Origin of the sequence: Bradyrhizobium sp. SMVTL-02, from assembly GCF_051853005.1 — a bacterium.
Classification (GTDB): Bacteria; Pseudomonadota; Alphaproteobacteria; order Rhizobiales; family Xanthobacteraceae; genus Bradyrhizobium.
Map to the genome: position 1 here is coordinate 3,750,425 of NZ_CP182469.1, position 55,681 is coordinate 3,806,105.

Consider the following 55,681-nt stretch of genomic DNA (forward strand, 5'->3'; position numbering starts at 1 on the left):
AGGTGAAGAACAGGAAGGCGACTACGACGATCAAAAGCCCGCGAGCCAGGCCAAACAGGAAGCCGAGGGTGCGATCCAGCGCGCCGATGCGCGAATCCAGGATCATGTCGGAGATCCGGACCGTGATCACGGACACCACGACGAGGGTGCCGACGAACACGCCGGCGACCACGACCACGCTCGCCACCGTGTCGTTGTTGAAATAGGTTTTCGCGGTCGGCAGCAGCTTCGAGAACGAGTACAGCGTCACGATCGCCGCCGCGCCCCAGGCCGCGATCGACAGGATTTCGCGCATGAAGCCGCGGACCATCGCGAGCAGGCCCGAGATCAGCATCACACCCAGCAGGATCAGGTCGAGGAGTGTTACTGGCATCGGCTGGTCTGGTCCGCTCGTACTTCAAAGGTGCTCAGCGAATCGGTGTTTGGTCGCCGCCCTAAAAGAGGGGTAGACGGCGGTGCCGGCAAGGCCGCAACCACGCAATCCCATGCTGCTTTTGTGACGGCTGTATAGCGGCGGTGGCCCCCGACGTCACCTCCGGCTACCCCTCTCCACGGCGGAATCTTGCTGGTGTGGCATTTTTCTCTGCCGGACCGCCGGATTCGCCCCGGCGAGAGCCTTTGGCGGCGATCTCGGCCACCAATGTGGTCAGGCTGTTGACCGCGTTCAGGGACAATCCGGCGTCGCCGCCGGCATCGCCCCGGGCCGATTCGGGCAGCACGGCGCGCTGGAAGCCGAGCTTTGCGGCTTCCTTCAGCCGGGCCGGGGTCTGCGCCACCGGACGCACCACGCCGGACAACGAGATTTCGCCGAAATAGACCGCATCGGTGGCTAATTGCGCGTTGACCAGCGAGGACACCAGTGCCGCCGCGGCGGCGAGGTCGGCCGCCGGCTCGTGGATGCGCAGGCCGCCGGCGACGTTCAGATAGACGTCGTGGCTGGACAGCTTGACCCCGCAATGGGCCTCCAGCACCGCCAGCACCATGGAGAGCCGGCTCGGATCCCAGCCGACCACGGCGCGGCGCGGGGTGCCGAGCGAGGTCGGGGCGACCAGGGCCTGCAATTCGACCAGGACGGGCCGCGTGCCCTCGATGCCCGCGAAGACTGCGGTCCCGGGCGTGCCGAGATCGCGCTCGGAGAGGAACAGCTCGGAGGGGTTGGTGACCTCGCGCAGGCCAAGCCCCGTCATCTCGAACACGCCGATCTCGTCGGTCGGTCCGAAGCGGTTCTTGACGGCGCGCAGGATGCGGAATTGCTGCGAGCCTTCGCCCTCGAACGACAGCACCGCGTCGACCATGTGCTCGACGACACGCGGACCCGCGATCTGGCCGTCCTTGGTGACGTGGCCGACCAGGATGATGGCAGCGCCGGTTTTCTTCGCGAAGCGGATTAGCGCCTGCGCCGAGGCGCGCACTTGCGTGACCGTGCCGGGCGCGGATTCCACTGTGTCGGTCCACATCGTCTGGATCGAGTCGATGACGATCAGCCGGGGCACCGCGCCTTCCGACAGCGTCGAGACAATGTCCTCGACGGAGGTCTCGGCCGCGAGCTGCACCGGCGCATCCGACAGGCCGAGACGCTCGGCGCGCAGGCGCACCTGCGCGACCGCTTCTTCGCCGGAGATGTAGACGATGCGATGGCCTGCGCGCGCGAGCATCGAGGTTGCCTGCGTCAACAGCGTCGATTTGCCGATGCCGGGATCGCCGCCGACCAGCAGCACGGAGCCGCGGACAAAACCGCCGCCGGTGACGCGGTCGAGCTCGGTCATCCCTGAGGACAGGCGCGGTGCATCCGGGCTCTTGCCGGCAAGGCTCTCCAGCGCGAACGTTCGCCCCTTGCGTTTGGATCGGATCGAGACCGGCACGCTGCCGCTGGTGTCTTCTTCGGCGAGCGTGTTCCACTCGCCGCAGGACTCGCACTTGCCCTGCCAGCGGTTATAGGCCGCGCCGCAGTTCTGGCAGACGAAGGAAAGCGTGTTCTTGGCCATTGGGAGATGTTGAGTCGGAGGTGTCGGGGTCTGCTGATAGCACGAAATGGCGGGCCCTGAGCCCGATCATCCCGCGCCCCATATGGCAATCCAACGCGACCGGTATACCCTTTGTTAGCTCTAGGGAGCGGCGCCGCACTGGACTTTGCCAAATGTTAGCGGACCCAGGGCCAGTTTCGGAACCGATACGGGATGGCGCCAAAAATGACGATATGTTTGCGGATACTGCTCGCTGTGGGCATGGCCTGCGGCGTGCTGGCGCCGGCCGGCGGTCTTGAGGCGGCTGCCGCCAAATCCCTCAACATCGTCTTCGTGAGCCCCGGCAAGACCGGCGAGGTCTATTGGGACATGGTTGCGCAGACCATGCGGGCCGCCGGCCGCAAGCTCGATGCGCGCGTCGAGGTGCTGACCAGCGAGCGCAATTACCGCACCATGCAGGAGCTCGGGTTCGGCGTGGTTGCGCGGCCCGACAAGCCCGACTTCCTCATCCTCTCGAACGAGGAATCCGCCGCCGTTCCGATCCTCGAGGCGGCGGAGGCCGCCGGGATCAGGACGCTGCTGCTGTCGAACACGCTGACCGGCGAGGACGCGAAGCGCCTTGGGCCGCCGCGCCAGAAGCTCAGGACCTGGCTCGGCGACATCACGACCGATCTCCAGACGGCGGGCGCGCGGATGGCGAACGCGCTGATCAGCGCGGCGCGCGCCGAGAAACGGCAGAGCCCGGACGGCAAGATCCACATTCTCGGCATCGGCGGCGACGAGGTCACGCCGGCCTCGATCGCGCGCAACGCCGGTCTCGAGCTTGCCGCGGGCGCCGCGCCCGACGTGGTGGTGGACCGGATGCTGTTCGCCAACTGGACGCAGTCCGAGGCCGAGCAGGTCACGGCGAATTACCTGGCTTGGGCGGCACGCAAGGAGATCCGGCCCGCCGGCATCTGGGCCGGGAACGATCCGATGGCGCTCGGCGCGCTCCGCGCCATCACCGCGGCCGGCCTCGTGCCTGGCCGGAACATCGAGGTGGTCGGCCTCAACTGGTCGGAGGAGGCGCTGCGCGAGATCGAGGCCGGCCGCCTGCTGCTGACCGACGGCGGGCACTTCCTGCTCGGCGGCTGGTCGATCGTGCTGCTCCGCGACTATGCCGACGGCTGCGATTTCGCCGACGCTTCGCCCCGCGTCGAGGTCAAGACATCCGCCATCACGCGCGACAATCTCGCCTCCGTCAGCGACCTCATCAAGACGCGCGCCTTCGACCGGATCGATTTCACGCGGTTCAGGGCGAAGGCGGGACATTGCGGCCAATATGACTTTTCCCTCGAGGCGCTCATCTCGTCCCTGGCGCGTCCGGACGGCGCCGGTGATTGATGCGCGAGGGTGAGGCGATGACCGGTCCTGATCGCAGCGCGCAGGGTGCGCCGCGGCGCTTGCGCTCGGTGGTCCGCGCGATGATCTGGGCCACCGCGCCGGTCCTGCTGCTGGTGCAATTGTTCGCGTCCGCCGGCGTCGAGGCCACCAGCTTCTGGTCGCAGATCCGCCAGCTCGACGCCCGCATTGCCCGTACCGCCGACAGCCGCGCCGAACTGATCGCCGAGCCGCTCTGGAAGATGCGTTACGACCGGGTCACGGGCGTGCTCAACGAGATCATGCAGGACGAGACCATCACGGCGGCCGCCGTCTACGACGACACCGGGGTTGCGATTGCCCGCGTGGTGGCGCGCCCCGCGGACCAGACCGTCGCGGAAGTCTCGCGGCCCATCAAGTACAGCAACGGCAACATCGCCGTGCAGGCGGGTCGCATCGCGATCGCCTATTCCTACGCCACCGTATATGCGGACACGGGGAGCCGGCTGATGCTGCTGCTCATCGTCGGCCTGCTTGCAACGCTCGCCACCGTGGTGGCGATGCGCATCTCGGCCAACATCTTCATCGGCCGGCCGCTTGCCGCGATCATGTCGGCGATCCAGCGCAGCAAGCAGGACGGTCGCGCCTATCCGGCCGAGATCAGATCCGCGAACGAATTCGGCCAGCTCGCGCAGGCCTTCAATGCCATGCAGTACACGACGTCGGGCGCGCTCGACCGGCTCGGCCACATGGCGTCGCACGATCCGCTCACGGGCCTGCCCAACCGACGCTCGCTGACCGAGCGCCTGGCGACCCTGAGCTGCGATGCAGGCTCGCCGGACTCGCTGATCGCCCTCTGCTTCATCGATCTCGACGATTTCAAGGGCATCAACGACACCTTCGGCCATGATGCCGGCGACCGATTCCTGGTGCACATTTCCGAGCGTCTTCGCGAGGCGGTCGAGCCGCAGGACTGGGTCGCGCGGCTCGGCGGCGACGAATTCGTGGTGATCCGCCCCGAGGTCGGCAATGAGGCGACCGCGCAGGCCTTCGCGCGCCAGCTGCTGGATGCGATCTCGGCGCCGATCCGGCTGCACGACAAGCAGGTCGTGCCGCGCGCCAGCATCGGCCTTGCCGTCCGCCGCGCCGGCGATCCCGAATTGTCGCACCTCCCGGCGCTTGCCGACATCGCGCTCTACCATGCCAAGAGCAAGGCGCCCGGCACCGTCGCGGTGCTGGACGAAGCGCTGCAGCGCGACTATCGCCGCCGCAGGGATCTCGAGCTTGCCATCCCCGCAGGCTTCGCCGAGGGACAGTTCGAGGTCTGGTACCAAGGCCAGGTCGACCTCGAGAGCGCGGCCGTCGTCGGCCTCGAGGCGCTCATTCGCTGGCGCCACCCTGACCATGGCGTGATCGGTCCCGGCGAATTCCTGCCGCTGATCGAGCGCAGCGGCAACAATGCACGCCTGACCCGCTATGTGCTGACCGACGCCTGCCGCGCGCTGCAGCGTCTTGCCGCCGCCGGCAGGCCGGAGATCAGGATCGCGATCAATCTGCCGCCGTCCGAGCTCGCCGACCATTCGCTGGCCGCCGAGCTGCGCGCGACCTGTACGCGCTTCGATGTCGCGGCATCGATGCTCGAGCTCGAGATCACCGAGGGCTCGCTGATCAACAACATCGCCAGCGCCTCCGAAACGTTGCATCGGCTGCGGCGGCTGGGGGCCACGATCGCGCTCGACGATTTCGGCACGGGCTACTCTTCGCTCGCGCATCTCAGGCGCTTCCCGCTGGACAAGGTCAAGATCGACAAGGCGTTCATCAGCGAGATACCCGATAGCGCCGAAGACAAGGCGATCGTCGGCGTCATTGCATCGCTCGCCGGCACGCTGGGCCTTACGCTTGTCGCCGAAGGCATCGAGCGGGCCGAGCAGGCCGAGGCCATGCGCGAGATGGGCGTGGCGCTCGGACAGGGCTATCTCTACCACCGGCCGCAGCCGCTCGCGGCGGTGCTGCAAGGGCTCGAGCGGCGGGCTGTGTCCGACAGTCGTGCCATTGCGGAGAGCCCGTCGATCGCGCCCGAATTCGCCGCCTGAGTGCCGTTCGTTACGGCTGCGTCGCGTTCCAGAGCATCGAGAGTCCGGCCGCGATCATGATCGCGTCCATCAAGAGGCGGAACACCTCCGGCTTCAGGTGCAACACGAAGCGCTTTGCGATGAAGGCGCCGGACATCAGCGATGCTCCCGCGATCAGGCCTTTGACGAACACGTCGCCGGTCAGCGCGCCGAAACGTTCGAAGGTCACGGACTTCGCGAAATAGAGGCCGAGCGAGGAGGCCGCTTCGGTCGCGAGGAAGGCGCCCTTGGACAGGCCATAGAACAGGAACAGCGGCACGCTGAGCGGGCCGGTCGAGACCACGATACCGGTAAGATAGCCGATGACCGCGCCGCCGATCGCGAGATGCCAGAGATTGGCCTTGAGGTCGTGCCGCGCCAGCCAGTGCCGCACCGGCACCATCCCAATCAGGAAGACGCCGATGGCGAGATCGACGGCGTGCGAGGGCAGGGCCAGCAGCGTCCGCGCGCCGAGCGCGGCGGCCGGAATGCCCGTGATCGAATAGGCCGCGCAGGCTCGCCAGTCGACCTCGCGCCACCAGGCCAGGATCCGCGAAAAATTCGCCATCACCGAGGCCACCGCCATGATCGGCACGGCCTCCTTCGGCCCGTAGGCATAGACCAGCACCGGCATCAGCATGATCGACGACCCGGTGCCGACGATGCCGGAAATGGTGCCGGCGATGAGGCCGACGGTGAGGACGAAGAGAAAGGCCAAGGGCAGCGGCTCCGGGAATCGGAGGAATGTAGCCCGGACAGTGTTGGAGGTGAATGCAACTGCCGCATGGTTGGTATCGTCCCGGGCTGGGTCGAGACGGCATTGCGGAGATGTCGTGCGACGCTGCGTCTACTCGTCATTGCGAGTGTAGCGAAGCGAATCCAGGCTGTTACCGCGGGGGAATTCTGGATTGCTTCGCTACGCTCGGAATGATGGAACGTGGGCATCAGACTAGCGCAGCCTCAGGCGAGAGATGAGATCGCCGCCCGCATCGGCCTGCCGGCCTGCGCGCCGGGCTTGAGGCACTTTTGCCGCCGCTTCGCATCCGACCTGGACGGCGGTTTGCAGCGGAACCTTCTCACGGCCGCGCGGCGGCAACGGCCAGGTTGGCGCCCTTGCCGCCGAAATGCGTCTGGTAGGACGGGGCGAGCACCGTCCGGCCGGGAATGACCGGCACCTGCGCGGCCAGATCGATGTTGAGCGATCCGAACACCAGGATCATGGCGGGATGTCAGCCTTGCTCGTCCATGACGCGCAGCTTCTCGACGCGGCGACGAAAATCCTCGTCGGTGGAGAATTCGGCGGAGAGGTAGGACGAGACGAGGTCCACGGCGAGCCAGGCGCCGACGATCTGCGCGCCGATGCACATGACGTTCACATCGTCATGCTCGACGCTCTGGTGCGCCGAATGCACGTCGTGGCAGACCGCGGCGCGAATGCCCTTCATCTTGTTGGCGGCGATGGACGCGCCGACTCCGGTACCGCAGACCATGATGCCGCGTGCGGCTTCGCCCGAGGTCACCTTCTGCGCCACGGCGCGGGCGATGTCGGGGAAGTCCACCGGCTTGTCGTCATGGGAGCCGACGTCGATGATGTCGTGGCCGAGCTTGCGGATGTGGTCGATGACGGTCTGCTTGAGCGGCCAGCCGGCGTGGTCGGATCCGATGACGAGACGCATGTGATGTCCTTCTTGATTTGGCGTTGGCCGTGACAGCCGCAAAGCGGCTGTCACGGATCTCTCTGGTTCAGCTACGCATGTCCGCCGGCAGATCGACGCCGTGGAATTTCTTGTAGATCGCGTTGAGCTTGCCGTTCTTGACGTTCTCGGTGATCCAGGCGTTGAGCTTGTCCATCAGGCGCTGCTCGCCCTTCTTCAGGCCGATGGCGAGGTCGAAGGTCGCCAGCGGAATCTGGGACTCGAACACGCGCGAGGGATTCTTCACCCCGATCTGGTTGATGATCGTCGCGGACGAGCCGACGCAATCGACCTGGCCGGACACGGCCGCCGTCACCATGGTGGCGTCGTCATCGTAGCGGGCGATCTTGAGATCCTTGTCCTTCATATTGGACAGGGTGGTGTCCTGCGTGGTGCCGCGCGAGACGCCGATCGACTTGTCCTTCAGGTCGGGCCAGTCCTTGACGGTCGAGGATTTCAGGCAGCCGACGTCGGATTGCAGCGTCGCATAGCGCTTGGTGAAGTCGATGACCTTGGCCCGTTCGGGCGTCACCGACAGGGTCGAGATGATGATGTCGGCCTTGCCGGTGAGGACGTTGGGGATGCGGGTCGCACCGGTGGTCTGGATGAACTCGAGTTCGAGCCCCCAGTCCTTGGCGAGCAGCTGCGCAACTTCGACGTCCGAGCCGGTCGGCTTCATGCTCGAGTCCATCATGCCCGAGGGCGGGATGGCGAGGTCGGTCGAGATCCGGATCTTCTTGGCCTGGGTGATGTCGTCGAGCAGATCGGCCGACGCGGGCGTTGCGGCCATCACGATGAGGCTGCACAGCGCGGCGGTGGCGCCCAGCAATGTCTTTTTGGTCATCTTGGTTTTCATCTCCCTGTTATGATTTTAGATTTCCCGTCCCCACGAATTGCGTGAGTTCGGGTGTGGTCGGCGACGTCAGGATCGAGGCGGGTCCGGTCTCGTGGACCTTGCCGCGATGCATGAACACGATCCGGTCGGCGATGCCTTTGGCAAAGCCCATCTCGTGGGTGACCATCACCATGGTCATGCCGTCCGCCGCGAGTTGCTCGATCACCTTCAGCACTTCGGCGGTGAGTTCGGGATCGAGCGCGGAGGTGACCTCGTCGAACAGCATGACCTTCGGCTGCATCGCCAGCGAGCGGGCGATCGCCGCACGCTGCTGCTGGCCGCCGGAGAGCTGCTCGGGATAGGCGTGCAGCTTCTCCTCGAGCCCGACCTGCGCCAGCACCTTTCGCGCGAGATCCTTGGCCTGGCCTGTCGCCATGCCCTTCACCGCGCAAGGCGCGAGCGTGATGTTCTGCTCGATCGTGAGGTGCGGAAACAAATTGTAGCTCTGGAACACGATGCCGACGTCCTGGCGCAGCGCGCGCAAATCGACGTCGGGACGATCGACGCGGTGGCCGCAGACGATGATCTCGCCGCCGTCGACCTTCTCGAAGCGGTCGATGCAGCGCAGCGCCGTGCTTTTGCCGGAGCCGGAGCGGCCGATCAGCGCCAGCACTTCGCCGCGCTCGACCGCAAAGGAGACGCCGTCGAGCACCCGGAGAGGGCCGAAGCTCTTCTGCACGTTGCGGAGCGATACGATCGGTTCGGGGGAGGAGTTCTGCTGCATGTCAGGCCGGTGCGAGGTTGGACCTGCCGTGCCCCATCCGCCGCTCCAGCCTCTGGCTGAACAGCGACAAGGGATAGCACATGGCGAAATAGGTGACGGCGATGATGGCGTAGATGGCGAACGGCTCGAACAGCGAGTTGTTGACGATCTGGCCCGAGCGCATCAGTTCGACGAAGCCGACCACCGAGGCGAGCGAGGTGTTCTTGATGATCTGCACCATGAAGCCGACGGTCGGCGGCGTCGCGATGCGGATCGCCTGCGGCAGGATCACCCTGATCATGCGCTGGGTCCGGCTCAGTGCGAGGCCTTCGGCGGCCTCCCATTGCGGCTTCGGCACGGACTCGATGCAGCCGCGCCAGATCTCGCCGAGATAGGCCGCGACGTAGAGCGTCAGCGAGGCGCTTGCCGCCGCGAGCGGCGAGACCTTGAGGCCGATCGCGGCGAGGCCGAAATAGCCGAGGAACAGGATGACGAGCAGTGGCGTGCCCTGAACGAGCTGGACATAGGCTGCGCTGGCGAGCCGCACCGATTTCAGCGGCGAAATGCGCGCCAGCGCGATGACGAATCCGACGATGCCGCCGCCGATCAGCGCGATCACCGACAGGCCAATGGTCCAGAGGGCGCCCTGGCCGAGGAACATCAGATGATTGATGTTGAGATGTCCGCCCATGCCCATCTCACAGTGGCGTGCCGAGCTTGCGCCGGCGTGGGAACAGCACGAGGCCGAGGCCCCAGAAGCCCGCGCGCATCGCCAGCGACAGGATGACGTAGAGCACGGCGACGATGATGTAGGTCTCGAACGCGCGATAGGTGTCCGACTGGATGTAGTTGGCAACCGCCGTGAGTTCCTCGGCCGAGATCTGCGAGCAGACCGAGGAGGCCAGCATCAGCAGCACGAACTGGCTGGTCAGCGCCGGATAGACCTTCTCGACCGCCGGCAGCAGGATGATGTGCCAGTAGATCTGCAGGCGCGACAGGGCCAGCCCTTCGGCCGCCTCGATCTGCCCGCGCGGGATCGCCTCGAAGCCGGCGCGCATGATCTCGGCGGTGTAGGCGCCGACATTGATCGTCAGCGCGGCCACGGCCACTGCGAAGGCGGAGAACTTCAGCCCGAGGCTGGCGAGGCCGAAATAGACCAGGAAGATCTGCACCAGCAGCGGCGTGTTGCGGATGGTCTCCACATAGGCCTTGCAGACGCCCGCGGTCAGCGCGTTGTGCGTGCCGCGCCCGACCGCCGCGAGCGTGCCGAGCAGGGCGCCCAGCACCGTCGCGAGGGCGGCCAGCTCCAGCGTCAGGACAGCGCCGGCGAGAAAGCTCGGCCAACGCTCCAGCACTGCGGGAAAGTCGAGTTGCAGGCTCATCGCCGTCGCTTCAGCCGGTGGTCTGGTTGGTCATGCGGTCATAGACGCGGAACAGGGCCTGGTTGCCGTTGCTGCCTTCGCCATGGGCGCGCGCATCGACATATTGGCTGGTGACCAGCGCGGTGCCGGGCAGGGGCACATTCAGGGCCTGCGCGTGCTCCTGCACCAGGCGAAGGTCCTTGAGCTGCAGATCGATCCGGAAGCCGGCGGATACGTCGCCCGCGATCATCGCCGGGCCGAGCTTGTCGAGCATCCAGGAGGCGGCGGAGCCGCCGAGCAGCACCCGGCGCAGCAGATTGAGGTCGAGGCCCGAAGCGCGGCCGAGCGCCAGCGCCTCGCAGATCGCCTGGATGTTGATGCCGCAGATCAGCTGGTTGCAGAGTTTTACGGTCTGGCCGGCGCCGGACGCGCCGACATGGGTGATGGTGGTGCCCATCGCGCGGAAGAACGGCTCGGCCTGCGCGAAGGCAGCAGCATCGCCGCCGGCCATGATCGAGAGCGCGGCGTTCTTGGCACCGACGGGCCCACCCGAGACCGGTGCATCGATGAAGCTGACCCCAATCTTCTGCAGGTCGGCATGGATGCGGCGGACCGCGACCGGCGAGATCGTGCTCATGTCGACGATCAGCTTGCCCGATGGCGGCGACTTCAGGAGGCCGTGCTCCCCGTAGACGGTCGCCTCGACATGGGGCGTGTCGGGCAGCATGGTGATGACGATATCGGCGCCTTCGGCGGCATCGGCAGGGCTGTTGGCGCGGATCGCGCCTTCCTTGACGCCATCGGTCAGGGCGGCCTCGTCGAGATCGAAGACGCGGACCGCGTGGCCTGCCACCAGCAGGTTGCGTACCATCTCGCGGCCCATCGTGCCGATGCCGATGAAGCCGATCTTGCCCTTGTCGTTCCGTCCCATGTTATCGATCCGTTTCTTGTTCGTTTCTCGGTCCGTCAGCGATCAGGCGCTGGCCTTGTCGATGTCGCCGACGATGGCGCGCCTGCGATATTCGTCGCCGATGGCAAAATGCTTGCGCAGCGTCGCATCCGCGCGCTCCGGATCGCGGGCGATGACGGCTTCGAAGATGCGGCGGTGGTCGTCGATCAGATAGGTCTTCATCGACGGGAAAGCCTGCACCAGCTCGCGGCGGCTGCGATGCGAATGCGTCAGCAGGCCCGCCATCGAAGAGTGCAGTACCGTCAGCGTCTCCGAATGCGAGGCGACGACGATGGCACGGTGGAATTCGAAGTCGGCCATGCCGCCGGCATCGGCCTCGTCGATCGTCTCTGCGATCTTGGCGAGGGCGCGCTGCAGGCGTTCGAAATCAGCAATGTTGGCGCGCTCGCAGGCGAGCCGGATGGCCTGACATTCGATCGCGACGCGCGCCTGCATGACGTCGTCGAGCATGTCGGCCTGCTGGGCCAGCGCGAAGGTGAAGAAGTCGTTCAGCACCGAGACGTCCGGCCGGGTCACCACGGTGCCGATGCGGTCGCGGATCTCGACGATCCCGAGCACGGTGAGTGCGCGCAGCGCCTCGCGGACGATCGGGCGGCTGACGCCGAGCAGGCTCGCAAGCTCGCGCTCGGAGATCAGGCGGTCGCCGGGCTTGAGCGAGCCTGCGAGCAGGCGCTCGCGCAGGAAGGCGAACACCTTCCCGAACCCTTTTTCTCCTTCAGCGGTCCGCTTGAGTTCCACGTCCATCGCATTTGGTCTGATCTTGGTCAGACCAGTATGCTAACCAAGCGGCTGAGGTCAAGAGGGCAGGGTTGCGTGGTGGGCTGCGAGGCGGCTTCAAAGCGCGGCTAAGGGCTTGAAGCGGCGTGCGCTGGCTACTGTGCATGGGGTTGTTTTTTTTCACTTTGCTGTTGCGGCCCCGAAGCCACCAATCCATGCAGGCCGAAGTGCGGGCCGTGCCTTGCTGCTGACAGCATGTTGGCAGCAGCGCCCGGCTACGACCGTCTCCTGACAAACGGGAGAGCGGGTCATGCCGATCGAGGCAAGCTGTCATTGCGGTGAGACGGTGTTCGAGGTGACGGAGGCGCCCTCGAGCGTCACGCGCTGCACCTGCTCGCTCTGCGCCAAGCGCGGCGCGCTGTGGGCCTATTACACGCCGGCGCAGTTTCGCCTGCTGTCGCCGGCGCACAATGTCGCGACCTATCTCTGGGGCAGCCGCACGGTCAGACATCATTTCTGCGCCAATTGCGGCTGCGGCACCTATTCGGAATCGCCGGACTGGTCGAGCGGCAAGCCCGATTTCGACAATCCCAAGGTCGCGGTGAACGCGCGCCTGTTCGACGATTTCGATCTCGATGCGGTGCCGGTGAACATGATCGACGGCAGGAATCTGTGGTGAGCGATGCGGACGCGCATCGCCCTGCTGCGCGCCCATCCTCTTGAGACCCTTTTGAAAAGCTGGTTTGTTCCGGGCCTGGAAAAGGGGAGGAAACCCATGATGCGTCTTTTTGCGCGAGTGATGCTTGCAATGTGTCTGGCCGTTGCGGCCGGCTTCAATGCACAGGCGCAGACCAAGCCGAGGGTCACCGCGCTGGGACCTGACTTTCCCAAGGCCGCTTTGTTCGTAGGCAACAGCTTCTTCTACTACAACAACGGCATGCCCGGGCATCTCACCTTCATGGAGCGGGCTGCTGACGCCGAGAACAAGGCGGCCTATCGCAACACAATGGTCACGATCGGCGGCTCCGGCCTCGACTGGCACGACATGGACAATCTGCTGCGGCCGGGCGGCATCGGCGCCTATTCCTTCGACGAGCAGAACGTCGTCATCTTCAACAAGCCGGGCAAGCAGTTCGACGCCGTCGTGATGATGGATTGCAGCCAGTGCCCGATCCATCCACAGTTGAAGGACGCGTTCACGACCTTCGCGAAGAAGGACAGCGAGATCGTCCGCGCCCACGGCATGCGGCCGGTGTTTTTCATGTCCTGGGCCTATGCCGACAAGCCGGAGATGACGGAAGCACTGGCCGAGGCCTATACGCTCGCCGGCAATGCCAACGAAGCGCTCGTCATCCCCGCCGGCCTTGCCTTCGCGCGCGTCCGCAAGCTTGCGCCCGAACTCAATCTCTACGCGCCGGACAAGCGGCATCCGAGCCCGGCAGGCACGTATCTGGCCGCCTGCGTGACCTTCGCCGCGCTGACCGGACGCACGCCGGTCGGCAATTCCTACAACATGGGCCTCGATGCGGAGACGACGCAGCTCTTGCAAAAGGCGGCGTGGGACACCGTGCAGGACTATTACGGACGATAGCCTCTAGCGCGGTAGGCCACGCCTTGCGGTTTGCGCTTTGCGCAGTCCGCAAAGCTGACCCTACGACATCATCGTTCCTTCAACGCCACCCACGCCGGCGCATGATCGCTCGCGCCATCCTCGCCACGGACCTTCTTGTCGACGCCGGCCTTCGCCAGCCGCGAGGCGAGCGCAGGGCTGAGCAGGAGATGATCGAGCCGCAGCCCCGCATCGCGCGGCCAGCGGTTGCGCTTGTAATCCCAGAACGTGTAGATGCGCTTCTCCGGATGCAACGCGCGGATCGCATCGCACCAGCCTTGTTCAACCAGCGAGGCAAACGCCGCGCGGCTCTTCGGCTGGATCAGCGCATCCTTGTCGCATGAGCGCGTCGGATAGATGTCGATCTCCGTTGGCGCGACGTTGTAGTCGCCGGCGAGCACCACGGGCAGATCCTGCTTGATGAAGGTCTTCGCGTGGCGCTTGAGCCGTGCGAACCAGTCGAGCTTGTAGTCGAATTTCGGCCCCGGCTGCGGATTGCCGTTGGGCAGGTAGATGCTGGTCACGATGATGCCGCGCACTGCGGCCTCGATGTAGCGTGCCTCGTGATCGTCGCGGTCACCCGGCAGGCGATCGCGCGTGAGCAACGGCTCGGTGTTGCGGGCAAGGATGGCGACGCCGTTCCAGGTTTTTTGTCCCCGCCACACCACGCCGTAGCCGGCCTTTTCGATGGCCGCCGCCGGAAAGTCGCCATCACTCGCCTTCAACTCCTGAAGCGCGACCACATCGGGCTTCGTCGCGCGCAGCCATGCCAACAGATTGGGCAGGCGGCGGTTGACGTTGTTGATGTTGAATGTCGCGATCTTCATGTAGAGCTACCGGCTCCTGCCTGCCGTGTTCCGGAGATACCATGTCCAAGTTGAGCTTTGCCGCCATTGCATTCGTCGTCGCGTTCTCCGGGGCCACTTCGGCACAGTCAGCCGAAACGCGCGGTGCCTGCAAGGCGGACTACGACAAATTCTGCGCCGGCATCGCGCCGGGCGGCGGCATCGTCGCCTGTCTCAACGCCAAGCGCGACCAGCTCAGCACCACCTGCAAGGCGGCGCTGGACAGCAGGAAGAAGAAGTAGGCAAGCGTCGTCTAGCCCGACAGCGGCGCGGCTGAGGGCTGCTCGATCGGCGGCGGTGAGGGCGGCTGCGCGACGTTCAGCGCGGGCTCCGGCGTTACCAGCGGCTCGACCACGTTGCCGCCCTTGTAGACGCGGGCATAGCGGTGGCCGAGGCTGGTCAGCACCTCGTAGCCGATCGTGCCGAAATGATGCGCGAGCTCGTCTACGGTGATGCCTTCGCCGAGCAGCGTCACCATGTGGCCGCGCCGCACCGCGTTCGGCGGCAGATCGGTGATGTCGATGGCAATCAGGTCCATGGAGACGCGGCCCGCAATGGGGCAGCGCTTGCCCGCGACGATCACCTCGGCGCCGCGCGTGCCGTCGTTGGAGCTGGCGGCGCGGAAATAGCCGTCGGCATAGCCGACCGCGATGATCGCGAGCTTGGTCGGCCGACGCGCGGTCCAGGTGCCGCCATAGCCGACGCCTTCGCCGCGCTCGACATTGCGGATCTGCACGATGCGCGCCTTGAGGTCGACGACCTGCTGCATCGGATTGTCGGCTTCCGGCGTCGGGTTGACGCCATAGAGCGCCGCACCCGGCCGCACCATGTCGAACTGGAAGGGCGCGCCCAGGAAGATGCCGGAGGAATTGGCGAGCGCGGCCGGCACGCCGGAAAATTCGCTGGCGATGGCGCGGAAGGAAGCGAGCTGCTTGGCGTTGACGGGGCTGTTGAGCTGCTCGGCCGAGACCAGATGGCTCATCACCAGCGTGATGCCGTGATCGCCGGCATTGATGCGGGGGATGATGGCCTGCGCTTCCGACAGCGTCAGCCCGAGCCGGTTCATGCCGGTGTCGATGTGGATTGCGGCGCCGCCGTTCCAGCCGGTGCGGCGGCAGAACACGTCCCACTCGGCGAGCTCGTTGAGATCGCCGATCACCGGCCGGCAGTTGATCTGGGCGTAGTGCTCGCCGGTGTTCTGGAAATAACCGCCGAGCACGTAGATCGTGGGCTCCGGCACGGCCGCGCGCACCTTGCGCGCTTCCTCGATGGTGGCAACGAAGAAGGTCCTGCAGCCGGCCTTGCTCAGTGCGCGCGCGACCTGCTCGGCGCCGCAGCCATAGGCGTTGGCCTTGATCACCGCCGAGCATTCGGCCGGCACCGCCGTCTTCTCGAGCTTGCGCCAGTTGGCGATGATCGCGTCGAGATCGACGGTGAGCACGCCGCCATAGGCAGCGAGCGCGGTCGCCTGATTGGCCTCCGCGGAGAGAAGGCCGGATTGCGGGTTCATTTTCTGGTCGGACGCCATTGTCATGGCGCCGTTTTACGCAAGAGGCAGGTCTGGTTCAAGGAACTCAGTAGTCGTTGCCGCTGCGGGCCGGCAGCTGACTGTCAGGCGCGAGGTCGCCGAACCGCGTGACCGAGGCTTCGAACGCCAAATCGACGGTGCCCGTCGGGCCGTGGCGCTGCTTGCCGATGATGACCTCGGCCTTTCCGTGCGCAAGACTCATGTCCAGCTGCCACTTCTCGTGTTCAGGCGTGCCCGGGCGGGGCTCCTTCATCGCGAGGTAATATTCCTCGCGGTAGACGAACAGCACGACGTCGGCGTCCTGCTCGATCGATCCGGATTCACGCAGGTCGGAGAGCTGCGGCCGTTTGTCGTCGCGCGATTCGACCTGGCGTGAGAGCTGGGACAGCGCGATCACGGGAACGTTGAGCTCCTTGGCGAGCGCCTTCAGGCTGGTCGTGATCTCCGTGATTTCCTGTACGCGGCTGTCGCCGGCGCGCTTGCTGGAGCCCGACAGCAGCTGGATGTAGTCGATCACGAGCAGATCGAGGCCCTTCTGGCGCTTGAGCCGGCGCGCGCGCGCCATCAGCTGCGCGATCGACAGGCCGCCGGTCGCGTCGACATAGAACGGCAGTGATTGCAGCTCGATCGAGACCTCCCTGATCTTCTCGAAATCGGCTTCCGAGATGCCGCCGCGGCGGATGTGGGAGGAGGGAATGCCGGTGCGCTCGGCCACGATACGCGTGGCGAGCTGGTCGGCCGACATTTCGCAGGAAAAGAAACCGATCACGCCACCATTGGCGGCCTTCATGGTGCCGTCGGCCTGGAGCTCGCCGACATAGGCTCGCGCGACGTTGTAAGCGATATTGGTCGCCAGCGACGTCTTGCCCATGCCGGGGCGTCCTGCGACGATGATGAGGTCGGAGTGCTGCAGGCCGCCCATCTTGGTGTCGAGATCCCGCATGCCCGTCGAGATACCGGACAGCTTTCCGTCGCGCTGGAACGCTTTCGCTGCGAGATCGACGGCAACCGTCAGCGCCTGCGAGAATTTCTGAAAGCCGCCGTCATAGCGGCCGGACTCGGCGAGCTCGTAGAGGCGGCGCTCGGCGTCCTCGATCTGCGCCCGCGGTGCGAAGTCGACCGGTGCGTCATAGGCGACATTGACCATGTCTTCGCCGATGCCGATCAGGTCGCGCCTGAGCGACAGGTCGTAGATGGTTCGACCGTAGTCCTGGGCGTTGATGATCGTGGTCGCTTCGGCCGCCAGACGCGCCAGATACTGCCCGATGGTCATGCCGCCGACATCGGTATCGGCGGGCAGGAACGTCTTCAGCGTGACGGGTGTGGCGATCTTGCCCATCCGGATCAAGCTACCGGCCGTCTCGAAGATAGTCTGGTGGAGCGGCTCGAAGAAATGTTTCGCCTCAAGGAAGTCCGAGACCCGGTAGAAGGCGTCATTGTTGACCAGGATCGCGCCCAAAAGGCTCTGTTCCGCCTCGATATTATGCGGCGCGCTTCGATAGGCCGGAGTTCCGGCCTCGGGCGCGAGTTTGAGGACGTTCGAATCAGTGGGGGCCATGGTTGGACGTGCTTAGCAATTTTCTTGGGCAGATGCGGGGCCGGGATAAAGCGCCGCCTGACGCCAAAGCGGAAGCGAAAGCTGTCCGCTATCAACCGCTCAGTTAAAATGGTGGATGATTAGCAGCCGCAGCATGCGCCGCCCTTGACGGATTTTGACGGAACTCGCCCGCTCACAGACAGCCGGGACCCCGCCGTGGAAAAATCCTGAAATCATGAACCTTATGGATTGGCGCGTAGACCCATCTGGAAGCGCGCGAAATGACGCGCACGGACCGGCTTCGGCTCGGCTTCAGACCAGCAGGAGGTAGACCAGCGCAACCAGCGCCGCCCCAACGCCCGTAACGATCAGGGCGTAATCGGTGCGGAGGTCGTCCTGCACGTCGAATGAGGATTGAGTCTCTTTGCTCATGGCGACGGTCTAAGTCGGACCCGACCAGACTTATGTGAAACAGATCACATCGCCCCCGGAATATTTCGGGGTAGGGCCGGAACAGGCAGGCGGGCCGGGGATTGTCCCAACCCGCGACGGGAAGACGAGGCGAGCGATGCGGCCAGAACGGCAGCAGAAGATCTGGCGGACCGAGGCAGGCAGCCGACTGTGGCTGTCGGGGCTGATCGCAGCCATGCAGCACGCCGAGCGCCCCGAAGTGCGCCGCCAGCCGGTCGCACCCGAGATCCTGGCGGAACTGCGGGCGCAGTTGGCGTCGACAGCCTCTTTCCGCGCCTCCCCGATATCGACCCTGCGTCATTAGAACCTATTCACCTGCCAGCTTCAGCCTTGTCGTGGCGCCGCGTTCGATGGCCCGCAGGCGGGATTCATTGCGTGCGATGTAGTCACGGGTGATCGGCACCACGCCCTGACGCTTGGTGAGCTGGATCTGGAAGTTCATCATGGCCTGCTTCCGGAACGTCATTTCGCAGGCCGCCAGATAAAACTCCCACATCAGCGCGAAGCGCTCGTCGTAAAGCTGCACCGCCTCCTCGCGCCGGGCCATGAAGCGCTCCCGCCAGGCCTTGAGCGTCTCGGCATAATGCAGGCGCAGGATCTCGATGTCGCAGACCAGAAGGCCCGCACGCTCGATCGCCGGCAGCACCTCGGACAAAGCGGGGATGTAGCCGCCGGGGAAGATGTATTTGGCAATCCAGGGATTGGTCGAATCAGGCCCTTGCGATCGGCCGATCGAGTGCAGCAGCATGACACCGTCCTCGTTCAGGAGTTCGGCGCACCGCTGGAAGTAGGCATCGTAGAACCTCGCCCCGACGTGCTCGAACATGCCGACAGAGACGATGCGGTCAAACGGCCCGTCGATGTCGCGATAGTCCTGGAGCAGGAACCTGGCCGATCCGGTCAGGCCCTTTTCGGCTGCGCGCGCATTGGCGATTTGCAGCTGCTCGGTGGACAGCGTGACGCCGGTGACGTCGGCACCCGCGATCTCGGCGAGATAGAGCCCGAGCCCGCCCCAGCCCGAGCCGATGTCGAGCACGCGCTGGCCGGGCTTGAGGAGCAGCTTTGCGGCGATGTGGCGCTTCTTGGCGAGCTGCGCATCGTCTAGCGTCGCGTCCTGCGTCTCGAAATAGGCGCAGCTATATTGCTTGTCGGCATCGAGGAAGAGCGAATAGAGCCGGGCGTCGAGATCGTAATGATGGGCGACATTGGCGCGGGAACGCGAGCGCGGATTGAATTGTTTCAGGTGCCGCGTCAGGTAGCGCAGGTGCCACCAGGGCTTGGCCCACTGCGGCAATAGGTCGGGTTGATTGAGCAGGATCGCCAGGGCATCAGCTATGGCGCCGCGTTCGACCACGAACTCGCCGTCCATATAGGCCTCGCCAAGCCCGAGTTCGGGATTGACGAGGACCTTCCGTTCCGCTTCCGGGGTGACGAAGCGCACCGCGACCGGCTCCCCAGAGCCGTCGCCGACAGTGAACTTCGCCCCCGCCGACGTGGTCACCGTCATCGAACCGCGACGGATGAATTGAGACAAGAATCGACGCAACAAACGGTCCATCGACACCTTCCTCTCGAGCGAACCCGAAGAGATGCGACTAAGCCGGTCTTCACATCTGACGCCCAGGTCCCGCTCGGGTTCCTATGCGTTTGCATCCAAATCTAGGGAGACTGTTCCACACGCGCTATTGCGTTGTGTTCAATGCGGATATTCGAAAAGCGCTTAACCACAGCTTGCGCGGGCAGCCTGCTTCCATTCGCGGCTCAATTCGCTAAAAGGTGACCCGCCGGCGGGCCGGATGGTTGCGCGGAAAATCAATGGAGATGATGGGAATGTCGAGCCGAGCGCTTAGCCTCGCGACGGTACTGCTTCTGATCGGCTTCGGCGCGACCGATACTGTCCTTGCGCAGGCGACGAACCTCGAGGCCGGCAAGACCCCGTCCCAGCTCTTCGCCCAGACCTGCAATGCCTGCCACAAGAGCCCGCGCGGGCTGCTGAAGTCCGTGGCTCCGGGCTCGCTGCCGGGCTTCCTGCGCCAGCACTACACCACGAGCCCGGACATGGCGGGCGTCCTCGCCTCCTATCTCGTCTCCAACGGTGCTACCGACACCCGCTACCAGGCCAAGGACGGCAAGAAGGACGGGGCCAAGGAAAAGGAAGCCGCCACCGCCCCAGGCCAGACGCCCGAGCATCAGGGCCGCCATCAGCGCTCCCAGGAGGCCGCCAAGCCGGAGGGCGAGGGCGCAACTCCGTCCGCTGAGGGGCGCCAGAAGCGCGCCGCGCGGCCTGCCGAGGAGGGCACCAAACCCGAGGGGCAGCCGGCGCCGGAGGGACGCAAGGGCAAGCGTCGCGGCAAGCCTGGGACCGAAGACGCAGCGAAGATCGACGCCGCCGCGCCGGCCACTGAAGACAAGAACAGTGAGCCGAAGGCCGAAGCCAAGCCCGAGACCGCGAAGGTGGACTCCGGTGAACCCAAATCCGAAACCAAACCGTCCGAAAAGCCCGAGGCCAAGCCGGATACAGCCACGGTCGAGCCGCGCGGCAACGAAGCTCCGGCGCTGCGGCCCGATCCGGTGCCGCAGGTGACGCCGGCCTCGCCGGACGTGCCCAAGGTGGAAGAGGCGGCTCCGAAGCCGGCTGCGCCTGCCGCAAGCTCCGAACCCCCGGCCAAGCCGCAGGAGCCGGCCGCGACTGCTGCGGCCCCCCCGCCGGCGGAATCCTCCGGCCCGCCGGCCCCCCCGATCTCGCGGTAAGCTCCATTCTCCAATTCGACTTGCGACGGCCGCGTCTGTTGGCGGCGGGGCTCGCCGTGTCGATCGCGTCGGATTTGACGGCGCGACGGTGGCGGCGATCCGCAGCAAAGCCCGTGCCTCCAACGGCAGCTTCTTTCACGCGTTCAGCTCGCAGAAGGAATTGGCGGGTGCGCTGTTCCTCGAGGTGCTCAGGCAATATCACGCGGCAGTGCTGGCGGCGCTCGACCCGGTCGCGCCGGGCCGGGCATCGACCGCCTGATCCGCGCGCACCTCGACTGGGTGGTCACCAGTCGGCGCGAGGCACGCTATCTCTTCGAGATCTCGCGCAACGACTGGGGCGAGGACGTCCGGAATGCCCAGCGCGCGCAAATGCGCGTGCCGAAGGTATCGAGCGCTGGCGCGCGCCGCTGGTCGCAAATGGCGAGTTCCTGCCGATGACGCCGGTGCTGTTCGTCAGCCAGCTGATCGGCCCCGCACAGATTTTTTGCGGCGCCCTCCTGTCGGGGCGTGATCGCGCCGATCCCGCTGCGAAGCCGACTCGCTGATTGCCTGCGCCAACCGCGCGCTGCGCCCAACCGATCGCATCAACAAGCAATAAGGAGAGGCCTCGTGCGAGCCGAAGCAGATCCCGACTTTGCGCCGATCGCCGCGGGCATCCGTGCCAATGTCGGCCGGCAGGGTTTTATGAATTTGGTCGGCGCCGAGCTGTCGGAATTGTCGCGCGGCACCTGCACCATCGCGGTGGAGCGGCGGCCGGAGCTGTTGCAGCAGCACGGCTTCTTCCACGGCGGCGTCACTGCCTTTCTGGTCGACAATGCCACGACGATAGCGGCGGCCACTTCGCGCGGTCAGCCGGCCCTGACGGCGGAATACAAGCTCAATTTGTTGTCGCCGGGGGTCGGCGACAAGCTGATCTGCCGCGCCAGGGTGATCAAGCCCGGCCGCCAGGTCTCGGTGGTCGCCGCTGACGTGTTCTGCGTCAGTGATGGCGTGGAGAAGCATACGGCAACGGCGCTCGCCTCGATCGCGATGCTGAGCGAGGATGTCGCCGCCAAAACGAAAAGCCCGGCCGCGTGAACGGCCGGGCTTCGATGCCTGCGTGAGGGCGAGGCCTACTTCTCTTCCGCAGCCGGAGCCGGCTCGACCTCGTCGTGCTGGGCTTCCGGATCGAAGAACTCGCCGGCGGCGGCGATCGCCTCGGCGGCTGCGTCGCGGTCCTCGTTGCGGGTCGAGATGTCCTCGCCGCGGTTGATGCGCTCGGCCTCGTCCTGGCTGCGCGCAACCGTGACGGTGACCTCGACCTCGACCTCGGGGTGAATGGCGACGGTGATCGCGTGCTTACCGATGGTCTTGATTGGCGCGTCGAGCTGCACCTGCGGACGGGCCAGCGAAACGCCGTCGGCCTCGAAGGCGGAAACCACGTCGCGCACCGTGACGGAGCCGAACAGCTGGCCGGCTTCGGAGGCCTGACGGATCACGATGATGTTCTTGCCCTCGATCTTCTCGGCGACCTTGGACGCCTCGGCCTTGGAGGCGAGGTTGCGGGCCTCGAGGTCGGCCTTCATGCCGTCATACTTGGCACGGTTGTCGGCGGTGGCGCGCAGCGCCTTGCCGCGCTTGAGCAGGAAATTGCGGGCGTAGCCGTCGCGAACCTTCACGACTTCGCCCATCTGGCCGAGCTTGTTGACGCGTTCCAGCAAAATGACTTCCATATTCATTCTCCTTTGAAGTGCTCTGGGTTTTCAGTTTTCGGGTTGAACTCAAGAGATCGGCAGCGGTGGCGGCTGCCGGCTGCGCAGGAAGCGCTCGCGGAAGCCGAACACGGCGTCCGCAAGACCGAGGATCACCATCGCGATGACGGGCCATCCGAACACGACCACGACCGCATAGGTCGAGCCGAGCCAGAAGGTGCGGCTCTTCAGCGCGAGCGTCAGCGTATGCAGTACGGCAAAGCCGGTGAGCGCGTAGCCCATCATCAGCGCCGCCGTGGTGATCTGCGCGACGATCGCGAGCAGCCCGCCGGTGAAGCAGAAGGCGAGCGTGACGCACAGCGCCACCAGCGTCATCGGCGGCAGCTCCGCGGTCTTCAGATCCGGCCAGGGACGGTGCAGCCGGCCCGATGTCGCCGTCACCTTGGCGCTGAGCCAGAGGTTGAGAGTCAGCGTCATCATCGCGACGATGGTCGCTGCGGCCGGCGCGATGCGCACCAGCGCCTCGACGAACTGGCTGGCTTCGGCGGAGGTCTGCGGATCGGTGGCGCGGAGGATGCGCATCAGGCCGCGCTGCAATGTGCCGGTGATGGTCTCGGCATCGGTGCCGAGCGTAAGCAGGGCTGCGACGGTGGTGAGCGCAGCGAAGCCGGCGATCCACAGCAGGATACGGCCGACCGGGTACCACTCGAGCTCGGGCTCGGCTGACGGCTCGGTGGCCGAAGTGTCTGCCGCGACGGGGCTGACCTGCCGGCTGAGCAGGACGAGATGGCCGAGCCACCAGGCCGGCAGCGCGACGGTGACGGCGAAAGCGATGCAGTAGGGCAGGCCGAACAGGGCGCCAAGGCCCACCGCAGCAGCGATGCCGCCAAGGCTCGCGCAGAGCGGTCCCCAGCCGATCGAGGCGACCATCAAGGGCAGCGGCGCGAGATAGAACAGGACGAGCGAGATCAGCGCGCCCGAAACGATCGAGGCGAACATCAGGGCCGACGCAGCGCCGGCGACCAGGGCTATCAGTCCAAAGGCCATCATCAGCTGTCCCGCTCCCTTCGAGCGGTTAGAGGCGTCCTGCCCCAACCATCGGCGACCGGGCGACCCGGAAGCCTTATGAGTTCGAAAAAATGGCGACCGGCGGCGTTATGGCCGCCGGTCGAATTGGTCGTATCAGCGAATGACGTAGGGCAGCAGGCCGAGGAATCGCGCGCGCTTGATGGCGCGGGCGAGCTCACGCTGCTTCTTCGCGGACACCGCGGTGATGCGGCTCGGCACGATCTTGCCGCGCTCGGACACGTAACGCATCAAGAGCTTGGAGTCCTTGTAGTCGATCTTCGGCGCATTGGCGCCCGTGAACGGGCAGCTCTTGCGACGACGGAAAAACGGACGGCGTGCACCAGCTTCAGCCATTGGTCTTACTCCCCTTCCGTCGTTTCAGCTTCTTCGCGCGGACGGCGCGGGCCGCGATCACCGCGGAAGCCACCGTCGCGGTCGCCGCCACGGAAACCACCCTCGCGGTCGCCACGGAAGCCGCCTTCGCGCTCGCCGCGGAAGCCGCCGCCACGGTCGTCACGCTCGCGATCACGGTCGGCCTTGCGCATCATCGCGGACGGGCCTTCCTCGAGCTCCTCGACGCGGACGCTGAGATAGCGGATCACGTCTTCGCTGATGCGCTCCTGGCGCTCGATCTCGGCGATCGCCGCGGACGGCGCGTCGATGTTGAGCAGCACGAAGTGCGCCTTGCGGTTCTTGTTCATGCGGTAAGTGAGGGAGCGAACGCCCCAATTCTCGGTCTTGGTGACCTTGCCGCCGAGACCTTCGACGATGCCGGTCATCTGCGCAGTCAGCTCTTCGACCTGCTGCGGGCTCGCGTCCTGACGCGCGAGAAAGACATGCTCGTAAAGAGGCATGGAAGTCCTTTCCTCATGTTGGCGCATCGCCCGGCGTCAAGCCCTTGAGAGACCTTCGGAAAGGACTCTGGGATGAAGCTCAGAAGGCGGAAACACGGGACGACGGGCCGACTGGCCCTGCCACACCAAAATCACGAATGATTTGCTGAGACCGTCCGTTCAGCTCCCGGCCGGGGTCTGCGGATGCGCGCCTTATACGGATTTTGGCCGGCTTTGCAAGGTTCGGTGCCAGGTTTTGGCTTGGGTCTCCGGTGCTGAGCCGGGATCGGTCCTATCATACCATATCCGCCGCTTGATCTATTTGTTTGTATAGCATACAAATAACCGGAAGAGGGAACCCCGATGGCGGAAAAGTCGGCCTATGAGCCGTTTGAGGCGGCTGGCGATCCCAAGCACACGGCCCGTGCTACGCGCTCGGCCGGCCGCAAGATGCGCTCGCGGCTGCTGGACGCGGCAAGCCCGCTGTTTCGGGAGCGGGGACTATCGGGCGCCTCGATCACAGACATCGCGGCCGCCGCGAACGCATTCCCGAGCCAGATCACCTATTATTTCTGCACCAAGGAGGCGCTGTTCGTCGAATGCGCCTGCCGCGACCTCCTGTACCTGGCCCGTGCGACCGAGCAGGCCGCGCTGAGGGCGCGCACGCCGCGGGAGTACACCCATGCGCTGGCGGAGACGGTGACGGCGAACGATTCGGTCGCCTTCTTTGCGGAGGCGCTCACCCTGACACGTCGGCGCCAGGATCTGGCGCCGCTGGTCGAGCGCACCATCGAGCGCCTGCACGCCGAGGGGGCGCGGGCCTATGCCGGCCAGGTGGCGAGTCACGGCTGGCGCTCCCTGCGCGCGCCCGACGAGAGCTCGCGACGGTTCTGGGCCGTTGCCATCGGCGTCATCCTCGAAGGCTATGCCATGGGCCGCTCGCCGGATGAGCTCTGCGCCGAGATGCTGCGCGTGCTTGGTGAGCAGGCGAAGTCCGCCGGCGAGGCCGCACGCCTGCGCCTCGTCGACGACCGCGATTCATCCACCCCTGCGGACGAGGAGAGCTAGGTCATGACCGCACTTCGCATGCGTGCCCGCGATTTCCTGACCGAGGACCAGCTCGTCGAGGTGCGCCGGCGCGTGACCTGGAAGGGCGTCGCGCTGATCGCGCATGCCTGGGCGCTGATCATTGCTGCGATCGCGCTGGTGGCGTGGTGGCCCAATCCGCTGACGTATATCCTCGCCGTTGCCATCATCGGCTCGCGCCAGCTGGGCCTTGCGATCCTCATGCATGACGGCGCCCACGGTTGCCTGTCCGCCGACGAGAAAACCAACCTGACGCTGAGCCAGTGGCTCTGTGCCTATCCGATCTTTGCGGAGACACGCGCCTATCGCCGCTATCACCTGCAGCACCACGCGCGCACCCAGCAGGAGGACGATCCCGATCTCGTGCTGTCCGCGCCGTTTCCGATCACGCAGTTGAGCTACCGCCGCAAGTTCATTCGCGACATCACCGGGCAGACCGGTTACCAGCAGCGCAAGGCGCAGCTGCTCAATGCGCTTGGGCCGAAGGACTGGCCGTGGCGCGAGCGTCTGGCGCATTTCTGGGAGAAGCTCGGTCCGCAATGCATGGTCAATGCGGCGATGTTCGCAGCGCTGGCTGCGGCCGGCGTGTGGTGGGCCTATCCGCTGCTATGGCTGGTGCCTCTGCTGACCTGGATGATGGTCATCACCCGCATCCGCAACATCGCCGAGCATGCGGTCGTGCCTGACAGCAGCGATCCCCTGCGCAACACCCGCACCACGCACGCCAATTTTCTCGAGCGGCTGTTCATCGCGCCGTATTACGTGAACTACCACCTCGAGCATCATCTGTTGTTCTACGTGCCGTGCTACAATCTGCCCAGGGTGCATCGGCTGCTCAGCGCGAGCCGGCATGCCGGGCGCATGGAGGTGCAGCCGAACTATGCCGCCGTGCTGCGGCTCGCCACGGCCAAGCCGAACCGCGACGACCGACCGGGACAGCTGGTCAACAGCGCGCGCCGGGCGCGGGCGGGCGCCGAGGTCGATGCCAACCAGACGGCCGGCGGGTTTTGAGGGACGGCATTCCCGGTTGGACGCCGGTCGCACTTCCCCTTCTTGGCTTGACATTCCAGCCTCGGACGGTGTCTACGGCCCCCTTCAGAGCATGAACGGGAACCAAGACCTGGGCCGGACGTAGTCGGCTGCCGGTTCTCGATACAGCGGCTCAAGCGATCCAGGGGAGCGCCGATGACGGCAGCATTCACATTTCCCGGCCAGGGGTCCCAGGCCGTCGGTATGGGCAAGGCCCTGGCCGACGCCTTTCCGGTGGCACGCGCCGTGTTCGACGAGGTCGATGCCGCACTTGGGGAGAAGCTCACGGCCACGATCTGGGATGGTCCGGCCGAGACCCTCCAGCTCACCGAGAATGCCCAGCCGGCGCTCATGGCGGTGTCCATCGCCACCCTGCGCGTGCTGGAGGCTGAAGCCGGTTTTTCCGTGCGGCGGGACGCCGCCTTCGTCGCCGGTCACTCGCTCGGTGAATATTCCGCGCTGGCCGCAGCCGGCAGCCTGACCGTCTCCGACACGGCCCGGTTGCTTCGCACCCGCGGTCTCGCAATGCAAAAAGCCGTGCCGGTCGGCGCCGGTGCGATGGCCGCACTGCTCGGCCTCGATTACGAGGCCGCCATGGAGGTCGCGGGCGAGGCGGCGCAGGGGCAGGTCTGCCAGGCCGCCAATGACAATGGCGGCGGACAGGTGGTCGTCTCCGGCGACAAGGCGGCGGTCGATCGCGCCGTCGAGATCGCCAAGACCAGGGGCGCCAAGCGCGCCATGCTGCTGCCGGTGTCCGCGCCGTTCCATTGCAAGCTGATGCAGCCGGCGGCCGACGCCATGGCCGAGGCGCTGGCCAAGGTCGCGATCAAGGCGCCGGCGGCGCCGCTGGTGTCGAACGTGCTGGCGAGCGCCGTCACCGATCCCGACGAGATTCGCCGCCGCCTGGTCGAGCAGGTCACCGGTACGGTGCGCTGGCGCGAGTCGGTTGCCTATATGGCTGGGCAGGGCGTCACCCGCTTCTTCGAGATCGGTGCCGGCAAGGTGCTGACGGGACTCGTCAAGCGTATCGCCGACGGCGCCGTCGGCGTTGCCGTCGGCGGACCGAACGACATTGTCGCCGCCAAGGATGCATTGGCCGCTGCGAAGCAGGCTTAAGTTTACGCACGATCCTTCCGGAAAACCGCTACACACTTTTCCGGATCGTGCTTTGAAGGAGTTATCGATGTTCGATCTGACTGGCCGAAAGGCGCTCGTCACCGGCGCGACCGGCGGCATCGGCGGCGCGATCGCGCAGGCGCTGCATGCGCAGGGCGCCACCGTCGCGATCTCGGGAACGCGCAAGGAGGTGCTGGACGAGCTTGCCGGCAAGCTCGGCGAGCGCACCCACGTGCTGCCCTGCAATCTCTCCAAGGCCGACGAGGTCGAGGCGCTCGTGCCCGCCGCGGAAGCGGCGATGGGCCAGGTCGACATTCTCGTCGCCAATGCCGGCATCACCCGCGACAATCTCTTCGTGCAGCTTCGCGACGAGGACTGGGAGGAGGTCATCAACGTCAACCTGACCGCGACCTTCCGCCTGGCGCGCGCCGCCACCAAATTGATGATGCGCAAGCGCTTCGGCCGCATCATCGCCATCACCTCGGTGGTCGGCGTCACCGGCAATCCCGGGCAGGGCAACTATACTGCATCGAAGGCGGGCCTGATCGGCATGATCAAGACTCTCGGTGCCGAGTACGCCAAGCGCGGTGTGACCGCGAACTGCATCGCGCCCGGCTTCATCAAGACGCCGATGACGGATGCGCTGAACGACAAGCAGCGCGAGACGATCCTGACCAAGGTTCCGGCTGCCCGCCTGGGGACGCCCGAGGACATCGCGGCGGCCGCCGTCTACCTGAGTTCGAACGAAGCGGCCTACGTCACCGGCCAGACCATTCACGTCAACGGCGGCATGGCCATGATCTGAAGCCCTCGTTCCGCACTGCCCATTTGGGCGGTGCGGGATGCGGCAAACGGCCGTTTCCGGAGCGAAATGAGGCTTGTAGTCAAGGCTGTTGAAGTATGATAACCGGACCTTCAACGGATGGGCAAAGAACGCCATTGCAGGTTTTTGAAACCCTGTATATTGGCGATGCGGAGCCTTGGCCGTCGTTCGCCGGGCCCTGCATCGGTTAGGATGGGGCCAAATCAAAGTTCGTAAGCAAAGGCAAGTAACACGACCACGACGGCTCGTATCGTCCCGGGGGGTCGGGTCTACAGGGAACAACACGAGGTTAAGCAATGAGTGACATTGGCGAGCGGGTTAAGAAGATCGTGGTCGAACACCTTGGTGTTGAACCCGAGAAGGTTGTCGACGCTGCGAGCTTCATCGACGACCTCGGCGCCGACAGTCTGGACACCGTCGAGCTGGTGATGGCGTTCGAAGAAGAATTCGGTTGCGAGATTCCGGACGACGCTGCGGAAACGATTCTCACCGTCGGCGACGCCACGAAGTTTCTCGAGAAGAACGCGAAGAGCTAAGGCTCTTCGCTTTCGCGGGGACAACGGTTGAAACCGGACGGGTCGCTTCGCAGCGGCCAGCCGGTTTCTTGTTATTGGCCGTGAATCTTTCGATGCGGAGTTTTCGGATATGAGGCGGGTCGTCGTCACGGGTCTCGGCATGGTCTCGCCCCTCGGCTGTGGCGTCGAGCCGACCTGGAAGCGCATCCTCAATGGCGAAAGCGGCGCGCGCACGATCGAGAGCTTCGATGTGTCCGATCTGCAGACCAAGATCGCCTGCACGGTCGTGCGCGGCGACGGCTCCAACGATAGCTTCAATCCCGACAAATGGATGGAGCCGAAGGACCAGCGCAAGGTCGACGATTTCATCATCTTCGCCATGGCCGCCGCGGGCCAGGCGCTCGACGATGCCAACTGGCATCCCGAATCCGAAGAGGACAAGTGCGCGACCGGCACCATGATCGGGTCGGGCATTGGCGGCCTCAACGGCATCGCCGACACTGCGATCCTCCTGAAGGAGCGGGGGCCGCGCCGGGTGTCGCCGTTCTTCATTCCCGGCCGCCTGATCAATCTCGCCTCCGGCTACGTCTCGATCGCGCACGGGCTGAAGGGCCCGAACCATTCGGTAGTCACGGCCTGCTCGACCGGTGCGCATGCGGTCGGCGATGCCGCCAGACTGATCGCGCTCGGTGATGCCGACGTCATGGTCGCCGGTGGCGCCGAATCGCCGATCAGCCGCATCGGCATTGCCGGCTTCAATGCCGCGCGGGCACTGTCGACCGGCTTCAACGAGACACCCGAGAAGGCCTCGCGTCCCTACGACAAGGACCGCGACGGTTTTGTCATGGGCGAGGGCGCCGGTGTCCTCGTTCTGGAGGAACTGGATCACGCCAAGCGCCGCGGCGCGAAGATCTACGCCGAGGTGATCGGCTATGGTCTGTCGGGCGATGCCTATCACATCACCTCGCCCTCGCCCGATGGCGATGGCGGTTTCCGCAGCATGTCGGCCGCGCTGAAGCGTGCCGGCCTGACGCCGTCCGATCTCGACTACATCAACGCGCACGGGACCTCGACGCCGCTCGGCGACGAGATCGAACTCGGCGCGGTCGAGCGTCTGCTCGGCAATGCCGCCTCCAAGGTTGCGATGTCCTCGACCAAGTCGTCGACCGGCCATCTCCTCGGCGCGGCCGGCGCGATCGAGGCGATCTTCGCCATTCTCGCGATTCGCGATAATGTCGTGCCGCCGACCATCAACCTGGACAATCCGTCGGTCGAGACCGCGATCGATCTCGTACCGCACAAGCCGAAGAAGCGCGAAGTTAATGTCGCCTTGTCGAACTCTTTTGGTTTTGGCGGCACCAATGCGTCGGTGATCGTCCGGCGTTTGACCAGCTAGTTTTCGTTTGAGACTAATCCACCATTTCGCCGTATTCGGCGATAGTCATAGAAGTGGGCGCGTGCATTGGCTCGGCAAGCGATTGTCAGGCCGCGATTGAACCGGCAGGATTCAGGTTGCTTCGATGAGTGAAAGGCCGCCCATTTCGCCCCGGAGTCCGCGGGCAGCGCTCGAGCCCGAACAGGTTCCGCCGCCGCCGAAGCGATCGGAGCGCGCGCGCAACCCCTTCGTGGTCGTGGGCAATGCCATCATCACCCTGCTGCTGATCGCCATGCTCGGCGCCGGCGGCGTGTATTACTACGGCCGGCAGGTGTTGGAAGCACCCGGGCCGCTGAGGGAAGACAAGATCGTCAACATCCCGCAGCGTGCCGGCAAGCGCGACATCGCCGAGACGTTGAACAAGGAAGGCGTGACCGACGTCAATCCGTGGGTGTTCATCGCCAGCGTCGCGGCGCTGAAGGCGAGCTCGGACCTCAAGCCGGGCGAGTATTCGTTCCAGAAGAACGCATCGCTGCGCGACGTCATCGCCACCATCGTCGAGGGCAAGGTGGTGCAGCACGCCGTGACGATACCGGAAGGCCTGACCTCCGAGCAGATCGTGGCGCGGCTGTCCGACAACGACATCTTCACCGGCAGCGTGCGCGAGCTGCCGCGCGAGGGCACGCTGCTGCCCGAGACCTACAAATTCCCGCGCGGCACCACGCGCGAGCAGGTGATCCAGCGCATGCAGCAGGCGCACAAGCGCGTGCTGGCGGAGATCTGGGAGCGCCGCAACCAGGACGTTCCGGTCAAGACTCCCGAGCAGCTGGTGACGCTGGCCTCGATCGTCGAGAAGGAGACCGGCAAGCCGGACGAGCGCAGCCGCGTTGCCGCAGTGTTCGTCAATCGCCTGAGGCAGAAGATCAAGCTGCAGTCCGATCCGACCATCATCTACGGGCTCGTCGGCGGCAAGGGCACTCTGGGACGTCCGATCAAGCGCAGCGAGATCACGCAGCCTTCGCCCTACAACACCTATGTGATCGACGGCCTGCCGCCGGGCCCGATCTCCAACCCGGGCCGCGCCTCGCTGGAAGCAGCCGCCAACCCGGCCCGCACCCGCGACCTCTACTTCGTCGCCGACGGCACCGGCGGGCATGTCTTCACCGAGACCTACGACGCGCACCAGAAGAACGTTGCGAAGCTGCGCGCGATGGAGAAGCAGATCCAGAACGACACGGTCGAGCCGGCCGAGGATGCGCAGCCCCCGGCGGCCGCCGCGCCCGGCGCCGCCGACACGCCGACTGCGACCACGCCGGCGCGCCCGAACCAGCAGAAAAAACCGCCCGCGGCGCGCCCGGCCAATCCAGCGCCGGCACGCCAGGGCGCGGTGCAGTCCTCGCCGCCGGTGGTCCAGCGCTAAGGCATGATCCGGAAAAGTGCGAAGCGGTTTTCCGGAAAGATCATGCGTAAACAACAAGCTAAAGCGCGATGACGATTCCTTCAATCTCATCGCGCTTTAGGCAGCGCAGACCTGCCTACGGGACTTTGCGGATTCCACTTTCCTGCAAAATAGTCTTAAGATTCGCGTGGCTTGATGCCTCGAGAATCCTTTGTTCCTGGAGAATCTGACCTGATGGCGCTGTCGTCCATGACCGGCTTTGCCCGAAGCCACGGCGCGAGCGGGCCGTACACGTTCGAATGGGAATTGAAGTCGGTCAACGCCAAGGGTTTTGACCTCAGGGTGCGGCTGCCGCAGGGGTTCGACGAGCTCGAGGCCCATGCCAAGAAGCGCGCCGGCGAGCTGCTCTCGCGCGGCACCGTCTACGCCAATCTCAACGTCAAGCGCACCAATGCGGCCGCCACGGTCCGCGTCAACGAGGACGTGCTCAATGCGGTGCTGAAGGCCGCCGCGCTGATCTCCGGCAAAGTCGACGCCGTGGCGCCCAGCATCGACGGCCTGCTCGCCATCAAAGGCGTGGTCGAGGTCGCCGAGCCCGAGGGCGACGAGGAGGAGGACAAGGCGGCCCGTGCCGCTGCCGCGGAGGCCTTCGACAAGGCGCTCGACGAGCTCGTCGCGATGCGCAAGCGCGAGGGGATTTCGCTCGGCCAGATCCTGACCCAGCGGGTCGACGAGATCGAGCAGCTGGCGAAAAAGGCGGAACGCTCGCCCGGCCGCAAGCCCGAGGCGATCAAGGCGAAGCTCGCCGAGCAGATCGCGACCCTGCTCGACACCTCCGACCGTTTCGATTCCGACCGCCTGATGCAGGAGGCGATCCTGATCGCGACCAAGGCCGACATCCGCGAGGAGCTCGACCGCATCGCCTCGCATATCGCCCAGGCGCGCGAGCTGATCGGCAAGGGCGGCCCGATCGGGCGCAAGCTCGACTTCCTGGCGCAGGAGTTTCACCGCGAGGTCAACACCTGCTGCTCGAAGTCGAACGACATCGAGCTCACCAATACGGGACTCGCCATGAAGAACGTGGTCGAGCAGTTCCGCGAGCAGGTCCAGAATCTGGAGTGATCGATGACGACGGGCGGTCACGGAACTGACGGTGTCGAGCGGCGCGGATTGATGTTCGTGCTGTCCTCGCCGTCGGGCGCGGGCAAGACGACGCTGTCGCGCATGTTGCTCGAGCGGGAGCCCGGCCTGAAGATGTCAGTGTCGGCGACCACGCGTCAGATGCGACCGGGAGAGGTCGATGGGCGCGACTATTTCTTCGTGACCAAGCCCAAGTTCGAGAGGATGGTGGAGCAGGGCGAACTGCTCGAATGGGCCACCGTGTTCGACAATCTCTACGGGACGCCGCGTGCTCCGGTGGAGGCGGCACTGTCGGCTGGGCAGGACGTCCTTTTCGACATCGACTGGCAGGGCACCCAGCAACTGCACCAGAAGGCGAGCGTCGACGTGGTTCGCGTCTTCATCCTGCCACCTTCAGCGGCCGACCTCGAGAAGCGGCTGCATTCGCGCGCGCAGGATTCCGACGAAGTGATCCGCAAGCGCATGAGCCGCGCCAGCCACGAGATGAGCCACTGGGCCGAGTACGACTACATCGTCATCAACCACAATGTTGACGAGGCCTTCGCCGAGGTGCAGTCGATCCTGAAGGCCGAACGGCTCAAGCGCGAGCGGCGGACGGGCCTCGTCGGTTTTGTGCGAGGGTTGCAAGCTCAGCTTCAGGGCTAGGCTGCGACAGTCGCGGCCCTTCCTTCAGCAGCCGTTCCAGCATCGTGGTGATGATGTCGATGTCGACCGCATCCTGATTGCGGTCGCCACGCTGCTCAGTGGTAGTCTCGTTCGCAGCCGGTTGGGGCGCTCGGGTCTCGATCTCGAATTCGCGGTCGAACACCGGGATGTCGTCCGCATCGCGCTGCGCCTCGGTAACGGCCGGCGGCTGGTGCGCTTCGATCACATCGATCTCGTGGTCGATCGCGGCAAGTTGCGAGGCCTGCGGACGCTCGGCATCGAAGTCGATCGGGCGCGGCTGCCGCGCGCGCGGCGAGGCCGGCATCTCCTTGAGCCAGGGCGCGCGGTCTTGGTTTTGATGCTCCCGATCCTCCCAATTCACGCGGCGGTGTTCGCTCGCCTGAGCGCGGACGCGCCCGCCGGCGAAGCGGTAGATGACGCTCGCGAGGATGCCGGCGAGCGCCAGCGCGCCGCCGACGACGAGCAGCAGCATCTGCAGCGAGCCGGTCGGCTTGTCGGCGCTGCTGTCTGCTGCTGCAAGCGCCACGGAGGACGAGGATTTTGACGGCTTTGCGCTCGGCTGCGCGGCCGCAACCGCCGTCGGTGCCTGCTCCTGCGCGGGTGGGGTGGACGCTGCAGGAACCTCGGGCCAGGGCGCGGCGCTCCCCGGTTGCTGCGCATCGCTCGCGGCGGTCTGGTCCGCAGATTGTTGAGGCTGTGTCGCGGTTGCGGCTTGCGCAACCGGCGTCGGCGTCTTGACGGCCGGAGCGCTCCCGGGCGTCGGATATTCGGCGCGTGCGTCCTGAACCGGATGCTGCTGTGGCGCTGGCGACTCTGCCACCGGCGTGTCGCTGGTGGCCTGCGCAATCTGCACGGGCTTCGCGCTGTCCTTGCCGCCTCCGGCACGCAGATACCAGCATTGCCGCTTGGTCCCGCGCTCGACACGGTAGTGCCAGTGCTGCCCCTGCGGGGCGGAACCCTTCGGGGAGGCGAGGCAGTCGCTCGCGGCACCGGCCGTGCTCGATGTAACAGGCGCATTCTGCGACACGGCGGCGAGTGGCGCGCCGGCAATGATGCTGCCAACAAGCGCAGATACGAATTTCGCGGTTCGGTTGCCCATCCTGGTCTCCCGGTTACGCACAACGCAACTCTTAACCATCCCCTTCTCGTCAAAGAGTTGGGTGGCAATGAGCCGCAAATCCGGAGAGGATGTGGCTTGAATTGGGCCTGCCGCGCGTTCGTTCCGCCGCGAAGCCGGCTTATTTTGCCAGACTTTTGCGACGCGCATCCAGGTTCCCGAAGGTCGCGAACCGGACTCCTCGCATGAGAGTTCCCTCTGGCCTCGATCGGCCGCCGGCTGGCATCCGCAGATCGATGCGCTACGAAACATGCACAGTGGATCACAGATGATGCCGGTCACTCGGCCTCCTTCGCGGATGGTTTTAACGGTATCCCTCGTGCGCTCCCCGGGGGAGCGATGCACCATTGCTCCCGTCGCGATGACAGATGCGCGGACCCGGTCGGGCCGCCGCATCGCCGCAAGCCCGGACTCACGGACCCGGGCGTCAGGACCACACGACTTCTCGTCAGCGGTCCCTCCCGCCCGATCATCAGGGCTGGCGCATGCTCACTACAGATCAACGAAATCCGAAATTCGGAAAAGTGAAATATTCTTTTGGGGATGAATCGACGGGTGTTTTGCCCAGGCCTCGCGAAGGGCCTGCCCAATTCTCTGCCCGGCGCGCGCGCCACGCATTGCCGGGCGCGGAAGCGCGAACACGGAATCTGTCGTGCGGCGGAACGTGTAGTCCGAGGGAGTCCGACCCTGTGTGCTCGCGCACGAATAGAAACTTCTCACACGTGCCGCCGTTGAATCGCGGCTGAGGAGATGTCATGCCGGTCAAGGATCAGATCAAGAATTTTGCCAAGAAACTCATCGAGGACCAGCCCGACGCGGCGACGCTGCGGTCGCTGGTGCGGCTTCGGAAACCGACGGCCATCCATTTTCGCGACGATGGCATCGTGCCGAACAATCCGCGTTTTCCCGTGCTGTTCTATCGCGGGGCGGTGACGCTGAAGGGGCGGCGTTTCCCGCCGGAGGTGATCATCGACACGCTGTTCGATACGAACGGCTGGGGCCGGTCGTGGCGCGACACCGTGTACGACTTCGTCCATTATCATTCGCAAGTCCATGAAGCGATGGGCGTGGCGCGCGGCACGGCCAGGATCGAGTGCGGCGGCATCAAGGGGCGGATCCTGAGCGTGAAGGCCGGAGACGTCCTGGTCCTGCCCGCGGGCACTGGGCACCGGATGATCGAGTCCAGCCGGGATTTTCTTGTTGTCGGAGCTTACCCGCAGGATGGCACTTACGACGAGTGCACCGACACGCGGGAGCGCCCTGACGCCGTCAAGCGCATCGCCAAGGTCCGCAAGCCGAAGACGGATCCTGTCCTCGGCGTCAGCGGCCCGCTGCTCAAATCATGGCTGACAGATCGTTCGCGACCGGCGCGAGCAGGCTCACGGACATGAATTCGGAAATCCCAGTGTGCGACCGGCCGTGCGGGGAATGCGGACCGATCATGCAAATGACACCGGCATTGCTGAAGGAGGTTCCGGTTTCGACGCGCGCGGAGAGATTCAGTCGCGTGCGCAGCAATCAACCAGTGCTCGCCAGATGCGTTGGACCTCGACGGTCCTCTCAAGCTCGAGGACGTGGTTCTCGCTCACCTGGCACGATCTCGTCTCCTGGCGCCGTTCGCGCGGCGCGATCCAGCGTTCGGAGATGGGATCGTACCACTTGCCCAGATTGGTCAACGCGTATCTCCTCTTTTCGATCCCCATGCGTGATCGTTCATCCCACGCGCCCGCTACCGGTGTTTTGCGTGTTCTTCGGAGCAGGCGGCGCCTGCTCTTGTCATCGGCTCCGACCCGGTCGTCGCCTTGATGGAGAGCCAACGCGCTGGCGGCGCGCGACGTTCCAATGTCGCGCGCGAAGTGGAATCTTCGAACAGAATCTGGGCGCTAGCGCTTCGGCGCGTTCCGGTCATCGGACGAGGATTCGCCGGCCGTCATGCGCTCCTCGCGCATGCCGACGTCTTCGGACACCGTCTCCAGCGGTCCTTCGCCGTTTTCGGCCTCGGGCGGTTCGCCCGACTTGCGGTACTTGCTGACCAGCCGCTTGATGTCGTCGATCGCCTGGAGCAGCGGCGGCGTCAGCGAGAACAGCGCGCCCATCGCGATGGCAATGATGGTGTGGCGAAACGAGACCTTCTCGTCCTCGTCGAAAGGATAGGCGTTGGGCTCGATGGCTGCCGGCGCGAGGCCGGCCGATGAGCGCGGATGATCCGGCTTCCGCGGCTTGCGCGGCATCATGATGACGACGAACAGCACGTTGATCAGCAGCCAGATGCCGAGAATGATGAGAAAAGTTCGCATTCCGGAAAACCAAAAAAGATAACGCGGCGTCGGCCTAAACCGCCATTGAACGGCCATTCACGTGCCGATGCAAGTTGTGGCTTTCGCGGCGGCAAGTGCTGGTCGAATGAGGCATGACGAAATCACTATCGGAATCCGGCAAAACCCTGGCGCGCCCAGTGGAAAGCGATGGCTGCGTGGGCGAGCCGAGCGCGACGTTGCGGTCGGTCATCCGAAGCGCGCGTCCTGCGGCCGGCTCCTGGCGACGTGCGCGCGCCAGGCGTCGATCGCGCGGTTCGCAAGCATAAGCTGCCGGCGTTCGCCGGTCCTGAGTTGAGCTTCAATGAAGTCGAGCAGAAAGTTTGCAGTCTCGTCCGGCGCGCCGAGCTCGCCGCTCTGCTCCAGGCAGCTCCAGGCAATGAAGAATGCGCTCTCGACGGTGCAGCGGATGGACATGCGCTGCCAACGCAGCGCAGCCGCCGGCGTTCCGCGGCGAGATCTCGATCTCGCCGCAGCGAGGCTCAGGTTCCCCGTCTCCTAGTTCTTCAGCACGACGCGGCCGACGACCTTGCCGGCGCGAAGCTCGTCGATCCATTTCTGCACGTCGCCCATCGGCTCCTCGCGCATCGGCGTCGGCTTGATCTTGCCCGCGCGGGCGAGCGCCATGAGCTCGTGGGCTTCCGCGAGCGTGCCGACCATGAAGCCTTCGACGGTCAGGCGCTTGTAGACCCATTGCACCATCGGCAGCGTGAACTGGCCTCCCATCAGGCCGGAGACGACGACCTTGCCGCCGCGCGCGGCGACCGCGACCGCAAAGGCCATCGACTTCTCGTTGCCGGCGAAATCGACGACCTCGTCGAAGCCGCCCTCGGTTTCTTTCAGAATGCGCTTGATCACGTCGGGCTCGGACGGATCGTAGGCGACGGCCGCGCCGTTCTTCAGCGCGGTCTCGCGCGCGGCCGGCGAGAGGTCGGCGACCGTGATCGGCTGCTTGAACATGGCCTGCGCGAACGACAGGCCCATCATGCCGACGCCGCCGAGGCCGATCAGCAGCAGATTGCGCTGGCGCGGACGGTCGACCAGGCGCTTGAGCGCGCCGTAGGCGGTGACGCCCGAGCACATCAGCGTCGCGGCCTGGTTGACGGGGAGGGGATCGTAGTCGAGCAGGTACTTCGCGTCGGGCACCAGCACATGGGTGGCGAAACCGCCGTCGATGGAGACGCCGAGGAAACGCTGCTTGGCGCAGAGATTCTCGTCGCCGTTGGCGCAGTCGCGGCACTGGCCGCAGCCGATCCATGGAAACACCGCCTTCTTGGCGCCGACAAGGCCGGCGGGAACGTCAGGGCCGACCTCGTCGACGATGCCCGCGATCTCGTGGCCGAGCGTGAACGGCAGTGTCATGCCGCGCGTGGTGTCGAGCTTCCTGCCGCCGCCGAGATCGGCATAGCCGTCCTGGATGTGCAGGTCGGAATGGCAGAGACCGCAGCGCTCGATGCGCACCAGCACTTCGCGTCCTTGCGGCTTGGGCGTGTCGACGATCGTCTCGCACAGCGGCGCATCGAACTTCACCAGGGACTGCCGACGCATCAACGCCATATTCCTTCCTCCGAAATTCCTGTTATTGAGCCTCGCTGCGTATATCCGCCAATTCACGGGCCATGGCAACAAAGCCCGAAATGGGGATCGTCTCGGCGCGCCGCGTCGGATCGACGCCGGCCGCCGCCGCGAGTCGTGCGGGATCGACGCCGAGCGATTTCAGGCTTTGTCTTAGCATCTTGCGGCGCTGGCCGAAGGCGGCGGCCGCGACCTGCTCGAGCAGCTTGCGATCGCAAGGCAGCGGCTCTGGACGCGGCCTGAGGCGTACGACGGAGGAGGTGACCTTCGGCGGCGGCACGAAGGCGGACGGCGAGATGTCGAACAGGATCTTGGTCTCGCAGCGCCAGTTGGCGAGCACGCCGAGACGGCCATAGGCCTCCTCGTCTTCGCGTGCGACGATGCGCTCGCCGACCTCGCGCTGGAACATCAGCACCATCATGTCGTACCAGGGCGGCCACGGTTCGGTGATCAGCCAGTTGATGAGGAGCTGGGTCGCGATGTTGTAGGGCAGGTTGGCGACGATCTTCGCGCGTTCGCCCGAGAGCAGCGGGCGCGGGTCGAACGTCATGGCATCGCCATGCACGATCTCCAGCCGGCCGGGATAGCGCGCGGAAATATCCTGCAACGCCGGGATCGCGCGCTCGTCGTGCTCGATCGCGATGACGCGCCGGGCGCCGAGCGCGAGCAGGGCGCGCGTCAGCCCGCCCGGGCCAGGGCCGATCTCGACGATGATGGAGTCTTCCAGCGGAGCTGCCGCACGCGCGATGCGCGCGGTGAGATTGAGGTCGAGCAGGAAATTCTGGCCGAGCGATTTGCGGGCCGACAGCGCGTGCTGGCGAATGACCTCGCGCAGCGGCGGGAGGTCGTCGATCGCGCTCATCAGATTTGGGTCGCGGCCATGCGGCCCGCGAGCTGGATCGCGGCAATCAGGCTCGAAGGATTCGCCTTGCTGGTGCCGGCGATGTCGAAGGCAGTGCCGTGATCGGGCGAGGTGCGGATGAAGGGCAGGCCGAGCGTGACGTTGACCGCATCGTCGAAGGCGACGGTCTTGATCGGGATCAGCGCCTGGTCGTGGTACATGCAGACCGCGCAGTCATAGAGATTGCGCGCGGCGTCGTGGAACATGGTGTCGGCGGGCAGCGGGCCCCTGGCCTCGATGCCGTCATTGCGCAGCACCTTGAGCGCCGGCGCAATCACCGTCTGCTCCTCATGGCCGAGCGAGCCGTCCTCGCCGGCATGCGGATTGAGGCCGGAGACGGCGATGCGCGGCCGCGCGATGCCGAAGCGGGAGGTCAGCTCGGTCGCGACGATGCGCACGGTCGAGACGATCAATTCGCTGCTGAGCTGGCTCAGCGCCTCGCGCAAGGAGAGGTGGATGGTCACCGGCACCACGGCGAGCCGCGGCGACCACAGCATCATCACCGGCTGAGGCACGCGGCCGTCCTCGGCGGCCAGCTCGGCGAGGAATTCGGTGTGGCCGGGATGGCGGAAGCCGGCGCGGTAGACCACGCTCTTGGCGATCGGATTGGTGACGACGGCGCCGGCGCGCCCCTCGCGGACATCCGTGACTGCCTGGCGGATCGAGGCGAGCGCGGCAGGCGCGCTTGATGCGTCGGGCTTGCCGGGCTCGGCTGTCGCGCTCTGGCCGGTCGCGACCACGGGCAGGGCCTCGGCGAAGGCCGCATTCGCCTCGTTGGGGCTCACCGCGGCGATCCTGATCCCGGCGCCGAGCGCTTTGGCGCGTTGCGCGACGAAGGCCTCGTCGCCGAGCAGGTAGAAGGCGGGCAGGTTCAGCTCACGGCGGCGCAGCCAGGCCGCAATGGTGATGTCGGGGCCGATGCCTGCGGGCTCTCCCAGGGTTAGGGCGAGGGGCTTGATCGGAAGAGCGGCCATCAGCGGTTGCGATATTCGATCATCGCTGCCTTGCGGAGTTCTTCGAGATAGGCCTTCTGGGTCTTCTCGTACTTCTCCTGGTACATCTTCTCGCGGACCTCGCGCTTCTTCGGCGTGTCGATCATGGTCGGCTTGCGCGAGCACAGCACCACCATCTCGATGCCCGCCTTGGTCACCTCCGGCGCCGTCAAATGGCCGATCGGGGTGTCGTCGAGCACCTTGCGCAGCGCTTCGGGCAGGTCCGCCGTCGTCTTGGTGACGGCCTCGCGAATGGTGGCGTTCGGCGTCGAGCGGAACAGCGAATTGGCTTCCTCGCAGCTACCGACGCGGGAGCGATATTGCTCGGCTTCCTTCATCCGCGTCTCCTGGAAGGTCGGGGACGAGCCGCGCGGCACGATCAGCACGATCGGCTGCATCTTGTATTCGGTGCCCTCGATCTGCAGCTTGTCGCCGGTCTGAGCCTGCACGGCCTGCGCGACGTCGCGCTCGCCCACCATCAGCTTTTCCTTGAAGCGGCCGCGCACGAGGCTGGTCCAGACCATCTCGGCCTTCATGCGGCCCTTCAGGGTTTCGGGGCGGACGCCCTTGGCTTCGAGGGACTTGGTGAGCTGATCCGGCGAGATGCGCATGCGCTGCGCCATGCCCTCGTAGGACTGGTTGATGTCGCTGACACCGGGATCGACGCCGTATTTCTTGCCCTCCTTGAGCTTCACCCTGTCGTCGATCAGCTCGTTGATGACGTCCTGCCGGCTGGGAGTCTTCTGCGTCGTCAGCTGGTCGAGCTTGGCGCGCTGGTCGATGTCGAAATCGGTGATCGGATCGCCGTTGACCATGACCACGATGTTCTGCGCGCGCGACGGCGCGGGCAGGCCGGTCAGGACCAGCCCGGCACCGATGGCGAGGAGGACGCGGAAGGCAGGCAATGGAATCGTCATGGTTGTCGCTCGCATGTCAGCCGCGGTGAACCTGCGATCGGGATCGCGCGGCCGTCACTTCACACCGTTCACTGGAAGCCGCCGGCGGAACTGCTGGTCGTCGACGAGGTCGCCAGCGTGCGCAGTCCGATCTGGAACATGAACGCGTGGCTCAGCGTGGGCGGCGTCGTGCCCGCGGAGTAGGCGTACGAGGTTACATAGTTCGCCGCCAGCACGAAGCAATCGTCGACATAGCCGGCGCCGAGCACATATTGGTTGATCTTGTTGGCCTCGAGATCCCAGCGGGCCGACCCCGTCACCACCCAGTTGCTCGCGACCTTCAGCGAGCCGGTGGTGAGGATGCCTTCGCGGCGGGTCAGATAGCCGAGCTCGGGCTGCGATGCGTAATTGCCATACAGCATGCTGACCGACCAGCGATCGAAATTGGCGCGGCCTTCGGCCTCGAAGCGCTCCACGTTCCAGGTCTGCTCGTCCATGCGGGAGCGGACACTGAAGGTGTAGGTCCGGTTGGGGGAGTAGCTGGCGCTTGCGACGTAATCCGAGCGCTGCTTGTCGAGGCCGGAATCCAGGCCGGTGTTGATGGAGTCCTGGACCGCGAAGGAGTTCAGGCCGAACAGCTGGTAGGACTCGCCGAACAGCACCTTGACGGCGCCGCCCCTGTCGAACTGCGTGGTGGACTGCACGCCGACATTGGCGCGGCCGCCGCCCTCGACGCGGTCGTAGCCGGAGAACTTGTCGACGCTGAACAGGTTCGAGGCGTCGAACACCATGCTCTGCGCGTCTTCGTTCGGCAGCTTGCCGGCATAGGTCTCGTTCTGGCGGATGATGATCTGCGCGATCGGCTCGATGGTGGTCGAGCCCCAGGGCTGAACGTTGATGAACGGATAGCGGTATTCGAGGCCGACGGTCGGCATCAGGCGGAATGCCTGGGTGTCACCGACCGGCAGATAGTTCGACACCCCCGGCTGGTTGGAGACCGAGGAGTTGATCGCGTCGGCGCGCAGGCTCGCGAACGGCGTCCAGATCTCGCCGAACGGATCGGTGTAGGACTTGCGCCACTGCGCTTCGGCGGTGAGGCGGGTGTAGGTGCCGGGGAAGCCGCGCAGCAGGCACTGCGACGGCGTCCGCGCGAGCGGATCGGCCGAGGCGGTGGTGCACAGGCCGCTGGTGTTGGCCAGCGTCGTGATGGGGTCGAACACCGCGTTCTCACGCGACAGGTTCACGAAATTGGTCCTGTAGCTGAACTCGCCGCCGAACACCGGATAGTTGAGCACGTTCGAATAGTCGATCACGGGGTAGACGACCGGAACCTTGTCCTGGTTGCCCGAGTAGCTCAGCCAGTACATCGTGCGAGCGTCGAAGAAGCTGCGGTTGCCGACGCCGGTCAGATAGAGCTGCGACAGCGCGTCGGTCGGCAGGTTCAGGAACGAGCCGAGCGGATCGCGGTATTGCGCCAGACGATAGTCCGAGAAGAAATAGTAGTCGGACATCAGGACGCCTTCCCAGCCCCAGACCCATTTGTCGTTCAGCGCGAACTGACCCTTGGTGTCCACGGCGCCGCGGAACTGGCGGTCGCCGGGCTGCCCCGCGAATGCGCCGGGGTCGAGCTGGTCGATGCCATAGGCCCGGATCTGATAGGCGCCGTCGATCAGGCGCTGGCGGAATTCGCCCTGCAGCAGCACGCCCTGGCGCGACAGGAAGCGCGGCGTGATGGTCGCGTCCATATCGGGCGCGATCGCCCAATAATAGGGAACTTCGGCGCCGGCGCCGGTGTTCGTGGTGCCGGGGAAGTAGCCGGGCATCAGGAAGCCGCTCTTGCGCTTCACGGTCGGATCGGGCGTCGAGAAATACGGCATGTAGGCGAGCGGCACGCCGAAGAACTCGAGCTGCGCCGTCTCGAAATACAGCATCTTCTCCTGCTGGTCGTGGATGATGCGGGCACCCTTGACCTGCCACAGCGGCGGCTTCTTCGGGTCGTCCTTACACGGTGCGCAGGCCGTGTAGACGCCGTTCTCGAACACCGTGTAGTTGCCACTGGAGCGGTCGGCGCGGCTCGCGGCCATGCGGGTCTGGTCGGCGGTGTCCACGCGCAGCGAATCGACGAAACCGTCACGGTAGTCGTCGGACAGATCCATGATCTCGGCATAGGTGATCTTGCCGTCGGCATCCGTCATGCGGATGTTGCCTTCGGCATGTAGCCGCTTGGTCTTCTGGTCGTAGATGACCCTGTCGGCCTCGACGCTGGTGCCGTTGTAGAACAGCTGGACGTTGCCGACCGCGGAGACGCGCGAATTGTTGTAGTCGTAGTCGACCTCGGTCGCCTGAACCAGCATCTGGTTGTCGTTGGCGACCTTCGCCGGCTTCGGACGCGGCGGCAGCGGATTGTAGGTGAAGCTTTGGGCGGAGGCGGGCGCCACGGCGGCAACGTCGATCAGCCCGCCGAGCGAGGCTGCCGTGATGACGGCGAGCAGAAGCCTGCGAATGGACAAGCCGCATCCGTTCGCGCGCACCACAGTACGCCGCGTCAAACGAGACACGCGCCCTCGTTGGACGGCAGTCACTAACCGTCCTCCTGATAGAGCAAGGCCAAAAAGCCGGTGAGGCCGCCCACAACAACGGGCAACCACGCCGCAGCGATCGGATGCATCAACTCAGCCTTGCTCAAGTCCTCAGTTACTTTCGACAGAACGTAGAGCAGAAAGCCTGCGCCCACGCCACTCAAAACCATCTTCTGCACGCCGCCCATCCGGAAGAAACGCAACGACACCGAGGCCGCGAGCATCACCATGGCGGCGAGCAAAAACGGCTGCGCCAACAGCTTTTGATACTGGAGTCGATAGCCGGCTGTCGCGAAGCCTGAGCTCTCGGAGGAACGGATGTAGCTCGGTAGTTGCCAAAAGGACACAGTCTCGGGTGTGGAAAAGCTGTTGCGGACCTGGGCCTCGGTCAACGTCGTCGGAATCGCCAGAATCGACTCCTCCCTCGGCGGCCCGTCGAGCGTGAAGCGGCGGACGTTCCTGAATATCCACTTTCCGACTTCGAGCTCCGCCTCGCGCGCCTCGACCCGTTCCTTGAAGTGCTGCTCTGTGTCAAACCGGAACAGCGTGAGCCCCGTCAGCCGGACACCCTGCTGCTCGCTGCGCGCCGCGTTGATGATGGTCTGGCCGTCGTCGGTCACCTGGTTGAGCCAGAAGCCGGAGGCGTCCTGGATGCCGCCGCCGGGCGCCGAGCCGAACAGTTCGGCCTCCATGCGTTTGGAGAGCTCGCGCAGATTGGCCGACATCGGATTGTAGGCGACGGTGGCGATGACCCCGATCAGGAGCGCGCTGCCGAGCGCCGGCGAGATGAACTGCCAGGCCGAGATGCCGGCGGCACGCGCCACCACGAGCTCGAGCCGGCGGGAGAGGGCGAGATAGCAGGTCATGGCGCCGATCAGCATGCAGAACGGCGTCAGCTTCTCCAGCAGCTGCGGCACCCGGAACAGCGAGGTCTCGGCCACCATGATCGCGGAGGCGGATGCGAGGCCGGAGGTCTTGCGCACCATCTCGATGTAGTCCACCAGCACCAGCAGCAGGAAGATGCTCGCGAACACGCCGAGCGCCGCGACGACGAAGCGGCCGGCGAAATAGCGCCCGAGGGTGTTGGTGAGCATGCTCATGCGGTGGCCGGCCGTCCGAACAACCGCGCGATGCGCGCGTTGGACCTGTTGATGGCCTCCATGAGACCGGGGGGCGGTTCGACCACGATGCCGCCGATGATCATCCACAGCCCGATGCCTATGGCGCCCATGACCATCGCATATTGAACGAGCACCGCCTCCGGCGATTTCACGGCCATCACCGAGCAGGCGAAGCCGACCATGCGCAGGCCGAACACCGCGAGGATCGAGGAGCCGATCGAAAAGTTGCGGCTCTGGCGGGTGGTGCGAGGCGCACCCAGGAAGGCGAAGGTCAGCACGGCAAAGGCGAAGGGATAGACCGGTGCGAGCAGGCTGTCATGCAGGGCCGAGCGGAACTGCCCGGGAATCTGCCTGTAGACGGGATCATCCTCGGCCGGCGAGAACAGCTCCCACAGATAGCGCTCGCGAATGCCGAGCGTGACGTCACGGCCCTGGTTGCCGAACTTCGACATGTCGAAGCCGTAGCGCCCGAACGCCACCAGCGCGGGATCGCGCTTGCCCGCCTCGAAACGCTGCAGATTGCCGTCCTTCAGCACCAGGAAGGAGCCGTTCTCGGTCTTAACGACCTCGCCCTGTTCGGCGACGATCGAGACGCGCTCGTTCGGATCGCGGCGGTCGTCGATGAAGATGCCTTCGAGAATGCCGCCGGGCTTGCGCTCGCGAATGCGAATCGTCAGGTTCTTGTCGAGCTGGGCGAAGCGGCCGGGCTGGAGGATGTTGGTGAGCACGTCGGCAGTGATCTCGGCGTCCCACTGCTTGATCCGCCGCATGCCGTCGGGCGCCAGATAGGCCGCGATGAAGGCGACCAGCAGCGCCACCACGCAGGTGGCGTAGAAGAACGGATAGAACAGCCGGAACGGCGAGAAGCCGGCGGCATTCATAACGATGATCTCGGAATCGGTCGCGAGCTTGTTCAGCGTGTGCGAGATCGCGATCATCAGCGCGATCGGCGAGATGATCAGGACCAGCGCCGGAATGACGAGGCTGGTGATGCCGAGGAACGTGAGGATGGTCTGACCCTGGCTCGTCATCAGGTCGATGCCGCGCAACGCCTGCGTAATCCAGATCACGCCGGTGAGGCTGACCAGGACCAGCGCAAACGACGCCAGCGTCGTGCGGAAAATATACCTATCGATCGACCCCATGCGCTACCGCACGAATCCCACCAAGCCCCACTGCCGGCCGGAGCTCCGGCTGTCCAACCAATCCCGGTCAGGGGACCCCCAAGGTTGGGCAACCACCGCTTCCGCCGGCTCACACTCTCACTACCATCCCTTTGATCCGTCAACAAAATGGCTGCCCCGTGGCGCCCCCAATATATGGTTAATATTTCGCTCGTTGTGGCCTGGCGGCCACGGCGGGTGCTTGGCATCGGCCGGGCCGGTGCCCCATAGTGGGCAAAGTCCGGTGAATCGCCGTTCAGCTCCGGCCTGTGGCCGGCTCCGCCGATCGGCAAAAAGCCCCATGTTTTGGAGGAGTTACCCATGTCCGATGCCATCAAGGTCGGCTTCGTCCCGTTGTCTGCCGCCGCCCGTGGCATCCTGGTCGTGTTCTGCGACGACGGCCTGAAGCTCGGCCCGGCGACGGCCAAGGCGCTCGGGAGCGCTGCCGATCTTGTGAAGCGGGCGGCCTCCGCCGCCGGCTTCAAAGGCAAAAGCGGGGCTGCCCTGGACATTCTGGCGCCAGAGGGCGTGAAGGCCACCCGTCTGGTGGTGATCGGGGCCGGCAAGCCGGCGAGCCTGAAGACGAGCGATTTCCTCAAATTCGGCGGCGTGGCGGCGAGCAAGCTCACCGCCGGAACCGCCGCCATGACCATCATGGCGGAATTGCCCGGGGGCGCCATGACCAGCGAGCAGGCGGTCGCGATCGCCTCGGGCCTTCGCCTGCGCGCCTACAGGTTCGACCGCTACAAGACCAAGAAGAAGGACGGCGAGGAGGGCGACTCGCGCGCCGACGTCGCGCTTGCGGTCGGCGACGCCACGGCCGCGAACAAGGCGTTTGCTCCGGCGGGCCACGTCGTCGACGGCGTCGTCCTCGCGCGCGACCTCGTCAACGAGCCGCCGAACGTGCTGTTCCCCGAGGAGTTCGCGCGCCGCGCCGGTCAGCTCCGCAAGCTCGGCGTCAGGATCGAGGTGCTCGACGTCAAGGCGATGCAGAAGCTCGGCATGGGCGCACTGCTCGGCGTCGGCCAGGGTTCGGCGCGGCCGAGCCGCACCGTGATCATGCGCTGGGACGGCGGCAGAAAGGGAGAGGCGCCGGTCGCATTCGTCGGCAAGGGCGTTTGTTTCGACACCGGCGGCATCTCGATCAAGCCGGCCGGCAGCATGGAGGACATGAAGGGCGACATGGGCGGGGCGGCCTGCGTCGTCGGCCTGATGCACGCGCTGGCGGCGCGCAAGGCGCGCGCCAACGTAGTCGGGGCCATCGGCCTCGTCGAGAACATGCCTGACGGCAATGCGCAGCGGCCAGGCGACATCGTCACCTCGATGTCGGGCCAGACCATCGAGATCATCAACACCGACGCCGAAGGCCGCCTCGTGCTCGCAGACGTGCTCTGGTACGTCGCCAAGAAGACCAAGCCGAAATTCATGGTGGATCTGGCGACGCTGACGGGTGCGATCGTGGTCGCGCTCGGCACCGAACACGCCGGCATGTTCTCCAACAACGACGAACTGGCCGAACGCCTGCTCGCGGCCGGCATCGAGAGCGGAGAGAAGGTCTGGCGCCTGCCGCTCGGCCCGGAATACGACAAGCTGATCGATTCCCAGTTCGCCGATATGAAGAACACCGGTGGCCGCCACGGCGGCTCGATCACCGCGGCGCAGTTCCTGCAGCGCTTCGTCGATGGTGTGCCCTGGGCGCATCTCGACATCGCCGGCACCGCCATGGGCGCGCCGAAGACCGACATCAACCAGAGCTGGGGCAGCGGCTATGGCGTGCGCCTGCTCGACCGCCTGGTGGCCGACCATTACGAGCGCAAGTGACCGAATGACCGAAGTGCTGTTCTACCATCTGCAAAACATGACTGTGGAGAACGTGTTGCCGTCGCTTCTCGAGAAATCGCTCGAGCGCGGTTGGCGCGTCGTGGTGCAATCGACCTCGGAGGAGCGCGCCGACGCACTCGACGCGCATTTGTGGACCTATCGCGACGATTCCTTCCTGCCGCACGCGACGTGGCGGGTGAACGATGCCGCCGATCAGCCGATCGTACTGGCGATCGAGGAGGGCAATCCCAACGGCGCCAATGTCCGCTTCCTGGTCGACAATGCGGCGCTGCCGCAGGACGCGCAGGGCTATGAGCGCATGGTGCTGCTGTTCAATGGCGACGATCCGGATGCGCTCGCGTCCGCCCGCAGCGCCTGGGCGGATTGCAAGGCGCGGGGATTTGATGTCACCTATTGGCAAGCCGACGAGCGGGGCCGCTGGCAGCGTCGAAATTAGCGGCCGTTCGTATTAATGATAATTTGCACTTTTCGGGCGATGATCGCTTCTGTCACCTTCGTGCCGCAAAGTGATGTTGGGACAATCGCTTAGGGCTGGTCCTTCACGCGGGGAATTTAGTTTATCGTGCGACATCAAAAGCTTCCCGGCTCGCTCGCAATTGCGTTGGCTGCCGTAGCACCGCTGGTCGCGGGCTGCTCCGGCGGGACCGATCTGCTGTCGAAGGATGCCGAATGGTTCCAGAGGCCGGGTCGTCTCTTCATCAAGAATATCTCGATCGAGTCGCCGCCGCTGACCCCCAACAAGCCGGTGGGCGCTGAGGATCTCGTCAGCGCCGACGGCGCCTGTCCCGGCATGGCGCCAGCGTCCGGTCCGGCTGACGCCAATGCGTCGACGACGGCACCGGCCCCGGCGGGCGGCGCCGTCGCGCTCGGCCACACCGAATGCGACGTGGTGCGCGGCATCGGTGCACCCTCGACCGTCAATCTCTCCAATGACGCCGCCGGCCGTCGCGTCGCCGTCGTCACCTGGACGACCGGGCCGCGCGCCGGCATCTACACCTTCACGTCCGGTCGCCTGTCTTCGATCGAGGGCAATCCAGAGCCGCAGGTCGTGCCGAAGGCGGCCAAGCCGAAGCCGAAGAAGAAATCGGCCGCGTAGGAGCTCGTCCCCCGCGCCAGCGCGATTGGCGCGCGCCTGGCTCTTGCCTGCGATCCATAGATGGGTTGTCTCTGCACGGTGGCGTGGTCGAGCCTCTCGTTGGCGCAAGTACCCGCGCGCAGGCCCGTCGTCGCCGTTCTCGGCAGCGGCAGTGCACGGGGATGGGCCTCACTGACTAACGCGCTCCTGCGGAGAATCGGTGAACTCGGCTTCGTTGACGGGCAGAATCTCTCAGTCGAATACCGCTGGGCTGAAGGTCAGTACGACCGATTTGCCGGCATTTGCTGCCGATCTGGTTGAGCGGCAGTCGGCTGTGCTGGTCGCCTTCACGACACCGGCGGCGCTCGCGGCCAAGAAGGCGACGGCAGCAATTCCGATCGTGTTCACGACGATCGGCGACCCCGTGAATATCGGTCTCGTGCCCAGTCTCAGCCCGGTGGCCGGAAACGTCACAGGCGTGACGTCACTGAACGTGCAGGTGGTCTCGAAGCGGCTGGAGTTGATGCACGAATTGCTGCCGACATCGAAGGACATCGGGTTTCTGGTCAACCCAAGCAATCCGACGACCGACAATCAGCTGCGCGATATGCAGGCTGCGGCGGATGCACTGGGATTGCAGCTCCATGTCCTGCGTGCGAGCACCGTTGGCTCGATGAAGGGGTGCAGTGCGCAAGAAGGAGCTCGGTGAACGCTCCGTTGCCGGCACCGATATCCGCCCAGGCCAATCCGGGGCCAGGTGCCAGCCAGTCCAGGAAAAGGGTCCCGGCCAACCGGCTCCAGGGCGCCATGAAGCGCTCTAGGCCGCGCCGGCGGTGAACTTGATCGGTTCGGGTGTAGGCATTCAAGTTATCCCTTGATCTCTTGCATATCGCCTGCACCGGAAATCGCTTGCGATGAAAATTCAGCGCTGACGCAAAATCGCGTCCAACCTAACCGCAAACGTGCTGAAGCGACACGGGACATTTCAGCCGCCCATGCTGCTGGCCCGCGCCGATCCGCATGATCGAATTGCGGGACCCGTCTCGCCGTCTCGTCCCATTGCGTGCTCGCCCCGGGCCGTCGCTTCACGGCCCCGCGTCGACTTCATTCGCGCATGATCGACCGCGCTTGATCTGGATCATGGAGCTCAGCCGGCCGGCAGTGCAGGCTAGGACCGCTCCCCGAGAGAAGGGGCTGCTGTCATGGCAAGAATTTTCAGAGGACATTCCAGGGATCATTAATGTGAGCAACCTCGCAAAGATTGAACGCGACCCGAATTACCAGGAGCTCGTGCGCCGGCGCTCGTCGCTGGGCTGGCTGCTGTCGGCGGTCATGCTTGTCATCTATTTCGGCTTCATCCTGCTGGTGGCCTACGCTCCCAAATTTCTGGGAATACCGCTGGGCAGCGGCGTGACGACGATCGGTATTCCGATCGGACTGTCCGTCATCGTGCTCGCCTTTGTGCTGACGGGCATCTACGTCCGTCAGGCCAATTCCAGCTACGACGTGCTCATCCGCAAGATTGTCGAGGAGAACCGCTCGTGAAGAGATTCGCTTTTCTATCGGTATTTCTGCTTGCAAGCTTGCCCACCATAGCGCTTGCCGCCGGCGCCGTCGAAGGCGGCTCGAAGCAGGCGACCAACTGGTCGGCCATCGGCATGTTCGTAGGCTTCGTCGGCCTGACGCTCGTTATCACCTATTGGGCCGCCAAACGGACCGCTTCGGCGGCGGATTTCTACTCGGCCGGCGGCGGCATCACGGGATTCCAGAACGGGCTTGCGATCGCGGGCGACTACATGTCGGCGGCGTCGTTCCTCGGCATATCCGGTCTCGTCTACACCTCGGGCTATGACGGCCTGATCTACTCGGTCGGCTGGCTCGTGGGCTGGCCGATCGTCACCTTCCTGATCGCCGAGCAGTTGCGCAACCTCGGAAAGTTCACCTTTGCCGACGTCACGTCGTTTCGCTTGGGGCAGACCGAGATCCGCATCCTGGCGGCATGCGGCTCGCTGGTGACCGTTGCATTCTACCTGATCGCGCAGATGGTCGGGGCCGGCAAGCTGATCCAGCTTTTGTTCGGTCTCGATTACTGGATCGCAGTCGTCCTGGTCGGCGGCCTGATGATGATCTACGTGACGTTCGGTGGCATGAAAGCGACGACCTGGGTGCAGATCATCAAGGCGGTGCTCTTGCTCTCGGGGGCGACGTTCATGGCCGGCGCCGTCCTCTACAAGTTCGGCTTCAGCCCGGAAGCGCTGTTCACCAGGGCGACCGAGGTGCATCCCAAGAAGCTCGCGATCATGGAGCCCGGTACCCTGATTTCCAATCCGCTCTCGGCCATCTCGCTCGGCCTGGCGCTGATGTTCGGAACGGCGGGCCTGCCGCACATCCTGATGCGCTTCTTCACCGTGAAGGACGCCCAGGCCGCCCGCAAGTCGGTGTTCTACGCCACCGGCTTCATCGGCTATTTCTATATCCTGACCTTCATCATCGGATTTGGCGCGATCACGCTGGTGTCGACCGATGCGATGTTCCTGGATGGGAGCATCCTCGAGAAGACCAAGAGCGGAATCGCGGCAATCAAGGGCGGCTCCAACATGGCGGCGATTCACCTCGCGAACGCCGTCGGCGGCAACCTGTTCCTCGGCTTCATATCGGCCGTCGCCTTCGCCACCATCCTTGCCGTCGTCTCGGGGCTGGCTCTGGCGGGGGCGTCCTCCATCAGCCACGATCTCTACGGCATGGTGATCAAGGGCGGGAACGCGAACGAGCAGGACGAGATCCGCGTGTCGAAGATTGCGACACTGGTGCTCGGCGTGCTCGCGATCTTCCTGGGCATCGTGTTCGAGAACCAGAACGTCGCCTTCATGGTCGGTCTCGCTTTCGCCATCGCGGCCTCCTGCAATTTCCCCGTACTGGTGATGTCGATCTTCTGGAAGGGCCTGACGACGCGCGGAGCGGTGATCGGTGGCTTCCTCGGTCTGGTCAGCGCGGTTGTCGGCGTGGTGCTCTCGCCGGCGGTCTGGGAGGTGACGCTCGGCTTCGCCAAGGGCTCGGCTCCTGTCAAGCTGGACAATCCGGCGCTGTTCTCGATGGCCATCGCCTTCGCGGGGATCTGGCTGGTTTCAATGCTGGATCGCAGCAAGCGCGCCGCGATCGATCGCGACGGCTTTGATGCGCAATATGTCCGCTCCCAGACCGGTATCGGCGCGGCTTCAGCGACGGCTCACTGAACGAGGGTCCCGGGACAACGCTTCGCACCGGCTGGGCCAGTTGGCCTCGCCGGTGCTGATCGTTTGATTGTCGATCGTCGGGTCATCGGATGATCCGCGTCGTCGAAAGGTCGAAATGCCCAAGGCGTTCGATATCAGCAACCCGCCGTTCGATCGTCTGACGCCGAACGAGGCCGAGACGTTGCGGGCCGCGCTCGACATCGCCTACTTCAGTCCCGGAGAAGCGATCATCAGGCGGGACGCTCCGGCGGAGGCGCTCTATGTCGTGATCAAGGGCATCGTCGAGGAGCGGAGCGAGGTCGACCTGCTCGCATTGCTTGGGCCCAAGGACACGTTCGACAGTCGTGCGCTCGTTCATGATCATAACGGCCACCAGTTTTTCGCGCGCGACGAGACGCTCTGCTACGTGATCCCCAGGAAGGTCGCGCTCGATCTGATCAAAACCAATCCGCGCTTTGCCGCCTTCTTCTATCGCGAGATCTCCCAGAAGCTGGACGAGTTCGCCAACGATGAGGAGGCACGACGCTATGGCTCGCTGATGCATGCCAAGGTCGGTGAATTGTTCCTGCATCCGCCGGTGTTTCTGGCGGCCAGCGATACGATCGAGGCCGCCGGACACCTGATGCGCGAGATCAACAGCAATGCGCTGTTCGTCCGGGACGGCGAGCGGATCGGCATCGTCACAGGCATGAACCTGTCGAAAGCGGTGGTGCTGGGGCGCCAGTCCATCCAGACGGCGGTGGGCACCCTCGCCAATTACGACCTCGTGTCTCTGCGACGCGACGATTTCGTATCCTCGGCTCTCTTGCTGATGACCAAGCACAACAAGCGGCGGCTGGTGGTGCGCGAGGGCGAGGAGCTCGTCGGCATTCTGGAGGAGATCGACCTGCTGGGCTTTCTGGCAGGAAGCGCCCAGGTCACCGCCGGCCGCATCGATCGCGCCTCAAGCCGGCAGGATCTAGCCATTGCGGCGCGCGAGATCGAGACGCAAACGCGCGTGCTGCGGCGGCAGGGCGTCAAGGTGGAGGTCATTGCGGAGATCGTCTCCGATCTCAACCGCCGCCTGCTGTCACGGCTGTTCGACATGGTCGCGCCGGCGAAGCTGCGCACCGGGAGCTGCCTGATCGTGATGGGAAGCGAGGGGCGGGGAGAGCAGACCGTCCGCACCGACCAGGACAACGGCCTCATTCTGGCCGGGCCGGTGCAAGATGACGTGCTGGAGGCGTTCCGTCACGAATTCTTCGTCGCTCTCGAAAGCTTCGGATTTCCGCCCTGTCCCGGCGACATCATGGTGCGCAATCCGCAATGGTCCCGCCCGCTCTCCGATTATCTTGCAGATCTGCGCCGCTGGATCGTGCTTCCCGACCAGGCCGCGCACATGAATGTGGCCATCATCTACGATGCCCAGGCGATCGCGGGCGATCCGCAACTGCTGGACGATGCCAAGACGGCGCTGATCGATATGACTCGTGGTGAGCAGGCGTTCATGGCCCACTTTGCGCGCGCGGTCGACGCGTTCGAGACGCCGATCGGCCTCTTCAACAATCTGATCATGTCCGAGGGCACGGGGGACGCGCTCGATCTCAAGAAAGGCGGCATCTTCCCGATCGTGCACGGCGTTCGCAGCCTGGCGCTCGGACAGGGACTGCGCGAGACCTCCACCGACAAGCGCATCTCCCGGCTCTGTGATCTCGGCGTGCTGCAGGCGGACTTCGGACGCGACCTGAAACAGGCCTTCCGGTTCTTGCTGATGCTTCGCCTCGACGGGCAGCTGGCCGCCTCAGCCGGTGCATCGGGGACTCTGGTGAGACCGGCGCACCTGTCCAGCATGGAACGCCATCTCTTGCGCGATGCACTGCAGGTGGTGAAGAAGTTTCGCGAGATCGTCGGTCATCATTTCAAGCTCGGCATGTTCTAGAATGCTCCCTCGCGCGATCAAGCGACTGTTGCACCAGGCAACCCTGAGCGACCAATCATATCGCTTCATGTTCGACCGCCCGCCTGACGACGAGTTTGTCGTCATCGATTGCGAGACCACCGGCCTGAATGTGCGAACGGACGACGTCGTCGCCATCGCCGCGATCAAGATCCGCGGCAACCGGATTTTGACCAGCGCGCGTTTCGAAGCCATCATCCATCCCGACCGGGAGCTCGGGGCAGAGGCGATCAGGATTCACCGCTTGCGCCGGTCCGATGTCGAGGCTGCGCCGATCGTCTGGAAGGTGTTGCCGAGCCTTCTGCACTTCATCGGGCCGCGCCCGTTGATCGGCTACTATGTCGATTTCGACGTCGCCATGCTGGACAAGTACATCCTGCCGCTGGTGGGGATCGAACTGCCCAACGAACGCATCGAGGTGTCGCGGTTGTACTATGACCGCAAATACGGCGATGCGCCGCCAAACACCTCGGTGGATCTGTCATTCGCCGCAATCCTCCGCGACCTCAGCATTCCGCCCCTCGGACAGCATGACGCCTTCAACGACGCATTGATGACGGCGATGATGTTCGCGCAGTTGCGCGATCTCGCCCGGCGCGGCGTGCGCATCCCGCGCCAGCGGACCGGCCCGGTGTTCAATCCGATCGGGGCATGACCGGAGCCGGGGTGACCGGATGATTGCCCAGCAATTACAGACGGAAATGGTAAGGTATCATAAAACCGGGACTGTGCATGGGGTTGTTTCCGAGGTTCTGAAACTATCCCGCCGCCTCGTCGAACTGCGTGCTCGCCTCTAGCCATTGCTCTTCCGCCCGCGCCAGCGCGTCGGCGGCATTGGCGCGCGCCTTCGACAGTTGCGCGGCCTGCTTGGGATCGCGCGTGAAAATGTCGGGCAGGGCAAGCGCCGTGTCGATCTTGGCGATGATGTCGCTGACGCGGGCGATCTCGGCTTCGGCTTCCGCGATGCGCTTCTTCAGCGAGCCGCGATTGTCCGATTTCGGGCGCTGCGGTTTTTCGCTCGGAGCACTGCGCTCGCGCGGGGCGGATTCGGCGTTGCGCGTCGACAGAACGAGACGGCGGTACTCGTCGAGGTCGCCCTCGTAATTGGTGACGGTGCGGTCGGCGACGATCCAGAGCCGCTCGGCGCAGGCCTCGATCAAATAGCGATCGTGCGAGACCATGATCACCGCGCCGGGAAATTCATTGATCGCCTCCGCGAGCGCGCCGCGGCTGTCAATGTCGAGATGGTTGGTCGGCTCGTCCAAAATGATCATGTTGGGGCCGAAGAAGGTGGCAAGGCCGAGGAGGAGCCGCGCCTTCTCCCCGCCCGACAATTTGCCGGCCTTGGTGTCGGCTGCCTTGCCCGAAAAGCCGATCGCGCCGGCGCGCGCCCGCACCTTGGCTTCGGGCGCATCGCCCATCAGCTTGCGGACGTGGTCGTAGGCGGAGGCGTCCTCGTTGAGCGAAGTCATTGGCCCCCCAAATGGTTTCGCCGTTCTCGGGGGATGTCCGACGTTCTAGCAAAAATTGTATGTCCTCGTCCTGGCTGCCCAAAATGAGGCCCCGGCGGGGGGGGGGGATCGCCGGGGCCTCTCCAGAGGGGTACCTGGGGGGCATAGGTACCTTTGGAAGGTGCTTTAAGAAGGTGCTGTCGGGCTCAGTAGCAGCGGTTGATCAGCC

56 protein-coding genes and 3 pseudogenes (2 of these 59 cut by a window edge) are annotated in these 55,681 nt (G+C 65.2%); 27 read left to right on the forward strand and 32 right to left on the reverse strand.

The genetic code is table 11. The annotated features are described in order from the left end of the window. Positions 1-373: the 5' portion of a CvpA family protein gene (locus ACNJYB_RS17485; RefSeq protein ID WP_011086837.1), read on the reverse strand. It extends 257 nt beyond the left edge of the window; the window shows 373 of its 630 coding nt (coding positions 1-373); its start codon is at positions 371-373; its stop codon lies off the left edge, out of view. Positions 374-539: 166 nt separating this feature from the next. Next, the gene (gene radA, locus ACNJYB_RS17490; RefSeq protein ID WP_439375069.1) at positions 540-1,985 is read right to left on the reverse strand and encodes a DNA repair protein RadA; all 1,446 of its coding nucleotides are present in this window, start codon (positions 1,983-1,985) and stop codon (positions 540-542) included. A 204-nt stretch (positions 1,986-2,189) separates the two neighbouring features. Here radA and ACNJYB_RS17495 point away from each other — a divergent pair, with 204 nt between their 5' ends. Next, positions 2,190-3,347 carry an ABC transporter substrate-binding protein gene (locus ACNJYB_RS17495; protein WP_439375070.1) on the forward strand — a complete coding sequence of 386 codons (1,158 nt, stop codon included), beginning with the start codon at positions 2,190-2,192 and terminating at the stop codon, positions 3,345-3,347. Beyond that, positions 3,347-5,416, forward strand: coding sequence for a putative bifunctional diguanylate cyclase/phosphodiesterase (locus tag ACNJYB_RS17500; protein WP_439375584.1), 2,070 nt, complete (start codon positions 3,347-3,349; stop codon positions 5,414-5,416). Before ACNJYB_RS17495 ends, ACNJYB_RS17500 begins: the two co-directional genes overlap by 1 nt. 10 nt (positions 5,417-5,426) lie before the next feature. Here ACNJYB_RS17500 and ACNJYB_RS17505 read toward each other — a convergent pair whose 3' ends face one another. From ACNJYB_RS17505 to ACNJYB_RS17545, 9 genes and pseudogenes are all read right to left on the reverse strand, one after another. Then, entirely contained in the window at positions 5,427-6,152 is a 726-nt protein-coding gene (locus ACNJYB_RS17505) for a sulfite exporter TauE/SafE family protein (RefSeq protein WP_439375071.1), read from the reverse strand. A 364-nt stretch (positions 6,153-6,516) separates the two neighbouring features. Beyond that, positions 6,517-6,654 (reverse strand): annotated as a pseudogene (locus ACNJYB_RS17510) (PfkB family carbohydrate kinase); the annotation flags it as partial. A 9-nt stretch (positions 6,655-6,663) separates the two neighbouring features. Continuing rightward, positions 6,664-7,110 (reverse strand): ribose 5-phosphate isomerase B, encoded by a 447-nt coding sequence (gene rpiB / locus ACNJYB_RS17515; protein WP_212027644.1) that lies wholly within the window; start codon positions 7,108-7,110, stop codon positions 6,664-6,666. A gap of 67 nt (positions 7,111-7,177) precedes the next feature. Then, entirely contained in the window at positions 7,178-7,972 is a 795-nt protein-coding gene (locus tag ACNJYB_RS17520; protein WP_439375072.1) for a transporter substrate-binding domain-containing protein, read from the reverse strand. 19 nt (positions 7,973-7,991) lie between these two features. After that, entirely contained in the window at positions 7,992-8,747 is a 756-nt protein-coding gene (locus tag ACNJYB_RS17525) for an amino acid ABC transporter ATP-binding protein (protein ID WP_439375073.1), read from the reverse strand. Between the two features lies 1 nt (position 8,748). Further along, entirely contained in the window at positions 8,749-9,417 is a 669-nt protein-coding gene (locus ACNJYB_RS17530) for an amino acid ABC transporter permease (RefSeq protein ID WP_439375074.1), read from the reverse strand. Between the two features lie 7 nt (positions 9,418-9,424). Continuing rightward, positions 9,425-10,108, reverse strand: a complete 684-nt coding sequence (locus ACNJYB_RS17535; protein WP_439375075.1) for an amino acid ABC transporter permease — start codon at positions 10,106-10,108, stop codon at positions 9,425-9,427. 10 nt (positions 10,109-10,118) lie between these two features. Next, entirely contained in the window at positions 10,119-11,018 is a 900-nt protein-coding gene (locus ACNJYB_RS17540) for an NAD(P)-dependent oxidoreductase (RefSeq protein ID WP_439375076.1), read from the reverse strand. A 42-nt stretch (positions 11,019-11,060) separates the two neighbouring features. Further along, a complete protein-coding gene (locus ACNJYB_RS17545; protein WP_439375077.1) occupies positions 11,061-11,801 on the reverse strand; it encodes a FadR/GntR family transcriptional regulator in 741 nt (246 codons plus the stop codon). A gap of 283 nt (positions 11,802-12,084) precedes the next feature. Between ACNJYB_RS17545 and ACNJYB_RS17550 the strand changes: the two genes are divergently transcribed. Together ACNJYB_RS17550 and ACNJYB_RS17555 are read left to right on the forward strand one after the other, a co-directional pair. After that, a complete protein-coding gene (locus tag ACNJYB_RS17550; protein WP_439375078.1) occupies positions 12,085-12,453 on the forward strand; it encodes a GFA family protein in 369 nt (122 codons plus the stop codon). A 96-nt stretch (positions 12,454-12,549) separates the two neighbouring features. After that, on the forward strand, positions 12,550-13,365 hold the full coding sequence (locus ACNJYB_RS17555) for a DUF4886 domain-containing protein (RefSeq protein ID WP_439375079.1): 816 nt from the start codon (positions 12,550-12,552) through the stop codon (positions 13,363-13,365). 68 nt (positions 13,366-13,433) lie between these two features. Here ACNJYB_RS17555 and ACNJYB_RS17560 read toward each other — a convergent pair whose 3' ends face one another. Next, positions 13,434-14,210: an exodeoxyribonuclease III gene (locus tag ACNJYB_RS17560; RefSeq protein WP_439375080.1), complete on the reverse strand. Its 777-nt coding sequence runs from the start codon at positions 14,208-14,210 to the stop codon at positions 13,434-13,436. A gap of 41 nt (positions 14,211-14,251) precedes the next feature. On the opposite strand from ACNJYB_RS17560, the gene ACNJYB_RS17565 reads away from it, so the two are divergent. Further along, positions 14,252-14,470, forward strand: a complete 219-nt coding sequence (locus ACNJYB_RS17565; protein ID WP_439375081.1) for a hypothetical protein — start codon at positions 14,252-14,254, stop codon at positions 14,468-14,470. Between the two features lie 11 nt (positions 14,471-14,481). On the opposite strand, the gene alr is transcribed toward ACNJYB_RS17565, so the two are convergent. Continuing rightward, entirely contained in the window at positions 14,482-15,762 is a 1,281-nt protein-coding gene (gene alr / locus ACNJYB_RS17570) for an alanine racemase (protein WP_439375082.1), read from the reverse strand. Between the two features lie 40 nt (positions 15,763-15,802). Continuing rightward, positions 15,803-17,314, reverse strand: coding sequence for a replicative DNA helicase (locus ACNJYB_RS17575; RefSeq protein ID WP_439375083.1), 1,512 nt, complete (start codon positions 17,312-17,314; stop codon positions 15,803-15,805). 547 nt (positions 17,315-17,861) lie between these two features. Between ACNJYB_RS17575 and ACNJYB_RS17580 the strand changes: the two genes are divergently transcribed. Beyond that, positions 17,862-18,068 (forward strand): transcriptional regulator, encoded by a 207-nt coding sequence (locus ACNJYB_RS17580; RefSeq protein ID WP_439375084.1) that lies wholly within the window; start codon positions 17,862-17,864, stop codon positions 18,066-18,068. Positions 18,069-18,071: 3 nt separating this feature from the next. On the opposite strand, the gene ACNJYB_RS17585 is transcribed toward ACNJYB_RS17580, so the two are convergent. Continuing rightward, positions 18,072-19,322 (reverse strand): class I SAM-dependent methyltransferase, encoded by a 1,251-nt coding sequence (locus ACNJYB_RS17585; protein WP_439375085.1) that lies wholly within the window; start codon positions 19,320-19,322, stop codon positions 18,072-18,074. Positions 19,323-19,594: 272 nt separating this feature from the next. Between ACNJYB_RS17585 and ACNJYB_RS17590 the strand changes: the two genes are divergently transcribed. From ACNJYB_RS17590 to ACNJYB_RS17600, 3 genes and pseudogenes are all read left to right on the forward strand, one after another. After that, on the forward strand, positions 19,595-20,515 hold the full coding sequence (locus ACNJYB_RS17590) for a hypothetical protein (RefSeq protein ID WP_439375086.1): 921 nt from the start codon (positions 19,595-19,597) through the stop codon (positions 20,513-20,515). Between the two features lie 20 nt (positions 20,516-20,535). Next, positions 20,536-21,113, forward strand: a pseudogene (locus ACNJYB_RS17595) (TetR/AcrR family transcriptional regulator). Positions 21,114-21,124: 11 nt separating this feature from the next. Beyond that, complete coding sequence (locus ACNJYB_RS17600) at positions 21,125-21,592, forward strand: PaaI family thioesterase (RefSeq protein WP_439375087.1); 468 nt, start codon at positions 21,125-21,127, stop codon at positions 21,590-21,592. Between the two features lie 35 nt (positions 21,593-21,627). On the opposite strand, the gene rplI is transcribed toward ACNJYB_RS17600, so the two are convergent. The 4 genes from rplI to rpsF all read right to left on the reverse strand — a co-directional run bounded on the left by rplI (position 21,628) and on the right by rpsF (position 24,128). Continuing rightward, positions 21,628-22,227: a 50S ribosomal protein L9 gene (gene rplI / locus ACNJYB_RS17605; protein WP_439375088.1), complete on the reverse strand. Its 600-nt coding sequence runs from the start codon at positions 22,225-22,227 to the stop codon at positions 21,628-21,630. A gap of 48 nt (positions 22,228-22,275) precedes the next feature. Next, on the reverse strand, positions 22,276-23,256 hold the full coding sequence (locus tag ACNJYB_RS17610) for a DUF2232 domain-containing protein (protein ID WP_439375089.1): 981 nt from the start codon (positions 23,254-23,256) through the stop codon (positions 22,276-22,278). 132 nt (positions 23,257-23,388) lie between these two features. Continuing rightward, complete coding sequence (gene rpsR / locus ACNJYB_RS17615) at positions 23,389-23,628, reverse strand: 30S ribosomal protein S18 (protein ID WP_007592020.1); 240 nt, start codon at positions 23,626-23,628, stop codon at positions 23,389-23,391. A gap of 5 nt (positions 23,629-23,633) precedes the next feature. Then, positions 23,634-24,128 carry a 30S ribosomal protein S6 gene (rpsF, locus tag ACNJYB_RS17620; RefSeq protein ID WP_439375090.1) on the reverse strand — a complete coding sequence of 165 codons (495 nt, stop codon included), beginning with the start codon at positions 24,126-24,128 and terminating at the stop codon, positions 23,634-23,636. A gap of 342 nt (positions 24,129-24,470) precedes the next feature. Between rpsF and ACNJYB_RS17625 the strand changes: the two genes are divergently transcribed. The 9 genes from ACNJYB_RS17625 to gmk all read left to right on the forward strand — a co-directional run bounded on the left by ACNJYB_RS17625 (position 24,471) and on the right by gmk (position 33,235). Further along, a complete protein-coding gene (locus tag ACNJYB_RS17625; RefSeq protein ID WP_439375091.1) occupies positions 24,471-25,175 on the forward strand; it encodes a TetR/AcrR family transcriptional regulator C-terminal domain-containing protein in 705 nt (234 codons plus the stop codon). Between the two features lie 3 nt (positions 25,176-25,178). Beyond that, complete coding sequence (locus ACNJYB_RS17630; protein ID WP_439375092.1) at positions 25,179-26,204, forward strand: fatty acid desaturase family protein; 1,026 nt, start codon at positions 25,179-25,181, stop codon at positions 26,202-26,204. A 174-nt stretch (positions 26,205-26,378) separates the two neighbouring features. Further along, entirely contained in the window at positions 26,379-27,338 is a 960-nt protein-coding gene (fabD, locus tag ACNJYB_RS17635; RefSeq protein ID WP_439375093.1) for an ACP S-malonyltransferase, read from the forward strand. A gap of 67 nt (positions 27,339-27,405) precedes the next feature. Beyond that, positions 27,406-28,143 carry a 3-oxoacyl-[acyl-carrier-protein] reductase gene (gene fabG, locus ACNJYB_RS17640; RefSeq protein ID WP_439375094.1) on the forward strand — a complete coding sequence of 246 codons (738 nt, stop codon included), beginning with the start codon at positions 27,406-27,408 and terminating at the stop codon, positions 28,141-28,143. Between the two features lie 314 nt (positions 28,144-28,457). Beyond that, on the forward strand, positions 28,458-28,697 hold the full coding sequence (locus tag ACNJYB_RS17645; protein WP_008130699.1) for an acyl carrier protein: 240 nt from the start codon (positions 28,458-28,460) through the stop codon (positions 28,695-28,697). A gap of 109 nt (positions 28,698-28,806) precedes the next feature. Further along, positions 28,807-30,072 (forward strand): beta-ketoacyl-ACP synthase II, encoded by a 1,266-nt coding sequence (gene fabF / locus ACNJYB_RS17650; protein ID WP_439375095.1) that lies wholly within the window; start codon positions 28,807-28,809, stop codon positions 30,070-30,072. 124 nt (positions 30,073-30,196) lie between these two features. Continuing rightward, positions 30,197-31,471 carry an endolytic transglycosylase MltG gene (gene mltG, locus ACNJYB_RS17655; protein WP_439375096.1) on the forward strand — a complete coding sequence of 425 codons (1,275 nt, stop codon included), beginning with the start codon at positions 30,197-30,199 and terminating at the stop codon, positions 31,469-31,471. Positions 31,472-31,684: 213 nt separating this feature from the next. Further along, positions 31,685-32,572, forward strand: a complete 888-nt coding sequence (locus ACNJYB_RS17660; protein WP_439375097.1) for a YicC/YloC family endoribonuclease — start codon at positions 31,685-31,687, stop codon at positions 32,570-32,572. A 3-nt stretch (positions 32,573-32,575) separates the two neighbouring features. Further along, positions 32,576-33,235, forward strand: coding sequence for a guanylate kinase (gmk, locus tag ACNJYB_RS17665; protein WP_439375098.1), 660 nt, complete (start codon positions 32,576-32,578; stop codon positions 33,233-33,235). On the opposite strand, the gene ACNJYB_RS17670 is transcribed toward gmk, so the two are convergent. After that, complete coding sequence (locus ACNJYB_RS17670; protein WP_439375099.1) at positions 33,168-34,355, reverse strand: hypothetical protein; 1,188 nt, start codon at positions 34,353-34,355, stop codon at positions 33,168-33,170. The genes gmk and ACNJYB_RS17670 overlap by 68 nt on opposite strands. A 773-nt stretch (positions 34,356-35,128) precedes the next feature. On the opposite strand from ACNJYB_RS17670, the gene ACNJYB_RS17675 reads away from it, so the two are divergent. Continuing rightward, complete coding sequence (locus ACNJYB_RS17675; RefSeq protein WP_439375100.1) at positions 35,129-35,764, forward strand: cupin; 636 nt, start codon at positions 35,129-35,131, stop codon at positions 35,762-35,764. A gap of 108 nt (positions 35,765-35,872) precedes the next feature. Here the strand turns inward: ACNJYB_RS17675 and ACNJYB_RS17680 are convergent, their stop codons facing one another. From ACNJYB_RS17680 to lptF, 10 genes are all read right to left on the reverse strand, one after another. After that, a complete protein-coding gene (locus ACNJYB_RS17680; RefSeq protein WP_439375101.1) occupies positions 35,873-36,049 on the reverse strand; it encodes a hypothetical protein in 177 nt (58 codons plus the stop codon). Between the two features lie 207 nt (positions 36,050-36,256). Continuing rightward, positions 36,257-36,670 carry a phosphonate metabolism protein PhnM gene (locus ACNJYB_RS17685; protein ID WP_439375102.1) on the reverse strand — a complete coding sequence of 138 codons (414 nt, stop codon included), beginning with the start codon at positions 36,668-36,670 and terminating at the stop codon, positions 36,257-36,259. A 207-nt stretch (positions 36,671-36,877) separates the two neighbouring features. After that, entirely contained in the window at positions 36,878-37,105 is a 228-nt protein-coding gene (locus ACNJYB_RS17690) for a hypothetical protein (RefSeq protein ID WP_439375103.1), read from the reverse strand. Between the two features lie 81 nt (positions 37,106-37,186). After that, positions 37,187-38,245 (reverse strand): alcohol dehydrogenase, encoded by a 1,059-nt coding sequence (locus tag ACNJYB_RS17695; protein WP_439375104.1) that lies wholly within the window; start codon positions 38,243-38,245, stop codon positions 37,187-37,189. 22 nt (positions 38,246-38,267) lie between these two features. After that, the gene (rsmA, locus tag ACNJYB_RS17700) at positions 38,268-39,125 is read right to left on the reverse strand and encodes a 16S rRNA (adenine(1518)-N(6)/adenine(1519)-N(6))-dimethyltransferase RsmA (RefSeq protein WP_439375105.1); all 858 of its coding nucleotides are present in this window, start codon (positions 39,123-39,125) and stop codon (positions 38,268-38,270) included. Then, positions 39,125-40,138 carry a 4-hydroxythreonine-4-phosphate dehydrogenase PdxA gene (gene pdxA, locus ACNJYB_RS17705; protein WP_439375106.1) on the reverse strand — a complete coding sequence of 338 codons (1,014 nt, stop codon included), beginning with the start codon at positions 40,136-40,138 and terminating at the stop codon, positions 39,125-39,127. Before pdxA ends, rsmA begins: the two co-directional genes overlap by 1 nt. Beyond that, a complete protein-coding gene (locus tag ACNJYB_RS17710) occupies positions 40,138-41,073 on the reverse strand; it encodes a peptidylprolyl isomerase (protein WP_439375107.1) in 936 nt (311 codons plus the stop codon). The genes pdxA and ACNJYB_RS17710 overlap by 1 nt, the downstream gene beginning before the upstream one ends. A gap of 68 nt (positions 41,074-41,141) precedes the next feature. Further along, positions 41,142-43,634, reverse strand: coding sequence for an LPS-assembly protein LptD (locus ACNJYB_RS17715; RefSeq protein WP_439375108.1), 2,493 nt, complete (start codon positions 43,632-43,634; stop codon positions 41,142-41,144). Continuing rightward, positions 43,634-44,731: an LPS export ABC transporter permease LptG gene (gene lptG / locus ACNJYB_RS17720; protein ID WP_439375109.1), complete on the reverse strand. Its 1,098-nt coding sequence runs from the start codon at positions 44,729-44,731 to the stop codon at positions 43,634-43,636. The genes ACNJYB_RS17715 and lptG overlap by 1 nt, the downstream gene beginning before the upstream one ends. Beyond that, a complete protein-coding gene (lptF, locus tag ACNJYB_RS17725; protein ID WP_439375110.1) occupies positions 44,728-45,897 on the reverse strand; it encodes an LPS export ABC transporter permease LptF in 1,170 nt (389 codons plus the stop codon). The genes lptG and lptF overlap by 4 nt, the downstream gene beginning before the upstream one ends. Positions 45,898-46,236: 339 nt before the next feature. Here lptF and ACNJYB_RS17730 point away from each other — a divergent pair, with 339 nt between their 5' ends. The 8 genes from ACNJYB_RS17730 (at position 46,237) to ACNJYB_RS17765 (ending at position 54,656) form a co-directional block, all read left to right on the forward strand. Next, the gene (locus tag ACNJYB_RS17730) at positions 46,237-47,736 is read left to right on the forward strand and encodes a leucyl aminopeptidase (protein WP_439375111.1); all 1,500 of its coding nucleotides are present in this window, start codon (positions 46,237-46,239) and stop codon (positions 47,734-47,736) included. 4 nt (positions 47,737-47,740) lie between these two features. Beyond that, positions 47,741-48,193: a DNA polymerase III subunit chi gene (locus tag ACNJYB_RS17735; protein ID WP_439375112.1), complete on the forward strand. Its 453-nt coding sequence runs from the start codon at positions 47,741-47,743 to the stop codon at positions 48,191-48,193. 165 nt (positions 48,194-48,358) lie between these two features. After that, positions 48,359-48,853, forward strand: a complete 495-nt coding sequence (locus ACNJYB_RS17740) for a hypothetical protein (RefSeq protein ID WP_439375585.1) — start codon at positions 48,359-48,361, stop codon at positions 48,851-48,853. A 199-nt stretch (positions 48,854-49,052) separates the two neighbouring features. Beyond that, on the forward strand, positions 49,053-49,541 hold the full coding sequence (locus tag ACNJYB_RS17745) for an ABC transporter substrate binding protein (protein WP_439375113.1): 489 nt from the start codon (positions 49,053-49,055) through the stop codon (positions 49,539-49,541). Between the two features lie 533 nt (positions 49,542-50,074). Further along, positions 50,075-50,377 carry a DUF485 domain-containing protein gene (locus ACNJYB_RS17750; protein ID WP_220003512.1) on the forward strand — a complete coding sequence of 101 codons (303 nt, stop codon included), beginning with the start codon at positions 50,075-50,077 and terminating at the stop codon, positions 50,375-50,377. Further along, the gene (locus ACNJYB_RS17755) at positions 50,374-52,065 is read left to right on the forward strand and encodes a cation acetate symporter (RefSeq protein ID WP_439375114.1); all 1,692 of its coding nucleotides are present in this window, start codon (positions 50,374-50,376) and stop codon (positions 52,063-52,065) included. The genes ACNJYB_RS17750 and ACNJYB_RS17755 overlap by 4 nt, the downstream gene beginning before the upstream one ends. Positions 52,066-52,180: 115 nt before the next feature. Continuing rightward, positions 52,181-53,983: a putative nucleotidyltransferase substrate binding domain-containing protein gene (locus ACNJYB_RS17760; protein ID WP_439375115.1), complete on the forward strand. Its 1,803-nt coding sequence runs from the start codon at positions 52,181-52,183 to the stop codon at positions 53,981-53,983. Between the two features lie 67 nt (positions 53,984-54,050). After that, complete coding sequence (locus tag ACNJYB_RS17765; RefSeq protein ID WP_439375116.1) at positions 54,051-54,656, forward strand: 3'-5' exonuclease; 606 nt, start codon at positions 54,051-54,053, stop codon at positions 54,654-54,656. Positions 54,657-54,759: 103 nt separating this feature from the next. Here ACNJYB_RS17765 and ACNJYB_RS17770 read toward each other — a convergent pair. After that, positions 54,760-55,473 (reverse strand): annotated as a pseudogene (locus tag ACNJYB_RS17770) (ATP-binding cassette domain-containing protein); the annotation flags it as partial. Between the two features lie 185 nt (positions 55,474-55,658). Continuing rightward, positions 55,659-55,681, reverse strand: the end of a protein-coding gene (locus ACNJYB_RS17775) for a sulfur globule protein precursor (RefSeq protein ID WP_439375117.1). The gene runs 235 nt beyond the window's last position; 23 of the gene's 258 nt are visible here — the last part of the coding sequence; its start codon lies off the right edge, out of view; its stop codon occupies positions 55,659-55,661.

Coding starts and splice junctions, on each gene's coding strand:
- radA (WP_439375069.1), bottom strand. CDS start 1,985: ATGGCCAAGAACACGCTTTCCTTCGTCTGCCAGAACTGCGGCGCGGCC.
- ACNJYB_RS17495 (WP_439375070.1), top strand. CDS start 2,190: ATGACGATATGTTTGCGGATACTGCTCGCTGTGGGCATGGCCTGCGGC.
- ACNJYB_RS17500 (WP_439375584.1), top strand. CDS start 3,347: ATGCGCGAGGGTGAGGCGATGACCGGTCCTGATCGCAGCGCGCAGGGT.
- rpiB (WP_212027644.1), bottom strand. CDS start 7,110: ATGCGTCTCGTCATCGGATCCGACCACGCCGGCTGGCCGCTCAAGCAG.
- ACNJYB_RS17520 (WP_439375072.1), bottom strand. CDS start 7,972: ATGACCAAAAAGACATTGCTGGGCGCCACCGCCGCGCTGTGCAGCCTC.
- ACNJYB_RS17525 (WP_439375073.1), bottom strand. CDS start 8,747: ATGCAGCAGAACTCCTCCCCCGAACCGATCGTATCGCTCCGCAACGTG.
- ACNJYB_RS17530 (WP_439375074.1), bottom strand. CDS start 9,417: ATGGGCGGACATCTCAACATCAATCATCTGATGTTCCTCGGCCAGGGC.
- ACNJYB_RS17535 (WP_439375075.1), bottom strand. CDS start 10,108: ATGAGCCTGCAACTCGACTTTCCCGCAGTGCTGGAGCGTTGGCCGAGC.
- ACNJYB_RS17540 (WP_439375076.1), bottom strand. CDS start 11,018: ATGGGACGGAACGACAAGGGCAAGATCGGCTTCATCGGCATCGGCACG.
- ACNJYB_RS17545 (WP_439375077.1), bottom strand. CDS start 11,801: ATGGACGTGGAACTCAAGCGGACCGCTGAAGGAGAAAAAGGGTTCGGG.
- ACNJYB_RS17550 (WP_439375078.1), top strand. CDS start 12,085: ATGCCGATCGAGGCAAGCTGTCATTGCGGTGAGACGGTGTTCGAGGTG.
- ACNJYB_RS17555 (WP_439375079.1), top strand. CDS start 12,550: ATGATGCGTCTTTTTGCGCGAGTGATGCTTGCAATGTGTCTGGCCGTT.
- ACNJYB_RS17560 (WP_439375080.1), bottom strand. CDS start 14,210: ATGAAGATCGCGACATTCAACATCAACAACGTCAACCGCCGCCTGCCC.
- ACNJYB_RS17565 (WP_439375081.1), top strand. CDS start 14,252: ATGTCCAAGTTGAGCTTTGCCGCCATTGCATTCGTCGTCGCGTTCTCC.
- alr (WP_439375082.1), bottom strand. CDS start 15,762: ATGACAATGGCGTCCGACCAGAAAATGAACCCGCAATCCGGCCTTCTC.
- ACNJYB_RS17575 (WP_439375083.1), bottom strand. CDS start 17,314: ATGGCCCCCACTGATTCGAACGTCCTCAAACTCGCGCCCGAGGCCGGA.
- ACNJYB_RS17580 (WP_439375084.1), top strand. CDS start 17,862: ATGCGGCCAGAACGGCAGCAGAAGATCTGGCGGACCGAGGCAGGCAGC.
- ACNJYB_RS17585 (WP_439375085.1), bottom strand. CDS start 19,322: ATGGACCGTTTGTTGCGTCGATTCTTGTCTCAATTCATCCGTCGCGGT.
- ACNJYB_RS17590 (WP_439375086.1), top strand. CDS start 19,595: ATGTCGAGCCGAGCGCTTAGCCTCGCGACGGTACTGCTTCTGATCGGC.
- rplI (WP_439375088.1), bottom strand. CDS start 22,227: ATGGAAGTCATTTTGCTGGAACGCGTCAACAAGCTCGGCCAGATGGGC.
- ACNJYB_RS17610 (WP_439375089.1), bottom strand. CDS start 23,256: ATGATGGCCTTTGGACTGATAGCCCTGGTCGCCGGCGCTGCGTCGGCC.
- rpsR (WP_007592020.1), bottom strand. CDS start 23,628: ATGGCTGAAGCTGGTGCACGCCGTCCGTTTTTCCGTCGTCGCAAGAGC.
- rpsF (WP_439375090.1), bottom strand. CDS start 24,128: ATGCCTCTTTACGAGCATGTCTTTCTCGCGCGTCAGGACGCGAGCCCG.
- ACNJYB_RS17625 (WP_439375091.1), top strand. CDS start 24,471: ATGGCGGAAAAGTCGGCCTATGAGCCGTTTGAGGCGGCTGGCGATCCC.
- ACNJYB_RS17630 (WP_439375092.1), top strand. CDS start 25,179: ATGACCGCACTTCGCATGCGTGCCCGCGATTTCCTGACCGAGGACCAG.
- fabD (WP_439375093.1), top strand. CDS start 26,379: ATGACGGCAGCATTCACATTTCCCGGCCAGGGGTCCCAGGCCGTCGGT.
- fabG (WP_439375094.1), top strand. CDS start 27,406: ATGTTCGATCTGACTGGCCGAAAGGCGCTCGTCACCGGCGCGACCGGC.
- ACNJYB_RS17645 (WP_008130699.1), top strand. CDS start 28,458: ATGAGTGACATTGGCGAGCGGGTTAAGAAGATCGTGGTCGAACACCTT.
- fabF (WP_439375095.1), top strand. CDS start 28,807: ATGAGGCGGGTCGTCGTCACGGGTCTCGGCATGGTCTCGCCCCTCGGC.
- mltG (WP_439375096.1), top strand. CDS start 30,197: ATGAGTGAAAGGCCGCCCATTTCGCCCCGGAGTCCGCGGGCAGCGCTC.
- ACNJYB_RS17660 (WP_439375097.1), top strand. CDS start 31,685: ATGGCGCTGTCGTCCATGACCGGCTTTGCCCGAAGCCACGGCGCGAGC.
- gmk (WP_439375098.1), top strand. CDS start 32,576: ATGACGACGGGCGGTCACGGAACTGACGGTGTCGAGCGGCGCGGATTG.
- ACNJYB_RS17670 (WP_439375099.1), bottom strand. CDS start 34,355: ATGGGCAACCGAACCGCGAAATTCGTATCTGCGCTTGTTGGCAGCATC.
- ACNJYB_RS17675 (WP_439375100.1), top strand. CDS start 35,129: ATGCCGGTCAAGGATCAGATCAAGAATTTTGCCAAGAAACTCATCGAG.
- ACNJYB_RS17685 (WP_439375102.1), bottom strand. CDS start 36,670: ATGCGAACTTTTCTCATCATTCTCGGCATCTGGCTGCTGATCAACGTG.
- ACNJYB_RS17690 (WP_439375103.1), bottom strand. CDS start 37,105: ATGTCCATCCGCTGCACCGTCGAGAGCGCATTCTTCATTGCCTGGAGC.
- ACNJYB_RS17695 (WP_439375104.1), bottom strand. CDS start 38,245: ATGGCGTTGATGCGTCGGCAGTCCCTGGTGAAGTTCGATGCGCCGCTG.
- rsmA (WP_439375105.1), bottom strand. CDS start 39,125: ATGAGCGCGATCGACGACCTCCCGCCGCTGCGCGAGGTCATTCGCCAG.
- pdxA (WP_439375106.1), bottom strand. CDS start 40,138: ATGGCCGCTCTTCCGATCAAGCCCCTCGCCCTAACCCTGGGAGAGCCC.
- ACNJYB_RS17710 (WP_439375107.1), bottom strand. CDS start 41,073: ATGACGATTCCATTGCCTGCCTTCCGCGTCCTCCTCGCCATCGGTGCC.
- lptG (WP_439375109.1), bottom strand. CDS start 44,731: ATGAGCATGCTCACCAACACCCTCGGGCGCTATTTCGCCGGCCGCTTC.
- lptF (WP_439375110.1), bottom strand. CDS start 45,897: ATGGGGTCGATCGATAGGTATATTTTCCGCACGACGCTGGCGTCGTTT.
- ACNJYB_RS17730 (WP_439375111.1), top strand. CDS start 46,237: ATGTCCGATGCCATCAAGGTCGGCTTCGTCCCGTTGTCTGCCGCCGCC.
- ACNJYB_RS17735 (WP_439375112.1), top strand. CDS start 47,741: ATGACCGAAGTGCTGTTCTACCATCTGCAAAACATGACTGTGGAGAAC.
- ACNJYB_RS17760 (WP_439375115.1), top strand. CDS start 52,181: ATGCCCAAGGCGTTCGATATCAGCAACCCGCCGTTCGATCGTCTGACG.
- ACNJYB_RS17765 (WP_439375116.1), top strand. CDS start 54,051: ATGTTCGACCGCCCGCCTGACGACGAGTTTGTCGTCATCGATTGCGAG.